Raw genomic sequence first — 56,693 nt, forward strand, 5'->3', positions numbered from 1 at the left:
GGGGGGGGGGGGGGGGGGGGGGGGGGGGGGGGGGGGGGGGGGGGGGGGGGGGGGGGGGGGGGGGGGGGGGGGGGGGGGGGGGGGCGGCGGGGGGGGGGGGGGGGGGGGGGGGGGGGGGGGGGGGGGGGCGGGGCCGGGAGGCCCGAAGGCCTCCACCCCGTTGAGCCGGGTACTGCGGTGAGCGGTCAGAAGAGGCTGCCGCCACCGGCGCCGCCGTTGCCGCCGGCGCCACCGATCAGGCCACCGAGGCCGCCGTCTCCGGCCTTGCCGCCGTTGCCTCCGTTGAAGAAGCTGAAGCCGCCGTCGCCGCCGTTGCCGCCCTTGCCGCCCTTGAGGAAGCCGTCGCCGCCCCCGCCGCCGCCACCGGCGTTGCCGCCCTGGAGGACGCCGAAGCCGCCGTCGCCGCCGTTACCGCCGGCGCCACCGATGCGGCCATCGCCGCCACCGCCGCCACCGCCGCCGGCGCCGCCGACCAGGAAGCCGTCTCCACCGGTACCGCCGTTACCGCCCTTGCCGCCGGTGCCCAGGACGCTGCCGCCACCGGAGCCGCCGGCACCACCGGCGCCACCGACGAGACCGCCGGTACCGCCCTTGCCACCGTCACCTCCGGCGCCCCCACCGTTCGGGAGGGCCGTAGCGACGTGGGAAGCCACCGGAGCGGCCGAGGCCATGGACGCCGGAAGCACAACTCCTCCTGTGACCACAGCGGCCGCGGCGACCAGAGTGGCGACACGGAAACCGCGACGGCTGGGACGGACAACGTTGCTGGTGTGCATCTTGCGGTTCATGACTTTCTCCTACAGGTTCAAGAGGGGGTGTATGACGTGCCCGGATTTCCGGGACGCTGCGGTGATGTCGACGAAAGAAGAGGTATTCCGTTTCTCTCGTCTGCCTCGTTTTGTTTCCGGTGAGGCCCGCACCACAAGTAAGCCCCGGGGGCCACATCCGGGTCATGTTCCGGAAACTCGGGACTTGACACCCTGATGAACGTCGACTAAAAGCTCCCTCAGCCGGGCGGCGGGGCCAGCGCCCGCAGCCCGTCGGTACCGGCCTCGGCCCGCACGCGCGCGTGGAACGCCAGTGCCGCCGCGAGCAGGGAGAGCGCGTCGGCGAGGAGCGCGCCCGTGGACGCGGGGATCGCCCTGGTCCAGCGCCAGCAGGATGGCGACCGATTCCTCCGCGGCGGCCAGCGACGCCTCCCGGCTGAAGTGGGTGCGGGCGAGGTTGCCGAGTGCCATCGCCACGTCTCGCCGGTGGACCGCCGGGTTGGCCCGCGCCAGCTGCCGGTAGAGGGGCACGGCCTCCTGGGCGCTCCGCAGGGCCCGGCGCTTGTGGTTGCGCGCCGACCTGCGGCGGGCCAGGTTGTTCACGGTTTGGGCGAGCCCGAGGGTGTGGGCGGCCGGATCCGCCGAGGTCAGCCGCCGGTACAGCGCGACGGACGCCTTGGTGACCTTCAGTGCCTCGGCGTGCAGCCCAGGCGGGACAGCACCACGCCGAGCAGGCTGAGCGCGTTGCCGAGCTGCGGGCGGTACGCGGTGTCCGCGCGCGCGAGCCTGCGGTACAGGCCGACGGCCTCCCGGGCCATCGCGAGGGCCTCCTGCGGGCGGCCGAGTCCTCACAGGGCGGTGGCGAGGCCCATCAGGGTGGCGCCCAGCGGCGCGGCGAAGGGCGCGTCGGCCTGCTGCGTGCGGCTCAGGGACACGGCCTGAGGCGGTGCGCAGGCACTCCTCCCACCGCCCGAGCTTCGACAGCGCCTCACAGCGGAACACCAGGACGTAGGCGAGCGAGGCGGCCGCACCCAGGGCTTCGAGCCGCCCGGCCCGGGCGTCGGCCATCCGCTCCCGGTAGAGCCGCGCGGCCTCGTCCGTCGTCGTCAGGGCCTCTTCGTACCGGCCGGAGAGCACCAGCCGGCCGCTGAGTTCGAAGGCCTCCCGGGCCTCGCGGGCCGGGTCGGGTACCTCGTCGGCCGTCGTCGTCCCGTCGGGCATGGAGCTCCTCGCTCCCGCGGACGGCCGGGGGCTGCCCGGTCCGCCGGCCGAAGACGGAAGCCGTGGTGTCGCCGGACCGGCCCCCCGGGCCCGACGACCCCGTCGGCATGCCCGCGGGGGGGGCCGCCCCCGAACCGGGTGCGGCCCGTGCCGTACCGGCCCCGCCCCGGGGAGCGGGGCGGGGCCGGGATCGTTCAGCGGGACTGTACGAACGTGTGGCCCTGGTGGCCCTCGGCGGTGCAGGAGCGCTTCTCCGCGGCCGTCATCTTGCGGCTCTTGACCACCACCGCGTTGCTCTTGCCGTCCGTGCCGTTCTTGGCCGGGCTGGTGATCGTGTCCTGGAAGAACCAGTAGTAGTGGCTCCACTTGGGGCTGTCGTAGTGGGTCTGCCAGGTACCGGAGACCTTCTGCATCACCTGGGCGCGCGAGATCCATCCGACCTCGCCGGGCTTCACCGTCATGTTGAGCGAGCTGCTCTCCGAATGACTGCTCGACCAACTATGGCTGTAACTCGCGGTTACGCTCAGGTCGACGATGCCCGCTATCTTGCCTCCCGCCGTGACGGAGACGCCCAGCGAGTCGGTGGAGCCGACCGTGTCGTCCCAGGTCATCGACTGGGTGGCGTCCGACGTACTGCAGTTGAACAGCGAGTTCGACACCTGGCGGAACCCACCCAGGTACGCCTCCCCGAGCTGGGGCGAGTTGAAGGTGCACTTGCCTTCGCCCGAGGCGCAGTCCGCCATGAGCTGCTGCCTGGTCGGCTGGTCGGCGGCGGATGCCGGAAGGGTGGTCGCCGCAGCGACGGCGCAGGCCGCGACCGCCATGGTCAACGTGCGTGCCGCGTAACGCCTGACGCGGTGTGTGGTCATCGTGGTGCCTTTCACGGTACTGGGGGGATCGGTGAACCGCCGTACGTCAGCGGCGGATTCACTCGCCCCCGCCCGTACGGCCGATCACCGCCTCTTGCTCCTGAGATTCTCCCGACCTACCGGAGGGGTACGGTCCGATTGAGTCAACCTGCCGCCGGGCGCAGCACCGTGACCTCCGGGCCGAAGGCGACCACGAGCCGTCCGCCCGGCGCGGCCCCGAGCGCGGCCGCCGGGAGCGGCAGCGCGTACTCGGTCCCCGCCTCCCGCCCCGTGGCGAGGTCCCAGAACCGCACGGCCTGACCCTGGCCGATGGCCACCACCGGCCGGGTGCCCCCGACGGTGACGACCAGGGGCCCGTTCGGATCCGTGTGGCCGGTCAGGGGTTCGCCGGTCTCCCGCAGCGTGGCCAGGTCCCACAGGCGCACCGTCTTGTCCCGGCTCCTGCTGACCGCGACGGGCCTGCCGTCGACGAGCGTGGTGGCCACCGATGTCACCCAGTCGGTGTGGCCGGTCAGGGGTTCGCCGATCTGCCGGCCGGTGGTGAGGTCCCACAGCCGTACGGTCTTGTCCCAGCTTCCGGTGACCGCGACGGGCCGCCCCGCCAGTTCCGCCGTCGCGACGGCGGTCACCCTGCTGGTGTGGCCGGTGAGCGGTTCGCCGACGAGGCGCCGGGTGGCGAGGTCCCAGATCGCCGCGGTGCGGTCGGCGCCGGCCGTGACCACGACCGGCCGGCCGTCCAGGGTCGCGCCGGCCAGGGCCAGCACCCGGCCGTGGTGGCTGGTGACGGGCTCGCCGAGGTGTTCCCCGCCCACCGGATCCAGCAGGTGCAGGGTGTCACCGGAGCCTGCGGTCACGACCACCGGCCGCCCGTCGACCACCGATGCGACCATGGCGGTCACCTCGCCCTCCAGGCCGGTCACGGGGGCCGTGACCGGCTGACCGGTGGTCAGGTCCCAGAGGTGCAGGGTGCGGTCGGCGGCTGCCGTGACGACCACCGGGCTCCCGTCGAGAACGGCCGTGGTGATCGCCGAGACCGTTCCGGTGTGACCGGTGCGGGCCGGACCGTCTCCGCCGGCGTCGGCGTGGGCGGCGGCGTCGGCGTGGGCGGCGGCGTGGGCGGCGGCGTGGGCGTGGGTGAGGTCCCAGGTCCGGAGCGTGTGGTCGGCGCTCGCCGTGACGGCCACGGGCCGCCCGTCCACGACGGCGGTGGCCACGTCCCAGACCTTGCCGGTGTGGCCGGTCAGCGGCGGGCCCACGGGCTTTCCGGTGGCGCGGTCCCGTACCACCACCGTGTCGTCCTGCTCCACGGTGAGCAGCACCGGATCGCCGCTGCCGGAAGGGCCGGTCCCGCGGCCGGAGAGCCGGCGCCACAGGTCCGCGTCCTGCTCCGGGCCGGGCGGGAAGGCCGGCGCCGTGCCGCTCGCGCCGACGGCAGCGATCACCCGCATGCCGTTCACGCGCGGCCGGTCGTCCGTCAGGTCCCAGATGCGCAGGGCGCCGTCCGGTTCGGCGGTGAGGGCGACGGTACGTCCGTCCAGCACCGCGGTCTCCCGCGCCCGGGTCCGTACCAGGGCGCCGTTCTGACGGGCGACGGCCAGAGGACCGATGAAGCGGGGTTCCTCGCCGTCGAGGCCGACGGCGACGACACGTCCGCGCACCACCGTCAGGGCCGTCACGCCGGGCCGGTCCTCGCCGCCGGACAGGGCCGCGGCGGCCGAGGGGGTCTCCACCTGCTCACCGGTGGCCAGGTCCCACAGCCGCTGCTCCTCCTGGTCCGGCTCCCCGGCGGTGACGGCGAGCTCGCGTCCGTCGAGGGCGGCGGTCCGCACCACCGCCAGTGACCGGGCCAGTTGATCGCCGGTGCCCAGGTCCCATACGCGCACCGTCCGGTCCACGTCGATGTCGTCGACGGTGAGGACGACACGGCGGCCGTCCAGCATCGCGAGGCCGGCCGCCGACGGGAAGGCGGCGACCCGGCGGCCGGTGAGCAGGTCCCCCACGTACAGGGTCCCGTCGGCCCCGAGGGTGAGGAGGACCCGGCGCCCGTCCAGGGCGGCGCTCTCCACGAACCTGACGAACTCCCCGGCCGCCCGGCCGGTGGCCAGGTCCCACACCAGGACCGCGTCGTCGCCGTGCAGGCTGAAGGCCACGGGCCTGCCGTCGGCGACCGCCGTGGCCACGGACAGCACCTCGGCCGTCATCGAGGACACCGGGTCGGTGCGGCCGGTGACCGGTTCGTGGAGCTGTTCGCCCGTCGCGAGGTCCCAGACGCGCACCGTGTTGTCCCGGCTGCCCGAGACCGCGACCGGCCGGCCGGCGACGGTCGCCGTGGCCACCGCCCGCACCGGGCCGCTGTGGCCGATGAGGGGTCGCAGCCGCCGCTGGTCCGGTACGGGGCCGTCGGCCCACTGCACGATCCACCGCGGATCGTCGAGCGGGGCATTCACGTCGTCGGGCGCACCCGTGGAGGTCTCAGACATACCCCGAGGCTAGACACCGCCTCTGACATCGCCTTTCTTTACCACACCGGGTGCCGCCGGCCGGAGCGTGCGGACCACCACCATTCCGCCCCGTGCCGGGCGGCATTCCGGTGGGGGGTGCGGGCGGAGATTATGCGGGTCCACCGCCCATGTGCGGGCGGAACGGATGGCGTTGAGTCGGACCTGCCGATCGGCCGGCCAGGAATCCACATCAGCGCGAACCGCGCACCCGACCTTCGAGGAGGTGATCCGGATGAGCGTCCTCAAGCTTCAGAACATGGAGGCCCGCGTCACGCCCAGTGCTGCCGCCACCATCAGCCTGACGAGCAGCAGCAGCGACTGCTGCAAGGCTCCGCGCGAGCCGCAGAACCCGAACTGACCTGCCGGGTCCGTGCGTGGGCTCGGCGCGCCCCCGCACGGACCCACCGTTCCCGACGGCCGCTGCCGCAGCCGCTGCTGCCGGCGGCCCCTCGGACGATCACAGAGGCTGACATGCGCAACGAACGCTGGGTCTACCGCTTCCTCTTCGCGTGGAACGACACACTGTTCTTTGACCCGCTCGACGTCTTCTACGAGCCGAACGCGGACCACTTCCTCGCCGCGTTCGACGAGCGGGTGCGGGCCCGATTCGTCCGCAGCGGTATCTGGTGGAGCTTCCGGCACAACGAGAGCCTGCCGGCGCAGGGTTGGAAGATCCACGTCTCGTCGGGCCACCGCCACGTACGCGAGGTCGCCGCTTCGGTGATCGGCCACCTGACGGAACGGGAGATCGATTTCAAGATCGCTCTCGATCTCAACGTCTTCGAGATGCTCAACTCCAAGGCCATCTCCCGGGGCAGCGGCGGCAAGCTCGTCACCGTCTACCCGCGCGACGACGACGAGTTCCGCACGTGCCTGGCGGACCTCGCCCGCCTCCTGAAGGGCGTCGAGGGTGCCTACGTCCTGTCGGACCTGCGCTACCGGGACAGCAAGGCCCTCTACTTCCGCTACGGCCAGTTCCTCGACACCCACACCGTCGACGTCCTCGGCCGCAGGCTGCCGCGGATCCTCGGACCGGACGGACCCGTCCCCGACGACCGGCGCCCGGGCCACGCGCACCCCTCCTGGGTGCCCTGGCCGTTCGACGACTGGCGGCCGGCCGACGAGGACGAGGGGGACGACGGCCTGCTCGGGGGCCGCTTCCGGGTGACCGGCGCGATCCAGTTCTCCAACAGCGGGGGCGTGTACACGGCCGAGGACACCGCGGACGACGACCGCCCGGTGCTGCTCAAGGAGGCCCGCCCGCACACCAACATCAACCCGCGGCAGGACCACGACGCCGTGGACATCCTGGGCCGCGAGTGGATGTTCCTGAACCGGCTGGCCGACGCGGGCTCGTACCCGGCGCCGATCGCGAAGTTCCGGCACTGGGAACACCACTACATCGCCGAGGAGTTCGTCGACAGCTCCGACATCCGCTCGGTGCTGCTGGAGCGCAACCCGCTGGCGCGGCCGGGGTTCGACATCGAGCGGTCCCGGGAGTACCTGCGGATCTTCCTCGCCGTCTTTCGCGGGCTGGCCCGCGCGATCCGGGCCGCCCACGACCGCGGCGTGATCCTCACCGACTTCACCGCCGCGAACCTGCTCATCGACCCGGACACCTACGAGGTGACCATCGTCGACCTGGAGGCCTGCCGGCTGGCCGAGAGCGGTGACGCCGCTCTGGCGAAGCCGGTCGAGCTCTACACCCCGGGGTTCAGCCTCTCCCGCAACCGCTTCAAGGCGTACGGGCCGGAGGGCGACCGGTACGCCCTCGCGTCGACCATGGCGTACTTCGTCTTCCCGATCGCCGCCATGTCGTACCTGCGCGAGGACGTCCTCGATCTGTACCGGATCTTCATCACCGAGGGACTGGGCTGGCCGGAGCGGGTGCACCGGCTGATCACCGACCTGGCCCGGGACCGGATCGACCTCACCGGCCTGCTGAAGGCCCTGGAGGACGAGGCCGGCCTGCTCGACGAGGTCGAGGCCCTGCCGTCGCGCCCGGTCGTCGAGGAGCGGCTCGCCCTGGCGGAGGCGGAGGCCGGGGTGGCCGCGTTCGTCGAAGCGAGCGCCGACACCGGCCGCGACACGCTCTTCCCCGTGGACCCCTTCGCGCACGTCACCAACCCGCTGAGCCTGGGCTTCGGAGCGAGCGGCGTCCTGTGGGCGCTGCACTCCAGCGGTGTCCCGGTCCGGCCCGAATGGCGCGCCTGGCTGAGCCGCAGGCTGGCGGACATCGATCCGGCCCGCTACCCGGACGGTCTCATGAACGGCCTGTCCGGCATCGCCTGGGCGGCCGACTCCCTCGGGCTCGGCGTACCGGCCAGGGAGCTGCTGACCCGGGCCAGCGAGCGGGCGGTGGAGAAGGGCGACCACACCTTCTACTACGGCCTCTCCGGGGTCGGCATGACGAACCTGCGCTTCTTCCTGCGCGGCCACGATCCCCGCGACCTCGCCGCGGCGCAGGCGTGCGCGCAGGCGCTGTACGAGACGGCACTGCGGGACGGCGGGCAGGCCCACTGGCTCAACGAGTTCACCGCGAAGGAGCCGCTGACCGGCCTGGGCTTCGGGCAGGCCGGTGTCGCGATGTTCCTGCTGCGCATGCACCAGATCACGGGCGAGGCGCGCTACCTGCGGCTCGGGCGGGAGGCACTCGCCTGGGAGATGGCCCACGCCAAGCCCATCGACGACGACGGCGGCCCGGTCATGTTCGAGCACGAGGGGACGATGGAGCCGTACGTCGAGGTCGGCTCCGCGGGCGTGCTGAAGGTGCTGCTGCGCTACGGGGACACGGACGCGGCCCGGACCGTCCTGCGCGGCCTGGACGTCCGGTACTCGGTGATGCCGGGCTACGCCTTCGGTATGGCCGGGGTCGCCGACGCGCTGCTGGACGCGGCCGAGTTCACCGGCGACCCGTCGTACCGCGACACGGCGCTGCGCCAGCTCGACTTCATCCGGAGGGTCTTCCTCTTCGAGCCCGCGGAACGTTTCGGGCTGCCCCGCGCCGAGGGCCGGCCGCCCCTGCTGGGACTGCCCGGTGAGGGGCTGCTGCGCTGCTCCACCGACTATCTGACCGGCTCGGCGGGCCTGCTGCGGGTGCTCCACCGGGTGAACCGGGGAGGCCCGGCCGACTTCCTGCTGGACGAGGTCGGGCGGTGAGGCAGCTCTGGCGCACGCTGCGGGGGCACCGGGCCCCCTTCGTGGTGATCCTCGTCGCCGAGGTCACCACGAGCGGGCTGGAGGCGCTGCTGCACCCGCTGCTGCTCAAGGCCCTGTTCGACGAGGCGATCCTGACCGCCGACCCGCGGCGCTTCCTCTTCCTCGGCCTCACCTACCTCGCCCTCGGGCTGACCCTCAACCTCACGGGGTACTGGATCGCCTGTCGGCGCAAGCGGTTCGAGAACGCGTTCACGCTGGTGCTGGAGACGGAGCTGCTGGCCCGCGCCCTCGGCCTGGACGGCCGGAAGATGTCGCGGGCGGGCAACGCCTCGTACGTCAGCCGCATCCACAACGACGTGTCCCAGGGGGTGCTGCCCGCCGTCGACGTGTCCCTGCGCATCGCACGGCAGGCGGTCGCCTCGGTCGTCTTCCTGGGGGTGCTGCTGTACCTGTCCTGGCAGGCCAGCCTCGTCCTGCTGGTGATCGTGCCGCCGCTGGTGTTCGTGAGCAACCGGCTCGGCAGGCGGATCGAGGAGAACACCGGTCCCGAACGCGAGGCGGAGGCCCGGTACGTCAACACGCTGACCCGGACCCTGGAGGCCTTCCCCGCCCTGCGCGGTCTGCCGTCGCTGCTGCCGGGGACGCGCCGCGCGAACCAGGACGCGCTGCGCGGCTTCCTCGGCATCACCTTCGTCAACTTCCGGCTGGCGCAGCGCCAGCGGACCCTCAGCGACCTGGTGATGAACCTGTCGGACACCGCGTCGATGATCGTCGGGGCCTTCTTCGTCTTCTCCGGCCGGATGTCCTTCGGCAGCTTCCTCGCCTTCGTCAACTCGCTGTGGCGGGCGGTGACCGGGATGTTCGACCTCATCAACATGATTCCGCAGGCCCGCCGGAGCACCGCCGTCCTCGAACGGATCGAGTCCCTGCGGCAGGCCCGGGAGACCCCGTACCACGACGAGGGGGCGCTGGTACGGGTCAGCGGAGCCCGTGTCGTGTACGGCGGCGCCGACGGGGACGGGCCCGGGCCCGAAGCCGGGGAGAGCGCGGTGGCCGGGGTCTCGTTCGACGCCTTCGAGCTGCGCGCCGGCGAGCACGTGCTGCTGCGCGGTCCCAACGGCTGCGGGAAGACCACGCTGCTGCACATCATCTCCGGGACGCTCGCCCCCGACGCCGGGTCGGTCACCCTGCCGCCCCGGGTGGCGAGTCTGACCGCTCCGGTGAACCTGCCCCCGCTGCCGGTGCGCGACCTCGTCCCCGACGAGCGGCTGCGCGCCGCGCTGGACCTGGACGTGCCCGCCGGCCAGCTGCCCTCGGAGTTGTCCTCGGGCCAGCGGCAGCGCGTCGGGGTCGCCGCGCTCCTGTGCGAGGACGCGGACGTGTACCTCGCCGACGAACCGTTCGCGAACCTCGACGACCACGGCAGGGAGCTGGTGTTCCGGCTGCTGCGCGAGCGGACCGCCGGGCGCGCGCTGCTCGTCGTGCACCACGGGGACGAGGACCTCGACGGCCGCTTCGACCGCGTGGTGACCCTGACGGCCGGACACCCGCTGGCGGCCCGCCTTTCCTGAGCCCAGGAGGTCCTAGGCCACCAGGTCGCGGGTGGCGGTGGCGAAGGCCGTCCGGTTCGGGTGGCCGGTCTTCTGCAGGAGGCTGGCCACGTGTTTCTCGACGGTGCGCAGCGAGATGTGCAGCCGGCCGGCGATGTCCTTGTTGCTGATGCGTTCGGCGACCAGCCGGGCCACCTCGAACTCGCGGACGGTGATTCCGCAGCGGCGCAGGTCGGGCGGCACCCGCTCGGTGCCCGTGCGGCGTTGCCGGACCGACGCTCCCATCCCGCGCAGCAGGGCCCGGCTGGCTCCGGCGACCGCCTGGAGTCCGGCGTCGTGGAAGTACTCCTCCGCCTCGCGCAGCCACTCGACCGGCGTGCCCCAGCCGTCGTCGTACGCCGACTGCGCGACGAGGCGCAGACACAGCCTGCGTGCCATGGGGAAGGGTTCGGCCGCCTCCAGTGCCTTGCCCGCGGCGGCCGTCGCCTCGTCGGGGCGGCCCTCGCGGCCGAGCAGCACGGCGTGCGCCAGGCCGGTGAACTGGTGGTTCCAGCGGGTGGCGCCGGCGCTCGCCAGTGTGATCTCGGCGTGGTGGCGCCGGCCCATGCGGCCGGCCAGTACGCCGAGGAGCAGGATGATGCCGTGCTTGCCGAACTCGCCCATCGCGGGATTCTCCGCGTCGTAGGCGAGGGCCTGCGCGAACTCCTGCCCCGCGGCCTCGTGGCGCTCCTCCAGCAGCGAGCAGAACGCCCGCGCCAGCCCGTACGACATCGCGCGTACGCCGGGCGCCGCGTCCAGCAGCGGGGCCAGTCGCTCCAGTGCTCCGCACATCTCGGCGCGGCGGCCCTGGTGGGCGTACCGTACGGCCTCGGCGAGCCGCAGCAGGGCCAGGGGGCGGCCCAGTCCGAGGCGTGAGGCATCGGCGGCGGCCTCCCGGATCCGGTCCCGGGCCTCGTCGAACCGGCCGTGCCGGATCCGGTCCAGCGCGAGGACGAAGCCGGTCTCGTGGGCGAGGGGCAGCAGGCCCATGCTCAGGGCCTCCTGCCGGGCCTGTTCGATCCGGGTGGGCCGGCCGTCGTGGCTCGCGGCGACGATGGCCAGGTGCACGTCGGCGGCCATGCGCGGGACGGGGAGCCGGCGGGCGAGGGCGATGGCGCGCGCCCGCCGGAAGTGGGCCGCGGCCGTCGGCTCGTCCTGTTCCCGGGCCAGCTGCCCGAGCAGCAGCAGGGCCCTGCAGGCCACGTCGGGCAGGTCGACGCGCTGGGCTGCTTCCAGGGCCCGGTGGGCGTACCGGGTGGCGGTGCGCAGCCGGTCGGGGGCGAGCCGGCTCAGTTCCACGTGCACGGCGGAGAGGTCCACGAGGGCGGCGTACTGGTCGGCCGGGTGGCTTCCGAGCAGTGCGCGGGCGATGTCGAGGTGCCACAGGGCTTCCGCGGGGCGGCCCGTCAGGGTGGCGATGTCGCTGAGCCGGGCGTGGAGTCCGGCGCGCCGCTGGGCGGGGATGCCGTGCTCGCCGCCGTCGCCGCCGAGGGTGGACAGGACGGCGGCGGGCTCGGGCAGGCGGTCGAACCGCGCCGAGCGGGCGACGGCGTCCATCAGCCGCTCCAGCACCGTGGCGTGCAGTTCTGGCGGGGTACCCGGTTCGACGAGCCGGTGGGCCCGGGTGAGCAGCTCCACCGCCCGGTCCACCGCGCCCTCGCCCGCCGCCCGCCCGGCCGCCTCGGAGTACAGGCGGATGGCCTCGGGGGTGTCGCCGGCGTGCTCGTGCAGCTGGGCGGCGTGCTCGCACCAGGTTCCCGGCAGCCCGGGGTGGAGATCGGTGAGGGCGCGCGCGGCCCGCCGTACGTGTCCGGCCCGCTCCCCCGGGCCGAGGTCGTCCCGCAGGGCCTCGGCCGCCAGAGGGTAGCGGAAGGTGTACCACTGGGCGCCCGGCCCGTCCGGCGTGATCAGGTACGAGGCGACCGCGGCGCGCAGGACCGCGGACAGTTCGGCGTGGTCGCGGCCGATGGCGCGCTCCAGTACGGGCAGTGCGAAGCGCCGGCCGAACAGGGCCGCCATGCCGAGGAGTTCCACGCCGAGCGGGCCGAGCCGCCCGGCCTGGCGCCTGACGTTGTCCGCGACGGTGGGCGGGACGGACGGCGTCCCGGGGGCGTGGCGGGCGGGGCGGGCGGTGAGGTCGTGGACGAGTTCCTTGACGACGAAGGGGATTCCGGCGCTGCTGTCGACCGCGTGGTGGACGAGGTCGGGGCAGACCTCGGCCGGGGGGACGCGCAGCTCGGCCGCGATGAGCAGGTGGACGTCGGGGCGGCTGAGGGGGGCGAGGTCGAGCACCGCGGCGGCTCCGCGCTGGCGGGCCCGCGTGGCGAGTTCGGTCGCCGCGGCGGGTGCGCATCCGGTGACGAGGAGGAGTACGGCCGGCTGGTGCCCGATGTTGTCGAGGAGGTATTCGACGACCGTGAGTGTTCCGGCGTCGGCGTCGTGCAGGTCGTCGAGGACGAGCAGGCAGCCCTGCCGTTCCCCGACGGCGGTGAGCAGGCGCAGCATGGTTTCGGCGACCACGAGGTGCGGGGCGGCGTCGGCGTCCGTGTTGCGGGCGCCGGTCAGCAGCCGGGCCATGACGGGCCCGTAGCGGCCGAGTTCCCCGGGGTCGGGCAGCAGGCCGGCCCGGGACAGCAGGAGCAGCGCCTCGACCAGCGGCCGGTAGGGGACGGGGGAACCGACCGCGCTGGCCCTCCCCCGTACCGTGACCATGTTCGTCTCGGCGGCCATGGCGAGGGCCTCGGTGGCGAGCCGGGTCTTGCCGACGCCGGGCTCGCCGGTGACGAAGAGTGCCGTGCCGCGACCGGACCGGGCGGCCGCCAGCGCGAGCATGATCTGCCCCATCTCGGTTCCGCGGCCGACGAGTTCCCCTCGCCTCGGGTGCGGGCCGCCGCCCGGGCCCGCGGCGGTACAGTCCTCCGGCAGCGCCGGCCAGAAGATGGACACCGGCTCGTCCCCTTTCCGGCGGGCCGTCCGAGGCGCCGCCGGGGATGACGATAGGGACGGTGCGTGTGCCCCCTGTAGCCGTCCGTTTGGGGGGCTTGTGCGGGTGGTCAGCCCGCGTCGAGACTGTCCTCCCGTACCCGTCGGGCCAGGTCGAGCTTGGTGTAGGTGGGGCGGCCCGCCTGCTGGTACTTGGCCTTGACCCGGTCCAGGTAGTCCTTGGCGGTGTGGACGGTGATGCCGGCGCGCCGGGCGGCGGACTTCAGGGTCAGTCCGGAGGCGTAGTCGAGGAGGATCTGCCGTTCCCGGGGCGAGAGGCGGGGGCGTGCGGGGCTGTCGTCGTAGGCGCAGGCGAAGGCGAGTTCCGCGGAGAGGGCGCCCTGGCCCGAGGCCAGGTCCTTGATGGCGGCGACCAGGGTGGGCAGGTCGTGGTCCTTGGTCAGGTAGCCGTCGGCGCCGGCCCGGATGGCCTCGATGATCCGGGAGCGGTCGGGCACCGTGCTGATCATCAGGACGCGGCTGCCGGTCCGCAGCAGCCGCCTGATGTTGTCGGCGGGGGCGGAGCCGTCGCGCAGGACGAGATCGAGAAGGACGATGTCGGGCGGGGAGTAGCCCGTCGTCCCGAAGCCGTACGGACGTTGGGCGTCCGGTGCGCCGAGGAGCTCCCCGACGGTGGCGGCGGTCGCCACGAGCCGCAGCTCCGGCACGCCGCCGAGCCAGGCCCGCAGGCCGTCGAGGAGCATCCGGTCGTCGTCGACCACCGAAACGGTGATCACCCGGGCCATCTCAGCTCCACCCGTACGCCCTCGCCGGGGGCGGTGTCCACGGTCGCGCGGCCGCCCACCTCCGCCATCCGGCCGTGGACCGAGCCGCGCAGGCCGAGGCCGGGCTCGCACCGCTCGGGGTCGAATCCGGGCCCCCGGTCGACCACGGTGACGACGGCTCCCCCGCGTGCGTCCGGGTCCCTGGTGGCGGTGAGGTAGGCGTGTCCGGTGCCCGCGTGGCGCCGTACGTTGTTCAGGGCCTCACGGACGGCGTCCCCCAGCGCGGCGGCGACCTCGGGGGGCACCTGCGGCAGGTCGTGGTACTGGGCGGTGACCCGCAGTTGGAGGCTCTCGACGGATCCGACCGCCTCCTCCAGGGCCGTGCCGATCTCCCGGTGGTGGACCTCCGCGGCGGTCTGCTGGATCAGCCGGCGCAGGTACGCGGCCTCGCGCGCGCAGCGCTGGCGCACCTCGGGGGCGTTGGCGTCGACCGAACCGGAGGCCAGGGTGGTCAGGGTGGCGAGGACGGTGTCGTGCAGCACCCGGTGGTGTTCCAGCCGCTCGGCGTAGCGCGCCTTGTGGGCTTCGGCGGCCACCGCGCGGGCGTTGGCCTCGTCGAGGAGGCGGCCCTGGCGGAGCAGGTACCAGCGGAAGAGCCAGGTCATCACGGCCGAGGACACGATCGAGTTGAGATGGCCGAGAACGACGGCGGGGCTCGCGCCCACCGCCTGGTAGCCGATGAAGTGGGTGACCATGAGCAGGGCGATGACGCTGAGGGCGTGGAGCCGTTCGAGGGAGATGGCCGCGACGGCGCTGGCCGACCCGCCGAGCAGCATGGCCCACGCGATCGTGGGCGGCTCGCGCAGTCCGCCCCAAGTGCAGAGGGCCAGGGGCAGTACGCAGCCGGTGACCAGGACGTCCGCCCAGATGTGCCGCCGGTCGAACCAGCCGCGCCGCAGGGCGGCGCCGTAGGTCAGCACGCTCAGTCCGAGGGCGGCGGCGAATCCCGCGTACTGCAGGGGGAGTTCCGACCGGCGCTGGGCGACGGCGAGGGCGCCCACCGTCAGATGGCTCGCCCGGTACAGGAGGGTGGCCACGATCAGGAAGGACTGGGCGCGTTGCAGGCCCGATCCCACCCCGCCCTTCGCCCGTAGTGCCCGTATGCGCCGTACCGGTAAGGACAGCAATGCCAAGACCACACCTTCCCGTACCGATTTGCCCGTGACATCTGCCATTTTGCCCTAGCAGGTGCACGTCAAATAGGCGCGTACCGGCCTGCTCGCGGGCTTGGCCGAGGTGGCACCACAGGTCGGCCGGAAAGGTGTTCCCGACACCCGTCCGGCGCCGGTCCCGCGCCCGTCAGACGCCCGTCAGACGCCCGTTCGGCGCCGGTCCGGCGCCTATCCGGCCATGACCACGACGGAATGCCGGCCACTGGCCCCGTCGGGGATGGTCGGGGTGCGGAGTTCCGTCTGGGTCTCGCCCGTCCGGTCGGTGGCGCGGACGGTGAGGGTGTGCGTACCGGACGTGGCCTGCCAGGCGTAGGACCACTGGCGCCAGGTGTCGCGGGTGTCCTCGGTGGCGAGATCGGTCTCCTGCCACGGTCCGTCGTCGACCTGGATCTCGACGCGGTCGATGCCGCGGTGCTGGGCCCAGGCGACACCGGCCACCATCACCGTGCCGGTGGCGGGGCGGGCGAAGGGCTTGGGGGTGTCGATCCGCGCCTGGGTCTTGACCGGTGCCCGCGCGGCCCACGCGCGCTTGACCCAGTACGGATCGTAGGCGTCGAAGGTGGTGAGCTCGATGTCCTCGATCCACTTGCAGGCCGACACGTACCCGTACAGGCCGGGGACGACCATCCGCACCGGAAAGCCGTGGGCGAACGGGAGCGGCTCGCCGTTCATCCCGACCGCGAGCAGGGCGTCCCGGCCGTCCATGACGTCCTCGACCGGAGCGCCCAGGGTCATGCCGTCGACGGAGCGGGCCACCAGCTGGTCGGCGGGTCCGCCCTGCGACGGGGGCCGTACGCCGGCCTCCGCGAGCAGGTCGCCGAGGCGGGCGCCGAGCCACCTGGCATTGCCCGCGTACGGTCCGCCGACCTCGTTGGAGACGCAGGTCAAGGTGATGTCCCGCTCGATGAGCGGCCGGGCGAGCAGGTCCTCGAAGGTGAGGTTCAGCTCGCGGCGCACGCCCTTTCCGTGGATCCGCAGCCGCCACGCCCCGGCCGGGACCCGGGGGACCACCAGCGCGGTGTCGACGCGGTAGAAGTCCTTGCTCGGCGTCGTGAAGGGGCTGATCCCCGGTACGCGCAGGGCCGCGCCCGGGGGCAGGTCCGGCGCCGGTGACGCGGGCGCCGGCAGGACCACGGCCGCCCGGGAGGCGATCGCGTCGCCGGAGTGCGACACGTTCAGGGCGCGGCCGACGGCCCCCGCCCCGCTGCCGAGCGCGGCGGCGGCCCCCGTGAGCAGCAGGAAGCGACGGCGGCTCCAGCCGGCGCCCTCGCCCGTCGGCCCGGCCGGGGGCCGGTCGGCCGCGAGCGGTCCGGTCAGGACGAACAGCGCGGCGGCCCCGGCCAGGCCGCCGGCGAGGGACGGCAGGGCGTCGGCGAACCCGTCCGAGTCCGGCCGGTTCAGCGCGGCCACGGCTCCCACCAGGCCGAAGAGGAACACGCCGGCCGCCGCGGTCCGCCGCCTGCGCCGGGCGAGCAGGCCGAGGGCCATCGCCAGGAGGGCCGTCACGGCGAGGATCCCGAGCTGCAGGACGAGCTTGTCGTCGGCCCCGAAGGTGCGGATCGCCCAGTCCTTGACCCCGGCCGGTGTGCGGTCGATGGCCGCTCCCCCGATGGCGGTGACCGGACCGGCCTCGGGCCGGATCCCGGCCGCGGCCAGTTCCGCCAGCGCCAGGGCCGCGTAGCCGGACACCAGCCCGGCCAGCGCGGCCGCCGCTCCCCGCGCGATGACTGCCTTGTCGATGCTCACACCGGTGACTTCGCAGCGCTGCCGCCGCCGGATTGGTCGTTCACCCCATGGGGGTGTCCTGCCGCTCGACCGAAAGCCGGACGGGTGGGCGACACCCCTAGGGTGGGCGGATGAACGGGATACGGATCGTGGCCGACCGGGCCGAGTGGCGGGGCGGGTTCGAGGAGCGGGTGCTGGCCGGGTACCGGGCTGCGGGGTGCTCGGCGCCGCTGGCCCGGGCCCTGCTGGAGCAGGCGGTGGAGGGTATCGACGGCTGGACGGTCGCCACGGACGGCACCGGGTGGATCGCGGTCGGGGTGTCGCGGGACAACGGCGTGACCGTGGGGCGGATCCATGACCTGACGGTGCCGCCGGGGCGCGCGTGGGCCGAGCGGTGGTGCGCCGAGCACGGGGCGCAGCGGGTGGAGGTCCGGCTCACCGGCGGCGCGGGAGGGTTCGCCGACTACCCCGTACGGAAACAGATCCGGATGAGTGCCACGGCCGAACGGCCCGCGCTGCCCCCGGGCCTGACGGTCCGCCGGCTCACCGAGGCGGAGTACCCGGCCTGGTACGCCACCGAGGAGGCCGGGTACATCGCGGACATCGTCCGGTCCGGCGCCCTGACCCCGGAGCAGGCCAGGGCGAAGTCCGGCCAGGACTTCGCCCGTTACCTCCCGCAGGGATACCTGACCCCGGGCCACGCCTTCTACGTGATGGAGGCCGACGGCCGGGCGGTCGGCACCGGCTGGGTGAACCACGGCTTCCTTCCGGGCGTCACCTTCGGCTTCTCGCTGGAGGTGTACGAGGAGCAGCGCGGCAAGGGCTACGGCCGGGCCGCGATGGCCGTCGGCGCGTGGGCCACCCGGCAGGGCGGCGACGAGGCGATGATGTTCAACGTCTTCGGCGGCAACGAGGTCGCGATGAGCCTGTACGACAGCACCGGCTTCGCGGTGCTGGACGAATACCGCTCGATCGGCCTCTAGGGCCTGAGGTGAAAGTGCCGACGGGCCGGACGAGGTGATGCCCAGGTCCGGCCCGTCCGCTCGTCTCTACAGGTCGAGCTGGTACTGCAGTGTCGTGTGCGTGGGCAGGTAGCCGAGGCTGTCGCTGATGTGTCTCATGTGCGTGTTGCTGTCGGCGGTGTCGGTCAGGAGGCCGCCGAGGTCCGGGTAGTGCCCGTGGGCCTGTCGGATCGACTCGGCCTTCATCCAGCGGCCGAGGCCGTGTCCGCGGTGCTCGGGCAGCACGCCGGTGCCGTAGTGCTGGCCATCACCTGTGCCGCCGCCGGGCACGACGAGTTCGGTGAACCCTGCGATCGAGCCGTTGGAGGTGTCGACGGCGACGACGGTGTGCAGGTGGTCGCCGCGCTGTTCGACGGCCTTCGCCGCAGCCCGGACCCGGTCCACGTCCCAGGTCGTGGTGCCGTGGTCGGTGTCCTCCATGGGCATGTCGTCCATGGCGCGACGTGAGTCGGCGAAGGTCCGGGCGAGATCGTCGGGGACGGTTCCCTGCCAGGACGCCAGCCGGTAGCCGGAATGCGGACGCTCGATGATCTCTGCCAGGGAGGGGATGTCCACATCGGCCAGGGGCAGGCGGGAGTACCTCAGGGTGAGGACCTTGCGGAAGCCGCGGGCCGGCAGGAAGTGGTCGCCGGGCGATCCGGCCCCGGCCTGCGCCACGACGCAGCGCCGGGTGTTGTCCCGGGCGGCGGCCACGGCCGTGTCGAGGAGCCGGGAGCCGACGCCCCTGCGGCGCTCCACGGGATGAACGTGGAGGGTCAGTTCGGCCAGGTGCGCTTGTCCGTCATCGAACAGGCGCAGAAAGGCCGTCCCGACAGGGTTGGCGTCGATGTCGGACGCCAGCCATGCAAGGCGTCGGCTGTGCGCCCCGTGAGCGGGGTCGGTCAGTGGGGTGATGCGGAGCGACAAGGTGTCTCCGTCGAGAGGAGGTGGCAAGGGTCAGTACGCGGGCTCGACTGCTGGGCACTCCTGCGCATGTGCTCCACACCTCCTTGTCGACAGTGCCGGTCCGGATCAACATGGACGGCCGGGAGAACGTAGCTGGTCGATCGGCTCCTCGGCAAAGGGTTGAGCGAAGGCTGGTGCAGCCGTATGGTCACAGCCACTCCTTGATGGCCGCGACCAGCACGGTTGCTTCGTAGCGGACGGCGAGTTCGTCGTATCTCGTGGCCACGGCCCGGTGGCGCTTGAGGCGATCGATCCCGCATTCGACCGCGCGCCTCTCGCGACAGGCCCTCGTGCTGCCATGAGTACGCGTACTCATGCCTGCCCTGCGGCCGGCTCGGGATGATGCGGCCATGATCGATTCCCTGACCGAACCCCGACCCCGGCGTGGCTGGCGGCCTTGGTCGCGCCGGACGCCCCTCGCCGCAGACCTGGCCATCGGCATTCCCCTGTTACTGCTCGGGGCGGGATGGCTCGTGCTGGACTACATGCTCGGGCACGGCATGGAGGTCTGGGCCGCACAGGGGGACCGGGACCGGATCGACGCGGCAGACCTCGCGCACATGGCGCGGATCCAGGATTACCTCGTGGGCGTGCTCGTGGTCGCGGTGCTCGCGCTCGTGTTCCGTGCGCGCTGGACGGTGCTGACGCAGTTGCTCGCCGCCGCTCTGGCGGGAGCACTGCTGATGCTCGCGCAGCACTACTGGGACCGCGCCCATCCCAGCCCGGCCGGTGCGGCGTCGGAGGGCGCTTCGCGCTACCGCGAGAACAACGGCTTCCGTATCCCCGGTGAGATGTCTCCTGCGAGCGCGCAGGACGCGCAGAAGGAAGCCGACCGCATCGAGCCCGTCCTCAAACGGCTCTGGGACGGCGGGACGTGGGATCCGAAGAGCGTGCGCGAGGCGCTGCTCGAAGTCGGCTTCCAGGAGGAACGGTTCGGGCCGAAGGGTGAGCGGCTCGGCGGAACCCTCATTGTGCGGGACATGGGCTCGCGCTTCGAGACCGACCACTACGTCACGCCCGAGGGCGCGTTGGTCGGTGTCCGTGTCCATGACGACGCCTGCGTCACCGCTTTCGTGCAGAAGACCAACTACGTGGTGAAGACCAACGGCCCGTACCCCGAGGGCGGATGCTTCGAGCCGCCTGCCGGGCACTGACCATCGAACCGTTGAAAAGGACGCGCCGGGTGCCAGATGCGCTGTTCAACGCACAGCGAGTAGCGAGCTGTGAGCCGTGCATCGACATATGTCGGCAACCGAGCTATGGTGACGCACATGAATGATCAAGCTCTCCGTGAGCCGACTCTGCTCATCCTCACCGCGATCGCCGACGCCCCACGGCACGGATACGCGATCGCCCAGGAGGTCGGGAAGATCTCGCAAGGCCGCACGAGGATGCGCACCGGAACCCTGTACGGCGCGCTGGAACGGCTCCTGGAGCAGGAGCTCGTCGCCGTCCACGAGGAGGAGGTGGTCGACGGGCGCATGCGGCGCAGCTATGCGCTCGCGCCGCACGGGCGTGAGATGTTGGCGGCCGAGACGGCCCGGATCGCGCGTACCGCGCAGGAGGCCACCCGGCGGCTCGGACTCGGCAGTCGGGCGGTGACCGCGTGAGCGCGTGGGTGAAGCTGTACCCGGCCGCCTTCCGGCGGGAGTTCGGCGACGAGGTCGCCGACGCCTATCGCGAGGCCACACGCGGGGCGAGTGGGCGGGCCCGAATGCTTGAGGCCGTCGATGTCGCCGGGCATGCGCTGCGCCTGCGACTCGGGCTGGGCTCCGCGGGGCGCGCCGGCCGGCTGCTGGCGGCGGTGGCGCCGTTCGCACTCGTCGCGGTCGGGGCGGCCGCGATGAGCTGGGCCAGGATGTACGCGACCGTCGTCACGATCAGCGGCGGATTCGGATTCGGTGACGTCTTTCCTCAGCTGATGGCGGCCCACCTCGCCGCGGTGCTCGGGGCGGCCCTCGCTCTCGCCGGGCGATGGACGGCAGGTGCCTGGACCGCGTTGGCGGGCGTCGTCGCGGGTATCGCGATCGATGCGGTCCGGCTGGGCACCGATCTCGTCGGTTCGACCCTCCTGTTCGGCCTTCCGCCGCTCGTCCTGGCGCTGGTGGCGGTGCTGTGCCCGCCCGATCTGCGCCCGACTCCCCGGACCCGTACGCGGGCCGGGGTCGTCGCGGTGCTGGCGTGGACGGCGGTGATGGCCGGCACCCTGTTGGTGCTCCCCGTGTCGTACGCGCTCCCCGCATTGAAGTTCGCCGTACCGGCGGCCGGCGGACTGCTCCTGGCGGGGCGGCAGGCGTTCGCGCGGCTGCGCACCGCACCGGCCGTCCTGCTGGCCGGACTGCCGTTGATGTTCTTCGGCGTGCACCCCGGCGGGGCAAACACGCTCGTCCTCACCGGCGCGCTGGGGTTGCTGCTGGTAGCGGCGGCGGTGGTGAGCATCCGGCGGCGGCGCGGCGGGCAGAACCCGCTCGTGGGCGGCTAGGAGCTGTCGTCGTCGAAGTGGGGGGCCGGCCTCAGTCCCGGGTGACCAGGCCGGTGACGAGCGCCGCGGTGCGCCGGTGCCAGGCGCCCGCGCCGCGGAGCATCGCGTGGCCGCCCGTGGACATCGGGATGGCGGTGGCGTCCGCGCCCGCGAGCCGGGACCGGCGGACGAACTCCCAGGACCCGGCCGCCGAGGTGACCCGGTCCTCCTCGTCGTGCAGCAGGTAGAGCCGGCGGCCCGCGAGGTGGTCCACCGGTTCGCCCGGCGGACACCAGGGGGCGAGGGCCACCACGCCGTGCACCAGGGGCGCGCCGGCCGCCCGCAGCGCCGCCCGGCCGCCCATCGAATGGCCGACCAGGACCACCGGGACGTCCCCGGCGAGTTCCCGCAGCCGCGCGAGGGCCGCCTCCGCGTCCCGGGCGGCGTCGCAGCGGGAGCCGTTCCAGCCGCGGTGGCGGTAGCGCACCTCCGCCACCAGGACGTCGCGTCCGCGCGTCGCGCGGACGACGGCGGCCGCGAAGGGCCGCATCCGCAGCGCGGGCAGGTTGAGCAGGGGCGGCGGCTCCGGCCCCTCTTCGCGCCCTCCGTGCAGCAGCAGGACCGCGGCCGCCGGTGTCGCGGGGGATGTACGGAGCACGAGGGCGCGGCCCTCGCCGGTGGCCTCGGTGCCCCGCTCGGTCCCGGCCGTCACCCCGCCTCCCGGTGTATGCGGCGCGGCGGGCGCGGGAAGAACCCGCTGGTGCGGGCGGCGTAGGCGGCGTAGCCGGGCCGGTCCGCCATGTGCGCCTCCAACAGTCGCTTGCCGCTGCCCCAGATCAGCAGCGCGCTCATCACCAGCGGTGACACCAGTGTGAGTGCCGCAGTCTGCCAGGTCGCGCAGGCCAGCAGATAAAGCCCCCACCAGACGAGGAAGTCACCGAAGTAGTTGGGGTGCCGCGTCCAGCTCCACAGACCGCGGTCCATGATCGTTCCACGGTGCTCGGGGCGTTCCCTGAAGCGGGCCAGCTGGAGGTCGCCGACCGCCTCGAAGAGCAGTCCGGCCGCCCAGAGCAGCAGGCCGGCGGCGGCGAGCGGCCCGAGCGGGACGGGCACGTACGACGCGGCCTGTACGGGCAGCGAGACGAGCCAGACCAGCGCGCCCTGGAGGAGGTAGACCTTGCGCAGGGCGTAGAGCCGGGTGCTGCCCGGCGCCCGGGCGAGCATGCGGGCGTAGCGCGGGTCCTCGCCGTGCCCCCGGCCGCGCCCGGCGATGTGCAGGCCCAGGCGCAGTCCCCACACGACGGTCGCCGCGGCGACCGCGAGACGCCGGCCGTCGTCGCCGTAGCCGCTCGACAGCAGCCAGCTGGTGAGCGCCACCGCGGCGAAGGCGACTCCCCAGGCGATGTCGACGATCCGGTGCAGGCCCTTGACGGCGGCCACGGCGAAGGTGACCAGCATGACGGCGAACGCGGCGCCGGCCGCGGCGGCCAGGTTCACGGACAGCGCGCCCCAGTCGACGTCGGCGCCCAGGGCCTGGGCCTGGGCCTGGGCCTCGACGGTCATCGGGGCTCCCGTGGCTCGTGCCGGTCGGCGGTGAGCAGGAGTTGGCGCACGTCCAGGTAGCGCGAGCGGAATCCGGCCTCGGAGTAGGCGAGGTAGAGCTCCCACATGCGGTGGAAGGTGCGGTCGAAGCCGAGGGCGGCGACGGAGTCGGCCCGGCGGTCGAAATCCTCGCGCCACAGCCGCAGCGTCTCCGCGTAGTGGTCGCCGAAGCCGTCGTCCGCCACGGTGCTCAGCCCGGCCGCCCCGCTCGCGCGGGCGATCGCCTCACGGGAGGGGATGAGGCCGCCGGGGAAGATGTACTTGCTGATCCAGGTGTGCGTGCGGGCGGTGAGGAGCATGCGTTCGTGCGGCATGGTGATGGCCTGGAGGGCGACGCGGCCGCCGGGGGCGAGGAGCCGGCGCAGGGCGGCGAAGTAGGTGGCCCAGTACTCGGCGCCGACCGCTTCGATCATCTCCACGCTGACGACGGCGTCGAAGGAGCCTTCGACGTGCCGGTAGTCGCGCAGTTCGACGGTGACGCGGTCGCCGAGGCCGGCCGCGGCGACGCGTTCCCGGGCCAGGTCCCGCTGCTCGGCGGAGAGCGTCACGGTCAGCACGTCGGCGCCCCGGGAGGCGGCCCGGATCGCCAGCTCGCCCCAGCCGGTGCCGATCTCCAGCACCCGGGTGCCCGGTCCGACGTCCGCGAGGTCGAGGAGCCGGTCGATCTTGCGGTGCTGGGCGGCGGTGAAGGTGGCGGGTGAGGCGGGGAAGGCGGCGAAGACCGCCGAGGAGTAGCTCATGCTCCGGTCGAGGAACAGGGTGAACAGTTCGTTGGACAGGTCGTAGTGGCGGTGGATGTTCTCCCGCGCCCCCTCGGGGGTGTTGCGCTGCTGCTCCGGACGCCGGCGCACCCAGGCTTCGCGCAGTCGGCGCAGCGGCGCCGGCGCCAGGTCGTCGACGTGGGTGGCGAGCACGGTCAGCGCGCCCACCAGGTCGTCGCTGTCCCATTCCCCGGCCATGTACGACTCACCGAAGCCGATCAGGCCGTCCGCGCCGATCCTGCGGTGGAAGGCCTCGGGGTCGTGAAGGATCAGGGTGGGCAGCGCTCCCGCCTGCCGGGGGACCCGGTAGGCGGGCGGCTCCCCGCCCCCGTGCCGGACCCGCAGCGGGAGCCGGGCGAGGGCCCGGCCGATGATCCGCTCGGCGACGGCGGTACGCAGGGCCGAGGCGCGGGGCGGCCGGGCCACGTCGGGCCAGCGCGCCGGGTCGACGGGTGCGAGCGCGCTCTCGCGGGCCGGGATGTACGAGACGGTCACAGGGTGCCTTCCTGCGTGGGACGGACGGGACGGGGGCGGACCGGGAGGCCGCGGAGGAAGAGGCGGATGCCGTGGAAGCGGATGCCGGCGGAGACCCGGGCGGTGGACCAGGGGTGGCGCAGGGCGGCGCCGATGAGGGCGCGGGCACCGGCCGGGCGGTGACGGCCCGTCACGGTCGCGGTGAACGGGCAGGTCCCGTCGTCGTGGCGCAGTTGCACGGTCAGGTCGAGTCGGTCACCGGGAACGGGCAGCCGCATCCGGTAGAAGCCCTCGACCGCGAAGAACGGCGAGACGTAGAAGTCCTTGGGGACGTCGGTCAGTCCGTCGGCGCCCGGGCGCAGCAGGTAGCAGTGGCGCTCGCCGTAGGTGTTGTGGACCTCGGCTACGACGCAGACCGGGGTACCGGCGCGGTCGTGGCACCAGTAGAGGGTCAGCGGGTTGAAGACGTGCCCGAGGACCCGGGCGTGGGCGAGCATCAGGACACGTCCGTCCGCGTTCTTCACCCCGTGGGCGGCCAGCTGCGCCTCCAGGCCCGCGCGCAGGGTGGGTGCCCGGCCGCCGAAGTGGTCCCGGGGGTCGAACCGGGCCAGTGGGCGCAGCGCCCGGGGTATGCGGGGCGGCTCGTCGATGTCGATGAGCCACAGGTAGGTGCGCTGCTGGAAGGCGTGGCGGACGGGGGTGGTGCGGGCGTGGGCCACCGTGCACTCGTACAGAGCCGGTACGCGGGGCGGGACGGCCCGCCCCGCGGCGGTGCCGTTCACCACCTCACCCCCAGGGCCTCGGCCGCGGCGACGCCGGAGAGGCAGCCGTCCTCGTGGAAGCCCCAGCCGTGGTAGGCGCCGGCGAAGGCGGTCACCGACGTGTTCAGCCGGGGCAGTTCCTGCTGCGCGGCGACGGACTGCGGGGTGTAGACGGGGTGTTCGTACACCATGCGGGCGATCACGTCGAAGGGGTCGACCCGGCCGCGGGCGTTGAGGGTGACGATGTGCGGCTCGGCGGTGGGCAGCCGCTGGAGCCGGTTCATGTCGTAGCTGACCTGGACGGTCTCGGGCCGGGCCGAGCAGGAGGGGAGCCAGTAGTTCCACGAGGCGCGCGCGTGCGCGGAGCGGGGCAGCAGCGAGGTGTCGCGGTGCAGCACGGTGGGATTGCGGGAGTACGTGAACGCGCCGAGGATCCGGATCTCGTCCTCGGTCGGATCGGCCAGCAGGCGCAGCGCCTGGTCGGGGTGGACGGCGACGACCACAGCCGCGTACGGGGTCGAGTCTCCGTCCGGGGTGAGCACGCGCGCGTGGTCGGCGGCACGCACGACGGCCCGGACCGGGGTCGAGGTGCGGACGGAGGTCAGGTGCTTGGCGGCCTTGGCCACGTAGCTCGCCGAACCGCCCGTGACCGTACGCCACTGCGGGGATCCCTTGACGGACAGCAGTCCGTGGTGGGCCAGGAAGCGGAAGAGGTACCGGGCGGGGTACTGGAGGGCGGTGTCCGGTGCGCACGACCAGACGGCCGCGACGAGCGGGATGGCGAAGTGGCCGACGAAGTAGCGGGAGAAGCCGCGCCGGTCGAGGAACTCCCCCAGGGTCTGCCCGGTGTCGGGGGAGGCGAGCAGCTGCCGGGCGGCGCGGTGGAAGCGCGGGACCTCGGTGAGCATGCGCAGGTGGCGGCCGCGCAGCAGGTTGCCTCCGCCGAGCAGTCCGGCCGCGCCCCGGGCGCCCGCGTACTCCAGGCCGCAGCCGTCGCACCGTACGGACATGCTCATCTCGGATTCCTGGGTGGTGACGCCGAGTTCGCGGAACAGCCGCAGCAGGTGCGGGTAGGTGCGCTCGTTGTGCACGATGAATCCGCTGTCCACGTGGACCGTTCCCGCGTCCTCGGTGGGCAGTTCATGGGTGTGGGCGTGGCCTCCGAGACGGTCGTCCGCCTCGTACAGCACCACGTCGTACGTGCGTTGCAGGATGTGGGCGGCCGTCAGCCCGGCCACGCCCCCGCCCACCACAGCGACTCTCCTCCGGTCCACGTCACTCAACCCCTCGCGCTCGCCTGCCCCGCACGGCCGGTGCCGGGCGTTTCACGGGTACTTCGGTGCCGGACGGCCGGCGGATGGGATCTTGTTTCGGCGGCTGCCGGGGACGGGCCGGCTCCACCGCCTCCGGCGGCGCTGCCGCCGCCGTGCGCCTCGCCGCCGAGGCAGTGGCGCATCCGGTGCAGCCCCCGCCGCGCGTGGCTCTTGACGGTGCCGAGCGGCAGCCCGGTGCGCTCGGCGATCTGGGCCTGGGTGAGGTCCGCGTAGAAGGCCATGGCCAGCACCTCCCGCTGTGCGCGGGGCAGTTTCGCCAGTTCGCCGGTGACGAGGAGCCGGTCCAGTACGGTTTCCGGGCCCGCCGCCGGCTCGCGCGCGGGCGGCAGGGCGGCGCCGGCCGCGGCCACCAGGTCGAGCCGGCGGGTACGGGCCGTGAGCGCGTCGGCGATCTTCCGCCGGGTGATGCCGACCAGCCAGCCGGGGAACGGCCCGCGCTCGGGCCGGTAGTTGGCGCGGCCCTGCCAGGCGGCCAGGAAGACCTGCTGGCTGACGTCCTCGGCCTCCCTGGAATCGCCGAGGGTGCGGGCCGCGAGGGTGAGGACGAGCCCGCCCCAGCGCCGGTACGCGGCGCTCAGGCACCGCTCGTCGCCGCCTGCGAAACCCTCGGCGACCTCGTGGTCGAGGAGCTGCTCCCGGGCCGCGGTCGCGGGAGACGGCCGGACGGTGACGCTCTGTGCGCTCATGGCGACTGCTCCTCGGTGCCGGGGACCGGTTCCCGTCCAGATTCCGACCCGCCCGCGCATCGATTCCACTCGCATCGGTTGTGCGTCGCATGATGGATCCATGAACGAGCCCGCACAGTCCGGCGAGGCCGGCGAGGCCGCCGAGCCAGGCGAGGCCGCGCACGGTGTCACCACCGGAGCCGTGGCACGCCGGCTGGGCGTCGCCCCGACGACACTGCGCTCCTGGGACCGGCGGTACGGCATCGGGCCGGCCACCCGCGAGGACGGCAGGCACAGGCGGTGGACCTCCGGGGACATCGCCGTCCTGCAGGAGATGTGCCGCCTGACCGCTTCGGGGGTGCCGCCCGCGGAGGCGGCGCGCGCCGCCCGGGCCGGGCCGGTGCCCGCCGGACCGGTGCCCTCCGCGTCCGCTTCCGCCCCCGCCGCACCGGCCCGTCAGCCGGGATCGGGCAACGGCCTGCCGCTCGGCGACGTGCGCCAGGAGTGCCGGGGGCTGGGCCGGGCCGCCGTCCGCCTCGATTCACCGACCATGGACGAGATGCTCGGCTCCCTGATCGGCGAGTACGGCCTGGTCACCACCTGGGAGGAGGTGATGGTGCCGACCCTGCACGCCGTGGGGCGCAAGTGGGAGACCTCGGGCGACCAGTACGTCGAGGTCGAGCACCTGCTCTCCTGGCACGTCTCGACCGCGCTGCGCCGCGTGAGCATCGGGGCGCTGTCCGGGCCCCGGGCGAGCGCTCCCCCGATCCTGCTGGCGTGCGTACCGGGCGAGCAGCACACGCTCCCGCTGGAGGCGCTCGCCGCCGGTCTCGCCGAACTGGGCCTGCCCGCCCGGATGTTCGGGGCAGCGGTGCCGCCCGAGGCGCTCGACCAGGCCGTGCGCCGGACCGGGCCGGTCGCGGTCGTGCTGTGGGCCCAGGCCCGCTCCACCGCGCACCACGCCCTGGCCCGGCACGTCGCCGACACCACCTGGGGGGTCAAGGGCGCCCGGGCCAGGACCACGGTCCTCCTGGCGGGCCCCGGCTGGGCGGGGCCCGTACCCGCCCCGGGCATGCTGCGCCCCGGCGGGCTGCGGGAGGCGCTGGGCCTGCTGCGCGGACTGTGCGAGGCGGCGACGACCGCGGTGGCAGGAAGCGGTGCGGCCGCTCAACGCTCCTGACCGGCACGGGCCTGCTCGACCACGTCGCGGATCGCCCGCACGACGAGCCGCGGCTGCTCGACGGCGATGCCGTGGCCGCTGTCGCTGTCGGTGACGTGCCGGGCCCGCAGGTCCTCGGCCAGGCGCCGCTGGGCGGCCAGCCAGGCCGGCCAGGTCGATCCGCCTCCGACCGAGAGGTCCCACGGGTGGTCGGAGGTGAGCACGACGGCGGGCAGGCCGCGCGGCAGGGCGGGCGCCCCGCGCAGCTCCCGTACGGCGCCGGGGTAGTCGGGCCTTTCGAGGCCCTTCCCGGGGTCCGTGGCCCGGATCTTGTCCATCCACGCCGACCACTGGGCCGGTGTCAGGGTGTCCTTCAGGAACGGGGAGGCGCCGTCGACGGTCACCACCCCGGCGGTCCGCGCCGGTTCGGCCCGCGCGAACAGCGAGGCGATCATCGCTCCCCACGAGGCTCCGACCAGTACGTACGGCGGGTGCTCACCGGCCGCGGCGAGCGCCGCCCGCAGGTCCCTGACGCCCGCTGCCGCCGTGGTGGGCTGGGTGACGGGCGTCCCGCTGTTCGGGGTACCGTCCAGCCGGGTCGTGCCGGGACGGTCGTAGGCGCACACCCGTGTGAACCGGGCGGCCTGCGGGAGCACCGCCGACGGATCGGGCTTCAGGGCGGCCTCCGGACGCGCGGCGTCCGCGATGTGCGTCCACTCGTCCGACGCACCCCCGGCACCGGAGACGAGCACGACCGTCGGGGACCCGGATCCGCGGCAGTCCAGCAGCACCCGGCGGCCGCCGCCGATGTCCACCGGGCGGGCCGGACCGTCGTCGTCGTCCCGGGCCGCCGCGGGCGCCGCCCCCGCGCACAGCGCGAGCGAGACGGCGAGGGTGACAGCGGCGGCGGACACGTGACGGACCCCGACCAGGCGTCTTGCGAACACCCGTCCAGTCTGGCACCCGGCGGTGACCGCCGACAGCCGGTGGGATCACCGGCCGTCCCTGTCACGGGCCGTTCCTGTCACGGGCCGTCCACGTCACGGGCCGCCCCTGTCACGGGCTGTCCTTCCCGCGGGCCTGCCGGAAGCGGGCGAGCCCCTCCGGGAGCCCGACCAGGGGGTCCGGGTAGTCGTACCGGGCCCGTTCCAGGCCGGCCAGCCGCCAGGGCTCGTGGACCGAAGAGCCCGGCAGTCCGGCGAGTTCCGGGACCCAGCGCCGTACGTACGCCCCGTCGGGGTCGTACCGCTTGCCCTGGATCACCGGGTTGAGCACCCGGTTGGGGCGGCTGTCGGTGCCGGTACCGGCCACCCACTGCCAGTTGAGCTGGTTGTTGGCCACGTCCCCGTCGACCAGCAGGTCGAGGAAGTGGCGGGCTCCGGCGCGCCAGTCGATGTAGAGCGTCTTGGTCAGGAAGGACGCGGCGAGCAGCCGGCCCCGGCCCGGCATCCAGCCCTCGTGGGCGAGTTGCCGCATGGCCGCGTCCACCACGGGATAGCCGGTGCGGCCCTCCTTCCAGGCCAGCAGGTCGGCCTCGGCCGCCTTGCCGCGCCGCCAGCGGTCGGCCCGGGTGCGGTAGTCCCGGGCGGCGGCGCCGGGGCGGGCGGCGAGGAGCTGGTACTGGAAGTCGCGCCAGCAGAGCTGGCGTACGAAGGCCTCGGCGCCCGCCCCGCCCCGGGACCGCGCCCGGTACACGGCCTCGGCCGCCGAGACCGCGCCGAAGTGGATGTACGGGGAGAGGCGGGAGGTGGCGTCGCCGGGGAGGTCGTCGTGGCCTTCCTCGTACCCGTCGGCGTACTCCCCCAGCCAGTCCGTGAGCCGCTGCCTGCCCTCGCGCTCACCCCCGGTGGCCACGCCCGCCGAGACGGCCGCGACCGCGGCGCGGGACGGGAGCGCCTCGGAGCGGATGGCGCCGGGCACCCGGACCTCCTGCGGCGGCGCGAGCGGCTCGCGCAGCCGCTCGCCCGACCAGCGCCTGAAGTACGGGGTGAAGACGGCGAAGTGATCGGATCCGCTCGGTGTCACGGCGCCGGCGGGCAGGGCGGTGACCACGCCGTCGTGGACGTAGAGGCGCCGCCCGTCGGCCTCCAGGGCGCTGCGCAGCCGCTGCTCGCGGTGCAGGGCGAAGGCGCTGCACCCGGCCGCCATGTGCACCTCGTCGGCGTCGGCCTGCCGTACGACGGCGCACACCTCGGCGACGGGGTCGCCCGAGCGCACCACCAGCCGGCCGCCGCGCTCGCGCAGCCCGGAGTCGAGTCCGGCCAGGCAGTCCGCGAGGAAGGCGAGCCGGTTGGGGGCCGCGAAGCCGGCGCGGTCCACCGCCGGGTCCCGGACGAAGAGCGGAACGGTCTCGTTCCCCTGGCCCAGCGCGGCGCGCAGCGGCGGATGGTCGTGGACGCGGAGGTCCGAGGTGAACAGGACGACCGAGACGTTCATGGTGGTGCTCCTGGCATCGGGCCACCGGGCGGACGCTGAGGTGCCGCGCGGTGGTCGCTGGGCTGGCCTTGCCCGTCATTCGGCGCGGGCGGCCGCGGCGGATGCAGCGGACGCGGGGGATCCGGCGGATCCGGCCGGGCCGCGGTCCTCGCCCGCCTCCGCCGTGCGCGCGATGTTGCGGGCCATGCCCCCGAAGACCACGGCGTGGAACGGCGAGACGCTCCACCAGTACAGGTGACCGGCCAGGCCGCGCGGATGGAAAAGCGCCCGCTGCCGGTACCGGGTGCGGCCGTCCCCGTCGTGCTCGGCGTACATCTCCAGCCAGGCGAGGCCGGGCAGCCGCATCTCGGCGCGGAGCCTGAGCAGCCGGCCGCGTTCGATCTCCTCGACCCGCCAGAAGTCCAGGGAGTCGCCGACCCGCAGGTGTGCGGCGTCCCGGCGGCCCCGGCGCAGTCCGACGCCCCCGACGAGCCGGTCGAACCAGCCGCGGACGGCCCAGGCGAGCGGGAAGGAGTACCAGCCGTTCTCCCCGCCGATCCCCTCCACGACCCGCCACAGGGCCTGCGGCGAGGCTTCGACGGTGCGTTCGCGCACATCGGAGTAGAGGCTGCCGCCGGCCCAGTCGGGGTCGGTGGGCAGCGGGTCGCTCGGCGCGCCGGGCACGGAGGCGGAGGACCAGCGGGTGAGGACCTGGGCGTCGCGGACCTTCTGGAGGGCGTAGGTGAGGGCCGTGTCGAAGTCGAGGGGGGTGCCGGGCGGGTCGGGCACCCAGGTCGCGATGTCGTGCTCGTCGCAGACGACCTCGTACTTGAGGGACTCCGCGAGGGGGCGGGCGATGGCGCGGGGCACCGGGGTGACCAGGCCGACCCAGTGGCTGGAGAGCCGCGGGGTGAGGACCGGTACGGGCAGGATGAGCCGCTGGGGCAGCCCGTCGACCCGGGCGTAGCGCTGCATCATGTCGAGGTAGGTCAGGACGTCGGGGCCGCCGATGTCGAAGGCGCGGCTGACGTCGGCCGGCATGCGGGCGCTGCCGACCAGGTAGCGCAGGACGTCGCGGACGGCGATGGGCTGGATACGGGTGCGCACCCAGCTGGGGGTGACCATGACGGGCAGCCGCTCGGTGAGGTAGCGGAGCATCTCGAAGGAGGCCGAGCCGGAGCCGATGATGACGGCGGCGCGCAGCACCGTGGTGGGGACCCCGGAGTCCAGGAGGATGCGCCCGACCTCGGCGCGGGAGCGCAGATGGGGCGAGAGGTCCCGGTCGGGAACTCCGCTCGGGGTGAGTCCGCCCAGGTAGACGATGCGGCGGACGCCGGCGGCGCGGGCCTGCTCGGCGAAGTTCCGTGCGGCGAGGCGGTCGGTGTGCTCGAAGTCGCGCCCGGTGCCGAGGGCGTGCACGAGGTAGTAGGCGACGTCCACGTCCCGCAGGGCGGGGGCGAGCGACGCGGCGTCGGTGACGTCGCCGCGGACGATCTCCGCCTGCCCGGCCCAGGGGTGGTCGCGCAGTTTCTCCGGGGTGCGGGCGAGGCAGCGCACCCGGTGGCCCGCGGTGATGAGCTCGGGGACGAGCCGGCCGCCGATGTAGCCGGTGGCTCCGGTGACCAGGCACCGTGTGCCCGGGGCCGAGGGTCCTTGTGCATCCGTCATGGAGTTGCTCCGATCGGGTGTCGCGGGTGCTTCCCCGGAGTTCTTCCGGGGGCACGGTCCGGCTGGATGCACGGACCGCCGCCCACGAGCTGATCGTCCGGAGCGCGCCTACTTCGGCATGAGGACCGTGTCGACGATGTAGACGGTGGCATTGGCGGTGGGGACGTTGCCGCAGACCACCTTGGAGGAGTTGTTCACCTGGTAGGCGGTGCCCGAGCCCTTGGTGGTGATCATTCCCTTCTGGAGGGTCTGGAAGGAGCCGCTCCCCAGTTGCTGCGGGGTGAGCCTCTCGCCCACCACGTGGTACGTGAGGATCTTGGTCAGGGTCGCCTTGTCCGCCAGGACCTTGTCCAGGTCCGCCTTCGGGATCTTCGCGAACGCGTCGTTGGTCGGCGCGAACACCGTGATGTCCTGGGCATTGTTCAGCGTGTCCACCAGACCGGCCTTCTTCACGGCCGAGACCAGGGTCGACAGCGCCGGGTTGTTCGAGGCGGCGGTGGCCACCGGGTCCTGCGCCATACCGTCGAAGGAGCCCGCGCCGCTCTTGGGCACCGAGGCGCAGGCCTGGCCGAACGGACCGCCCGCGCCCGCGTCGATCTCGCCGATCGGCTGGGGTGAAGAGACCGCGTCGGGCGCGGCGGCCCCCTGATTGCTCGTACTCTCCTCCGAACAGGCGGACAGTGCCAGCGGAAGCAGCACTGCGGCGGTCACGGCGAGGGCGGCACGGCGGAAGGTGTGAATGCTCATGGTCTCTCCTGCGTCTACGGGGCTCACCCATCGGTGAGACACGCCGCCTATTCGGCACCGGCCCTCATCCGGATGGCCCCCTCACCCGAACGGATGGCGACCCGCACAAGCTGTCGGGTCGTGTTCCGGGGCTGCCGAAGGCCCTGTCCGCCGCGACCCATCCACCTGCCCCTCGGCTCCGAATGAGCTGTGCAACCGAGTACTCCTGGAGGACCTCCCCGGTGAGAGAGAACGTGCGCATAGGCCGGCATCCGTCGGCCGCTCCCGACCTGCCGGAACTGATGGGCCGGGTGGCCCGCGGTGACCAGCAGGCGTTCACGGCCGTCTTCGAGGCGGTGTCGGGTCCCGTGCTGGGCCTCGTACGGACCGTGCTGCGGGACCCGGCCCAGTCCGAGGAGGTCGCCCAGGAAGTACTGGTCGAGCTCTGGCGGACCGCCGCCCGCTACCAGCCCTCGCGGGGCTCGGTGATGAACTGGGTGCTGACCCTGGCCCACCGCCGGGCCGTCGACCGGGTGCGTTCCGCGCAGGCGTCGACCAACCGTGAGAAGCGGGCGGCGCTGCTGGACCACACCACGGCCTACGACGAGGTGGTGGAGCAGGTGGAGAGCCGGCTGGAGCGCGAGCAGGTACGGCGTTGTCTGAACGGGCTCAGCGAACTGCAGCGGCAGTCGGTCACCCTGGCGTACTACCGTGGCCTGACCCACCGGGAGGTCGCCGAGTTGCTGGCCCTGCCGTTGGGTACGGTGAAGACACGGCTGCGCGACGGGCTCATCCGGCTTCGTGACTGCCTGGGGGTGGGCGTGTGAACACCGCGGATCCGCACACGTTGACGGGCGCGTACGTGCTCGACGCCCTGGAACCGGACGAACGGACCGCCGTCGAGCGGCACCTCGCCGACTGCGTGTCCTGCTCGCAGGAGGTCCGGGAGTTCTCCGAGACCGTCACGCGCCTCGGGCTCGCCGTGGCCGCGCCGCCGAGTCCCGCGCTGCGGGACGCGGTGATGCGACAGATCGCGACGGTACGCCAGGAAGGCCCCGCGACGGTGAAGTCCGGACGCGGCGGCCACGTACGGCCCCGCTGGCGGCCGGTGTCGAACTGGGCCCTGGCGGCCTGCATCGCGGCGGCCGTGGCGCTCGGCGGTGTCGCGGTGTCGCAGTACGAACAGGCCGAGGACGCCCGGCAGCAGGCGCAGCAGGCCCGTCTCACGAACGACGCGGTCGGCGCGGTGCTCGCGGCCGCCGACGCCCGGGTGGCCACGGCGCCGCTGCGGGGCGGAGCGGTGGGCACGGTGGTCGTCTCGGCCTCCCGCAACCAGGCGGTCTTCGCGGCTTCCGGCATGCCGGCGCCGCCCGGCGGCAAGGTGTACCAGCTCTGGTACAACGACGGCGGCGGGAAGATGCGTTCGGCGGGGCTGATGGACACCGGCACCCCGGCGACGGCCACCCTGCTCGACGGCCCGGTCAACGCGGCGTCGGGGATGGGCGTCACCGTCGAACCGGCCGGCGGCTCGGCTCAGCCGACCTCGGCTCCGGTGGCCCTGCTGTCCTTCCCGACGGTCTGAGCCGGGCGCCGGTCAGACGGCGTAGGCCGTGTCCGCACAGTAGCGCCGGCCGCCCGAAGGCGGGCCCCGCAGCGTCTGGCGCCGTTGCATCTCCCCCAGCTACCGCTGGGAGGTGCCCCCGGGCGGAGGGCCGCCCGTGTACGGGACGTACTCGGGCGCGCCCGACCACCTGGGGGTCCCCCCGGACGGAGTCCGGGGGATGAGGCGCCGTGCCAGGCGTCGCGCGGCAGGCGGGACTTTGCGGACACGGCCTAGGTTGCCCGGAAGCGGTTGCGGTACTCCGTCGGCGTCGTGTCGAGCTTGCGGCGGAAGGCACGGACGAGGGTGTCGGTCGTGTTGAAGCCGCAGACGGTCGCGACGCGTTCGAGGGTGTCGTCCGTGGACTCCAGCCGGTTCCGGGCCACTTCGACGCGGGCCGATTCGATGTAGGCGGCCGGGGTCGTCCCCAGTTCCGTCTTGAAGATCCGGGTGAGCTGCCGTTCGCCGACGTGCGCCTGTTCGGCGAGGTCGGCGACGGTGAGCTCCTCGGCGATGTTCCGCATGATGTGGTGGCGGAGGTCCTCGATGCGGCGGGTCGTCGACACCGGTTCGAGCGGGACGCTGAACTGGCTCTGCCCGCCGGGCCGTTTCAGGTACATCACCAGCTGCCGGGCGACGCGCAGGGCGACGGCCTCGCCGAAGTCGTCGGCGACGAGGGCGAGCGAGAGGTCGAGGCAGGCGCTGATCCCGGCGCCCGTCCACACGTCCCGGTCCCGGATGAAGATCGGATCGGCGTCGACCTCGATCGAGGGGTGCTCGTCGGCGAGTTGGCGGGCGGTCGACCAGTGGGTGGTGGCCCGTCTGCCGTCCAGCAGCCCGGCGCCGGCGAGGATGTGCGCGCCCACGCACACGGAAGCGACGCGCCGGGCCGTGGCGGCGAGGGTCCGCACCCGGTCGACCACGGCGGGGTCGGCGAGGGCGCGGACCCGGCCCCGGCCGTCGACCTCCACCGAACCGGGCACCAGCAGGGTGTCGATGCTCCGCCCCGCCACCTCCTGGAAGGTGGTGTCGGGGAGGATCCGGACCCCGGCGGAGGTGGTGACGGGGTCCATGGTCTCCGCGGCCAGGGCCACGCGGTATCCCGACGCCTCGCCCAGCTCCCGCTGCAGCAGGGCGAACACCTCCGGCGGTCCGGTGACGTCCAGGAGGTCGACGCCGTCGAAGAGGACGACGACGATGAACCGTCCGACGGTGCTCAAGGGGGGTCTCCGTTCGGTGCGACGACGGCCGTGCCAGGACCCACCGTATGTCGGTTTCTGCGGGTTGGATGACATTGCCGACATTCGGGGTGGGTCATAGCGTGGAGAGCACGGCCGCCGCTCTGCGGCCGGCACCTCTCGACGTGACACCCCAGGAGGGTATTTCCATGTCCAAGACGACCCTGCGCGATCTGAGCGGCCTCGATCAGAGCCCGGCGTCGCCGGCCGGAGCGACGCTGATCCTGATCGACTGCCAGAACACCTACACCCGGGGCGTGATGGAGCTGACGGGATGGGAGGCCGCCCTCGACGCCGCCGCCGCGCTGCTCGCCCGGGCCCGTGAGGCCGGGGCGAAGGTCATCCACGTGATCAACGACGGCGGGGAGGGAAGCCCGTACGACATCCGGGCCGAGATCGGCCGGATCCACCCTCGGGTGGCCCCCGTCGAAGGCGAACCCGTGGTCGTCAAGACGGTCCCCAACGGGTTCGTCGACACGGACCTCGGCGACCACGTGGACGCCGCCGGCCACAAGGACGTCATCCTCGCCGGGTTCATGACCCACATGTGCGTGACCTTCACCGCGGAAGGCGCGTTCCTGCGGGGCAACCGGCCCACGGTCGTCGCGGACGCCTGCGCGACCCGGCCGCTGCGGACGGCGGTCGCCGAGGTGTCCGCCGAGCAGCTCCACCACGCCGCGCTCGCCACGATCGCCGATCTCTACGGGGTCGTCGTCCCGTCCGTGTCCTCCCTCGGCTGAGCCGGCGGCGGCCGGGCCGGTCAGCCCGCCGTCGCCACGAGGCGTCGCAGTGCGGCCTGGGCGGGTGGGCCCCAGGTGGGCTTGCCTCCCGGGCGGCCACGGACGCCGGCCTCGCCGATGAGGATGCCGCCGAGGGCGCGCTGTACGGCCCAGCCGCGGGCGCGGCGCACCGTCGCCTCGTCCGGGGTCGGCCGGTAGGCGGCATGGAAGCGGTCGGTGGCGCCGTCCGGCAGCAGGATCCAGGGGGCGGAGAGGTCGCAGGCCGGATCGCCCGCGCAGAGATCACCGAAGTCGATCACACCGCAGAAGGAGCCGTCGGCGGTGAGGACGTTGGCCGGATGGAGGTCGCCGTGGAGCCACAGCGCCGGGCCCGCCCAGACGGGCGCGGCGACGGCGTCCTCCCAGACCGCGCGGACGGCCTCCGGGTCGGGGATCAGCCCGAGCTCGGTGGCCGCGGCCAGCCCCTCGGCGAACCCGTCGGCGATGGCCGCCAGCGGCCCCCCGCGGCCGTAGTTGCCGACGGGTGCCCCGTCGGGGGCGGGCCGGTGAAGAGCCGTCAGGAAGGCGGCCAGCCCTTCGGCCGCGTCGGCGGCGTTCGTGGCCGGGGCGCGGTCGGCGGGCTCGCCGGGGACCCAGGTGGTGACGATCCAGGGGCGCGGGAACCGCTCGGAGGGCTCGCCGATGCGCTGCGGGACGGGCACGGGCAGAGGCAGGACCGGGGCGAGGGCGGGCAGCCAGGCGTGCTCCTTGCGCAGCAGCGCGTCTGCGGACGGTGTCGCCCAGGGCAGCCGGACGGCGAGGTCCTCCCCGAGCCGCCACAGCTGGTTGTCCCAGCCCCGGGCGCCGAACCGCACGGGGCGGTCCGCCAGATCGGGGTGCTGGTCGCGTAACAGGTCCCGGACCAGCTCCGCGGTGACCTCTGTTTCGGTGTGCGTCATGCGGACCAACCGTAGCGGAGCCCGTCAGGGCGTCAGAGTTCCTCGCCGAGCGGTAGCCGGTGAATGCCCGGCAGGTACTCGTCGAGCTCCCCCGGGGTGAACCGGGACATGCCCACGACGTGCCAGAACTCACCGGCAACATCACCCTCGTACTTGTACCCGCCGGCCGGTGTCAGCGCCGCCCAGCCGCCCGTCATGCCCATCAGCGTGGCGCGCAGGGACGGCGGTTCCCCGTCCGCCGGGACGTTCCAGAGCCGTACGGTGCCGTCCTCGGCGCCGCTCGCCAGGGTCGTGCCGTCCGGGGAGAAGGCGAGCGTGAGCACCCGGCCGTTGTGGCCGACAAGGTCGGTGAGGTGGTCGCCCGTCGCCGCGTCCCACAGGCCGACGGCCCGGTCGTCGCCGCCGGTGGCGAGCAGCGGGCGGCTCGGGTGGGCCGCTACCGCCCACAGCCTGCCGCCGCGTCCGCGCAGGCGCCGGTCCGCCTGCCCGTCCCGCCAGACGATGGCCGTACCGTCCCAGCTCGCGCTGGCGAGCCAGGCGCTCCCCGGGCCGTACGCGACGCCGTACACCCGGTCGGCATGCCCGCCGAGCTGCTCCAGGAGACCTCCGCTCCTGGCGTCCCACACCCGTACGAAACTGTCGTCACAGCCGGTGGCCAGTACGTCGGCGTCCGAGCGGAAGGCGATCGAGCGGACCCGGCCCCGGTGCTCGGCCAGTGTCGACACGGGGGAACCCGTGGGGCGGAACCAGACGCGGACGGAATCGTCGTCGTTGGCGGTGGCGAGCAGGGTCCCGTCGGCGTTGAAGGCCTCCGCCCAGACGTGCTCGGTCTCGGCGTCGAGCTCCCTCAGGTATTCGCCGCCGACCGGGTCCCAGAGGTACATGTCGCCGTCGTTGCTGGCCGTGGCGAGGATGGCTTCGAGGGGACTGAAGGCCGCCGAGACCAGCCGGTCGCCGCGCCCGGTGAGCTCTTCCGTACGCCGGCCCGTGCGCGTCTCCCACAGCCGTACGACCCCGTCGTTCCCGGCCGTGGCCAGCTGCGTGCCGTCCGCGCTGAAGGCGACACCGCTGATCCGGCGGCCGTGGCCGCGCAGGATGCGCTTGCCCTGGCCGGTGGCCGCGTCCCAGATCTGTGCGCCGCCGTCGTTGCCGACGGTGAGCAGCTGGCTGTCGCCGGGCCGGAAGGCGCACGCCCAGGCCGTGCCGCGGTGCTCGGTCGGCTGCTGGGGATGGAGGGCGACCGTGTAGCCGTGGGGGCGCCCGGTGACCGTCCACAGCCGGACCGCGCCGTTGCTGTCGCAGGCGGCGAGGAGCTTCCCGTGGTCGCCGAAGAGCACCTGGTAGACGGCTCCGGTACCCCGTTCGAGGATTCCGGCGGGGGTGCCGACCACCGGGTCCCACAGCCGCACCTGGCCGTCGGTGTCGCCGCTGGCGAGGAGGTTGCCGTCGGGGTGGAAGTCGAGGACGTACACCCGGCCGGTGTGTCCGGTGAACTCGTGCAGCAGCCGCGCGTCGGCCGTCCGCCAGATCCGCACCGTGCCGCCCTGCCCGGGCGCGCCCCGGTCGGCGGTGGCGAAGAGGGTCCCGTCGGGGCTGAACCGGGCACGGTAGACGGCCCCCTGGTGGCCGTCGATCTCCCGGACGCAGTGCCCGGTGTTCAGGTCCCAGAGCCGCACCTTCGCGCTCGCGTCCCCGGTGAGCAGCAGGCCGTCCGGTCCGTAGACCGCGGTGTAGACGGGCGCGGTGTGACCCGGCATCCGGTGCACGGGCTCGCCGGTGGCCGTGTCCCAGACCGTGACCAGGCCCTCGCGGTCGCCGGTCGCGAGCAGGGTGCCGTCGGCGTCGAAGGAGACCGGCCACACGCCGTCGGGGTGCACCCGCAGGTGGTGCCGGCACGCCCCGGTCACCGGGTCCCAGAGCCGCACGGCGCCGTCGGAGCCACCGGTGGCGATGACGTCCGGCCGGAACTTCACGGCGTACACGCGCCCTTCGTGCCCCTGGAGGGTGCGCACGGCCCGGCCGTCGTCGGCGCCGCAGACCAGGATGGAGCCGTCCTCGCTGCCGACCGCGAGGAGTTCGCCGTCGCTGCTGTACGCGATGGGTTCGGGGAGGCGGCTGGTGCGCATGCCGAAGCCGTACGGGACCCCGACGGCGGAGGGCCGGAACCCGGCGTCCACGGGCATCCCGGGGGCGATCGCGGCGGTCCCGAGCTCGGGGGCCGACCGCACCGCGTCGTCCATCGTCACGTCGATGAGCGCGGCCCGGTGCCAGCGGCTGCCGGTCAGCAGGGCGCCCCGCAGATCGGTCCGGGTCAGCCGGGCCCGGCTGAGGTTCGCGCCGGTCAGGTCGGCCCGGCTCAGGTCGGCCCGGTCGAGGCGGGCGCCGGTCAGCCGGGTGCCCCGCAGCAGCGCGCCGGAGAGGTTGGCGCCGATCAGCCGGGCGTCCGTCAGATCGGCGTCGGTGAGGTCGACCCCGGAGAAGTCGCGGTGCGAGAGGTCCTCACCGGCCAGCCGGGCGCCGCGCAGGTCGGCGTTGGCCGGTACCCGGAGCCGGTCGGAGATCCGCACGGCGTTGGCGCGGGCGGCCTCGCTGACCGCGCGCCCCGGGGAGTCGAGGACGTCGCGCACCCAGCGGGCGCACTGCTCGTGGTCGGCGAGGTCGCAGAAGAATTCGACGGCGAGCTGGCTGAGCGGGCGCGCGAGGAGCAGGGTGTGCTGTCCGCGGGCGAGCTGGCGTGCGGCCTCCCGCGCCACCAGCCATTCGATGACGGAGCCGTGGATGAACTGGAAGACCCCGTCGTCGCTGCGGACCAGCAGGCTGCCCGCGCCGACCGCCTGGGCGCGCTCGGAGGGGGTGAGCGGGGACTCGGTGAGTTCGCTGAGGGTGCCGGCCACGGTCTCGGTGAGCTCGTCGAGCCGCAGGGCGCTGCGGCCGCTCTCCCACAGCCGCCAGGCCAGCGCGGTGACCGCGGCCCACAGCTGGTCGATGGTGAGCCCGGGCGGCGCACCGGGCCCGCCCTGGCCGCGCCGTTCCTCGTGGTCGAGCCAGGAGGTGAACACGTCCTCGTACAGCCGGGCGGGGCTGAGCGCCCGGCCCGCTCCGGCGACCGCGCGCAGCTGGTCCTGGCTCAGATCGGCGACGAAGGAGAGCAGCCGGGGGTTGCGGCAGAGCATCAGCAGGTCGGGGATGTTGCGCAGGAGCTGGTAGCGGCGGTCGGCCGCGGGCTCGTCGCCGTAGCTGCGTACGAGGTAGGAGCGGATCTGGGCGGGGGTGAAGCCCTCGACGGCCAGGATCCTGCGCTGCGGGAGCAGGCCGACGCGTTCGCCGAGCGCGGTGAGCACCTGGGCGTGCGACTTGAAGTGCTGGGTGCGGCTGCTGACGACGATCTTGGCGTGGTCGACGGCGGCGTCGAGGAGGACCTGGAGGTGGTCGGCGGCCCGGTCGTAGCTGACCCGGTTGACCAGTTCGTCGAAGCCGTCGAAGAGCAGGACGACGCGGCCCTGGGCGAGCATGTAGCGCAGGGCCCGCAGGTCGATGGTGTCGACGTCGTGGCCGGCCAGGTGGGCGGCGACCAGGCCTTCGAGGCTGTGCGCCCGGTCGAGGGAATTGAGCGGGATCAGCAGCGGGGTCAGGTGCGGGAGCTGTTCGGAGATGCGCCGGGCGAGCTCGCGCAGGGCGAAGGTCTTGCCGTGTCCGAAGTCGCCGAGGAGCAGGACGAACCGGCCGTGATCGGACTCCAGGAGTTCCAGCAGCTCCTCGACGAGTCCATCGTGTTCCCGGCCGTCGGGGCGGTCGGCGTCGCGGTAGCGCTGGGGGAGGTAGAGGCCGGGGGCGTACTGCTCGCTGCTGCTGAGCCGGGCCGTCTGCGCGGCGACGTAGCCGCGGAGGTCGAGCAGGCCCTGGAACTCGATGAAGCTGCGGACCCGGACCCGGACGCCGTGGGCGGCGGCCCGGCGGCGCAGCCCGCCGGCCGGGGCGTCGCCCGCGTACACCAGGACGGCCTCGGAGCCGGTGTCGGTCGCGTGCACCTGGGCGATGAAGCGGTCGAGTTCCTCCTCGGTGGGGCTTCCGGGGTGGACGGCTATGCGCTGCTGCTGGACGACGCCGTCCTCCTGCTCCTGCCAGGTGGCCATGATCTGCACCATGTCGCCCGGTTCACGGCGCGGGACGTCGCGCAGCCGTACGCCCTCCCGGCGCACGCGGCAGATCTCCTTCACCCGTTCGGCGAGCGAGGCGGCCGGGTCGTCCAGGGGGGCCCGGCCGCCGGCCCGCTCGACCTCGATGACGGCGGGCAGTTCCGGTACGGGGAAGACCCGGCGGGTCTGCCGCCACGCGGCGGGGAAGGTCTCGGACGCGGAGGTGATCCGGTCGTCCCAGCGGGTCACGCCCTCGGCGCCGACCTGGAGCAGCTGGAACCGGGCGGGGGCCGCGGAGCCGAACAGGGGCAGCTCACCGGCGCCCCCGGAAGCCCCGGACGTCCCGGACGTCCCGGCGAGCTGGGTGCGGCTGGGCGCGGAGGTGGTGGTGCGCGGGCCTCCGGTCGGCCCGTGCAGCAGCAGGTGCAGCCGCGGGGCGGCCAGCCGGGCGAAGGTGTCGGCGTCCCGCAGCGCGCCGGGGCCGCCGACCGCGTCACCGGGGCGGCGGCCGTCGGTGAGCGGGTGGCGGAGCGCGCCGATGCGCAGCCAGCCCTCCTCCTCGTACCGGCGCATGGCCTCGGCGAACCAGGCGGCCTGGTCGCGGCCGATGAAGCCGTACTGCTCCTCGGGACGGTGGCTGTAGGCCATGGAGGAGTTGAATCCGGCGACGACCGTGCTCAGTTCGGGCACGGGGAAGAGGGTCCAGGGCTGATCGCTGTCGAAGACGGTGTCCAGGCCTTGGTAGAGGCCGCGGAACAGCCGGGTGTAGTGACGCCACTTGGGCCAGTACGGCGGCTGCGGTGCCACCTCGTCGGCCTCGCAGGTGTGGAAGTAGGCCTGGGAGGCGGCCTGGTTCACGTCCTGCGCGCCCGGTACCACCATCACCCGCTGGGGGGACAGGTCGAGCTGGGACCGCAGGGCGGTGAGGAAGCTGAGGGCCTGGTCGCATTCGCGCGGGCTGCCGGAGGCGGTGAGGTCTCCGGTGACCACCATCAGATCGGGCGCGGGTGCCCCCGCGTCCCTGAGCATGATGAGGTCGCCGCGGATCTGCCGGCTGAGCGAGTCGGGTTCGCGGCCGCGCCCGAAGTCGGGCCCGGCCAGGTGCAGGACGGTGACGGTGTCCTGGGCGCTGTGGCCGGCCGCGGCGGCCTGCGGGTAGAGCGGCGCCCTGGCCGGCCGCCGGCGCCCCGGCCAGCCGGGGCCGGCGAGCGCGCTCGGCTGCGGCCGGCCCGGATTGGGCTGCTCCGGGTGGCGGACGGGTCCCGGTCCGCTCCCCGGATAGCCGGGACGGCGACCCGGCCGGGCATGGCCGTCGACGGCCTGCCCGACCCGGTTCAGCAGCAGGGAGCGGGCCGCGTCGATGTCCGCCACTCCGACGAGGTCGACGTAGGTGATGGTGGCGAGGAGTCCCTCGATCGGGATCTCGTCCACCCGGACGGTCAGCAGCCTCCGTTCGGGCGACTCGGGCGAGGCCCGGAGCGCGGCCTGCCATTCCATGCGACCGTAGGTGGAACGCTCGTAGTGGCGGGACAGTACGGCGATGACCGCCACGGACTCGCTGACCCCCCGGTCCATGAAGTCTATGAAGTTGGTCCCCGGTACGAAGTCCCAGGCCTGCACCACCGTGCGGTAACCGGCTTCCTCCAGGGTCCAGGCGATCCATGCGGCCCATTGTTCGTCTGCCGGGGAGTAACTGATGAAGAAGTCGAACTCTCTTGCGGGAGCGCCGAATTGCCCGTCCGTCATCATGAGTCCATCGTAGGGCCGGGCCCCCGGCGGCGGGTTTGTCCCGTCAAGGACGGGGCGATCTCCGGCGGGCCGCCGGACACCCCGCCGCAGATCCCGCCCGGGCGGGCCTGTCCGATTCCTTCCGCCCCGTCTGATGCCGGGGCGTGTGTATGTGCGAACCTGTTCGCCGTGTCTCTCCTCAGGCGTCTGCATCCCCTGGACTGGCTGGCCGGCGGCCTGCTCGCACTCGGTGCGCTGTGCGTCGCCACGGGCCTGCTGCCCACCGGACCCGCCGCGGACGTGCTGGAGCGCATCGGTCCGCTGGTGGTGTTCCTGGCCACCGTCATCGTCCTCGCCGAGCTGACCGGCAAGGCGGAGGTCTTCGACGTCGTCGCCACCTGGGTGGCCCGGGCGGGGCGTGGCCGGTACCCCTTCCTCTTCTGTCTGTGCGTGCTGTTCGCGTCCGTCACCACCATCACCCTCAACCTGGACACGACGGCGGTCCTGCTGACCCCGGTGATGCTGGCGCTGGCGACCCGGGTCGGTATCGCGCCCGTACCGCTGGCGATGACCACGGTGTGGCTGGCGAACACGGCCAGCCTGCTGCTTCCCGTGTCGAACCTGACGAACCTGCTGGCCGCGGACCGGATCGCGCTGACCCCGTCGGAGATGGCCGCCACCATGTGGGCGCCGCAGCTGGCCGCCATCGCGGTCACGATGGCCTGCCTGTGGGGCTTCTACTGGCGCCCGGGGCGCCGCGGCGAGACCCGCTACACCCCGCCGTCCCTGCCGCGCCCCGCGGACCGGGTCCTGTTCCGGGTGAGCGCGGTGGCGTGCGCCGGATTCCTGCTGGCGATCCTGCTCGCCGACGTGCCGCTGTGGTCGGCGTCCATGGCGGCCGCGCTGATCGTGGTCGTGGCCTTCTGGGTGCGCAGCCGGGAAACGCTGCGCCTCTCCCTGATCCCCTGGCGGCTCCTCGTCCTGGTCCCGGGGATGTTCCTGGTCGTGGAGACGGTCAACGCCCACGGGCTGCACGAGATCCTCGCGGCGGCGATGGGCTCCGACAACGGCGTCGTCGGCATGCTGAGGTCGGCGGCGGTCGGGGCGGGCTTCTCGAACGTGCTGAACAACCTCCCGGCGTATCTGGCGGGCGAGGCGGCCATTCCGGTGGCCAATCACGAGCAGCTGCTCGCCCAGCTGATCGGCGTCAACGTGGGGCCGGTCATCACGCCGTGGGCCTCGCTGGCCACCCTCCTGTGGTTCGAGCGGTGCCGCTGGCACGGCACCCGGATCGACCTGGGCCGCTTCTTCGGTACGGGCTTCGTGCTGGCGGTGGCGGGCACGCTGGCGGCGACCCTGGCGCTGGCGGCCACGACCTAGTGCTCTGACCGGGAACGTGTACCGGGTTGACGGCGGGGCCGGAGCCGGAGCCGGTTGGATGAGACGGACATCCGACGGGCCCTTCACCCGCTGGTCCATCCGCAGACTGCTCGCCCGACGCGGCGTCACCTTCCGACGCACCAAGACCTGGAAGGAGTCCACGGCCCCGACGACCACGCCAAACTCGACCGGACATTCGCGTTCGACGCGTTCGGCCCGCTCGGCATCCGCCCCACCGCGGGCTGCAGCCGGGCCGAGCAGGGCGGCCCGACCGGCTCCCGGCGACCTGCAAGCGCACCCACGGCGTGACCTGCTTCCACGGCTGCTACTCGATCGGCGACGACACCCTGAAGGGCATCAACCGCCGCCGGAAGGGCACCGCGAACACCCTCGCCGCACTCCGTTCGATCCGCGCGGCAATCCCGCCGCGCGATGTCCGCAACCCGGGGCCCAGTGGCGCCCGCAGGAGCGCGCACACAACCGACAGATGCGTCACAAGTGCGCGTTTTACGCGTTCGGGTCCCAGTCTGCGAGCTGCTCCATCGGCTCGGTGTCGCCGGTGGTCTCCAGGCCGTCGAGCGGGAGGCGATCGTAGAAGTAGAGGACCAGTTCGCTCGCTGCGCCTCGCATCCCCATGTCGCCCGGCTCCGCGTCGGCGGCGAGGTCGTCGGAGCGGACGCCGTCGGCGTCGAGGGTCAGGCGCCAGGAGCGGCCCTCGGTCGCGTGCAGGTCGATGGTCGCCGGCTTGAAGGGCCAGGGGACGGTCGTCGCCGCGACGGTCGTCAGGAACTCGTCGACGCCCTCGACCGCGACGTCCGTCGGCAGCGGCTGTGCGGCCCCCTGAACGAGCTGGACGTCGTAGGTGTGGACGGCGATCTCCTGGATCTGGTGCCGGGCCACGGCTCCGCTGGTCTCCGGGGCCTGCGAGCGGCCCCACCAGGTCCAGCAGCCGCGGTCCGGGCCGGCCTCCCGCATCGCGTCGAGCATGAGCTCGGTCGACTCGGCGAGCCAGGCGTCCAGGGCTTCGCGGTCGCGGGGCGCGGTCGGGGCGCCCTTCGGGTCCGTCCTCGCCGGGGGCTCAGCGCCCGGGCCCGCCGCGACGATGGCGGCCTGGCGGCGGCGGCCGTCGCCGAGGTGCTGCGCCAGTTCGCGCAGCGTCCAGTCAGGGCAGGTCGGGACCTGGACGTCAAGGTCGGGGGCGGACGCGATCGCGGCGCGGAACGCGGCCGAGCGGTCTTCGATCAGCCGCAGGACCTCGGGGAACTCCAAAATGTTTTGCACCTCGGTTGTGTATCACGGTGCTCCGGCCGCCAGGTAGCGAATTTGTCGGACGAACGCGTCGACGGCCGGGCGGAGCGCCGGCGCCGAAGCCGTCCTGAAACTCCGCGCATTGCTCGCCCAGCAATCCGAACCCCTGGCCGATGTCAGCGGCTTGAGTGGTGTGCGGCCCGGCGGCGCCAGCGCCAGAGGAGTGAAACGAGAGCGAGATGAGTACGTCCGAAGTCCTGATCAGCGGTCGTAGGCGATGCGCGGTCCGACAACGCGGCGAGGTGCCGTACCGGGCGTCGCAACCCGGTGAACCTTGCCGGTCACAGCACTAGAGAACGCTCGGGGTGATGGACCCCACCTCGTCCAGGAGGTACGCGAGGGTCTCGCCACGTGCCGCCACGAAGCTGCGCCCGGTGTCGGCCCCGGCGAAGCCGGGTCTGAACGCCGCCCCGGACAGCGTGCGCAGTTCCACGCCCGCCTCGGCCGCGAGCAGTGCCCCGGTCGGCAGGTCCACGCCCTCGGCCCGGTAGCCGACGAAGGCGTCGATGGTGCCGCGCGCCAGCAGGCTCCAGCCGAGCAGCGGCGCCCACAGCTGCAGGACGCGCCGGCAGCGCAGCTCCAGCACCGCGCGCAGGGCCACCGCCGTCACGTCGCCCCGTTCCACGGCGTACCCCTGTGTCCAGGCGACGACGGGGCCGGGGCGCGGCAGGGTGGGGCCGGGGCCGGGCAGCGCGCCGGACGGCCCGTGGGCTCCGTACCCCCTGACCGCGTGCCAGGTCTCCCCTGTGACCGGCTCGTGCACCACTCCCATCACAGGCGTACCGCCCAGGCACAGCCCGATCCCCACCGCATAGGTGGGCAGCCCGATGACGACGTTGTTGCTGCCGTCCAGCGGGTCGACCAGCCAGGTCCGTTCGCCCGCCGCGTCGAGGAGCCCGGCCTCCTCGGACAGGATCCGGTCGTGCGGGAAGTGGCGCTGTATCCGGCTGAGCACGAGCTTCTCGGCGGCGAGGTCGAGATCCACCTGCACGTCCCCGGACCCGCCCTTCGTCCGCACGCACCGCGCCGTGCCGAAACGCCTGCGCAGCAGGCCGCCCGCCTCCTCCGCCGCGGCGACGGCGACCTGCCTCTCGTGGTCGAAATCAGGCCCGCTGCTCGGCATCGATCCTCCTGAGGACGGTGTGGACGCTGCGCACGGTCTGCGCGGTGTCGCACAGCCGGCGGGTCGTGCGGCGCGGCCGGCCGTCGAGCGGGCCGAGCGAGAGGTCGAGCTGCCCGGGGACCGACATGCCGTGCACCAGGGTGGCCGCGGGTTCCACGCCCTCCAGTGCGGTGGCGTGGAACTCCCCGGCCGGCAGGGTGTACGTCTCCCCGCCCGCGCTGATGTGGGCGGGTCCGGGCTCGCTCCGTACCAGGAGCGAGGTCGGCCGGATCTCGTCCACGCCGTCGCTCCCGCTGAACACCTCGAAGACCCGGTGGGTGGCGCCTTCCTCGCCGTCCCGCACCACGCTCGTCCGTACGGGCACGTTGGCCACCCGCCCGTACAGCACCCGGCTGCGCAGTTCCCAGCTGTGGGCGTGCATCGGTGACGCGTCCGGATCGGCGCGGTTGCCGATCTCGAAGAGATGCACGCAGATTCCGCGCGGACCCTGTCTCAGCAGTGGCAGGCAGAGGAATCCGAGCGGATGACGGACAGCATGTAACTCCCGGGTCCCGGAGGCGATCTCCTCCAGGGTGACGAGAGTGCTTTCGAGCTCGCGGTCCATGGGCACGCGCCGGAGCGCATCACCTCCTGTAGGGGTCCTCCGCGTGCAGGGCCTTTTCGATGATCTTGCCGATGTCGCTGTCGGTGAAGACGCGCGGCAAGGGCAGCCGCAGGTCGTCGAAGAGCGTCCGCACCTCGTCGACGGTGGGTTCCTGGCCGAGCGGGGAGGCGACGCGCAGATCGAGCGCGGTCGCCTGCTCGCGGCTCTGGTGCAACTCGGTCACGTAGTAGTCGTAGAGCGGTTGCCCGCGCTCCACCAGCAGGTTCACCCGGGACTGGTCGTCCTGGGTGATGATGAGGCAGGTCTCCGACAGGTCGAAACGCAGGGTCGGGACGGCGGCCGACAGGTGCACGCTGATCTCCAGCGTGGTCAGCTGCCGCTGGTACCAGCAGGCGGCGAGGACGGTCGCGTACGACTCCCGGCGGACCCGGTCGGTGGTCCACACGTCGTCTCCGCGACGCTGCCCGCCGAACATCTGCCGGAACCGGGCGTACGCGGCGCAGGCCCGCTCGTCGGCCGGATTGACGATGTCGATCTTCACGTTGAGCTGCGAGCGCTGTTCCTTCGCGGCGGCCACGCACAGGGGCAGTGTGACCGCCCGCAGGTAGGTGCCCGTACCGCCCTTGAAGTACCAGAGGTTGGTGTGCTGGCGGGCCTTGCGCAGGGCCTCGCCGACCTCGTTGCCCGAGAGCGAACGCACCATCGCGAGGTCTTCCAGGGCCTGCCGGGTCCCGCTCATCGCCTCCTGGATGCTCGCGGGCCGGCGGACCCGCTCCACGATCGAACCGGTCGCGAGGAGGCCGAGCACGACGAGGGTGGCACCCGAGGAGACGTCGTCACTGATGACGTCGCCGAAGATGTCGAGGAGTCCGACCGCCATCGCGATGCCCAGGGCGACCACGACGTCGGCGTTCCGCAGCACCCAGGCAACGAAGCGTTCCAGCCGCCCTACGTGCGCTGCCATGAACGCACCCCCCTCCCCCACCCGTGTTCCGATGGTAGGAGACGCGCCGGTGGCGCCACCAGAGCGACTTCACGTCGCGCGGCCGCCTTCACCTCCGTCGCTGCCGCCGTCGATGTCACCGCCGCCGGTCAGCAGGCGGGAGCGCAACCGCTCCGCGGTCCGCTCCGACAGGCCGACCCGGTCGGTGAGGTAGCCGTGTACGGATCCGTACCGGGCCTCCAGGTCCGCGAGCACCAACTCCATGATCACGGCGGGGGCGCGGCCGTAACTCGGCCACTTCATGACCCGGCCCGGGTGAGCGGCCCTCCAGTCGGCGGCGAGCCGCTCGGTGGCCAGCTCGGTGAGCGCGAAGTCGGCGAGGACGTCGGCCCGGTCCACCCCGAGCAAAGTCAGCAGGAAGACTCCGATGAGCCCGGTCCGGTCCTTGCCCGAGGTGCAGTGGAAGACCAGGGGGCCGGGCGCCTGTGCCAGTTCCTCCAGGACCTGCCGGATCTCCCCGGCCCCGTCCTCGGTGACCTCGGCGAACCGGTCCGCGAGGTAGCGCCAGGGGTCGATGTCCGGGTCGATCTCGGCCTGGTCGTAGGGCCGGTGCTCGATGCTCAGGTTGACGTAGCGGAACCGCTCCGCCTCGGGCACCCGGCCCTTGGCCTCGATCTCCCACGGGTACCGCAGGTCGATCACGGTCCCGATCCCGAGCTCCAGGAACCGCTCCCAGTCGCCGCCCGCCAGCTTGCCGAGCGAGTCGGCCCGGTACACCGTCCCCCACCGGACGGTCCGGCCGTCGGCGGACCGATAGCCGCCCAGGTCACGGAAGTTGTGCAGACGCTCGAACTCGACGTGTCGCTTCACCGGATCTCTCCCCCGTCTTCGGACTCCTTGCCGAACACCCTGCCGCAGGTCGGCCGCCCGACGGGGTGACCACAGGAGACTGGGTCGAAGATCACAATCGGGAAGCGGGACTCAGCCCTCCGCGGCGGGGATGAGGCTCCCCAGGTCTTGACGCCGACGATGCCGTCCGGGCCGCCGGTCTCCCGCGGGTACGTCGACTGGAACCGCAGCACGGCCGCCTCGGTCTTGGGGCTGAAGAAGCCGTCGATGAAGGGCGGGGCATCGGCGGAGTTGACGAAACCCGTGCGGACCAGCGCCCCCAACTGGCCTGGGCGGTGGGGGCGGTGACCAGCAGCGTGCCAATGGCGGACGCGGCGAGCGCGAGGGCCGCCAGGGGGCGGATGCGGCGCGATGAGGACACGGGAAAGCGTCCCCTGTCGATGAGGAAACGAACATCCGCCCAGCTCAGAGCCACTTTCCAGGGCTCGCCCCAGGGACGTCCCGCGGTTCGGGGCCGCTCAGTCGGCCTGCCGGCGTACGCGGGACTCGTCGGCCCGGTGGTTCGTCACGGGGACCCTCCCGCGGACTCCCGTCACGCGGAGCAGCTGCCGGGGGCGGTCAGAACGTCAGCCGGAACAGTGCACCCCCGCCCGGGGCCTGCTCCGCCGTCAGCTCGGCGGAGTGCGCCCGTGCGATCTGCCGCGCCATGGCGAGGCCCAGTCCGGACCCCGGCAGGGCGCGGGCCGCCCCGGCCCGGTAGAACCGGTCGAAGACGTGCGGCAGGTCGTCCGGCGAGATGCCCGGGCCGTGGTCACGGACCGTCAGTTCCGGTCCCCGGCCCGGGACGCCCGCCACCAGCTCCACCTCGACGGGCAGCCCGTCCCGGCTGAACTTGGCCGCGTTGTCGAGCAGGTTCCCCAGCAGCCGGCTGAGTCGCGCAGGTACCCCCGGCACCACGACGGGCTCGGCCGGCACGCGTACGTGGAAGGGCACGGCCGGCCAGTGCGTCCGCGCCGCCTGCGCGCAGTGCTCCACCAGCGCACCCAGCCGGACCTGTTCCACCAGCGGCTGCGGCTCTTCGTCGCGCGCCAGCTCGATCAGGTCGTTGACGAGCCCCGTCACCTCCCGCAGCTGGCGCCCCAGCGCGGCCGAGGCGCGCTCGCGCTGATCGGGGGTGAGCCGATCGGCCCGGGCCAGCAGTTCGGCGTTGGTCCGCAGTGCCGTCAGCGGGGTGCGCAGTTCGTGGGAGGCGTCCGCGACCAGTTGGCGCTGCGCGGCGACCGACTGTTCGAGCTCCCCCAGCATGGTGTTGAAGCTGGTGGCCAGCCGGGTGATCTCGTCCTCCCGCCCCGGTGGCGGCAGTTCGATCCGGTGCCGTGCGTCGCGGGTGGCGGCGATCCGCTCGGCGGTCGCGGTGAGCCGGGCGACCGGGGCCAGGCCGGTCCGTGAGACCCAGTAGCCGAGGAACGCAGCCAGCAGGACGCCGGCGGCGGCGGTCAGGACCAGCCAGCGGGCGGCTTCCTCGATACCGTCCTCGACGGTGTCGGCCCGCAGGGCGACCTGGAGCGCGCGGCCCTTGGCGTAGTCGGTGGTGAGCATCCGGGCGGGGTGTCCGGCGACCGTGATGTTCGTGTAGTAGGGGGACTTCGTGCCTTCGGCGACCTTGCGTGCGGCGGGAGCGACGGGGAGTTGTCCCGGCGGGCGGGGGTCGTCGGCCGGGTCGGCGGGGACGACCTCCGCGCAGGCGGGCGCCGCCAGGAAACGGCATTCCCCGGCCAGGGTGCCCGGCGCGGCCCCCGGGTTGCGCTGGGCGGCGAGCCGCGCGGACTGGGTGAGGCTGAGGTCGAGCTGCTCGTAGAGTGCGGACCGGACCACCAGGTACGCCGCCGCACACACCCCGACGGCCACGAGGGCCACGGCGGCGGTGACCGACAGCGCCAGCCGGGTGCGCAGCGGGCCGCGCCTGCGCCAGACCCGGCCGAGCCGCCGGCGGCCGCCGCTCACGCCGCGTCCAGCCGGTAGCCGACCCCGTGGACGGTGTGCACCAGCCGGGGCTCGCCCGCGGCCTCCAGTTTCCGGCGCAGGTAGCCGACGTAGACGGCGAGGGAGTTGGAGTCCGGCCCGAAGTCCCGTCCCCACACCAGTTCGAGGATCAGCTCGCGCGGGAGCACTTGGCCGGGGTGGCGCAGGAGCAGTTCGAGCAGGGCCGCTTCGGTACGGCTGAATTCCAGCGGACGGCTCCCCCGGCGCCCGGTCCGGGTCGCGGGGTCCAGGACGAGGTCGGCGAAGCCGAGCGGGGCGGCAGCGGTGCCGGCGGGTCCGGGCGCGGCCCGTCGCAGGAGCGCGCGCACCCGGGCGATCAGCTCGTCCAGGGCGAACGGTTTGACGAGGTAGTCGTCGGCGCCCGCCTCCAGTCCGTCGACGCGCTCGCTGACGGAGTCGAGCGCGGTCAGGACGAGGACGGGTGTACGGTCGCCCAGCGCCCGCAGCTGCCGGCAGACGGCGAGGCCGTCGAGTACGGGCATCATCACGTCGAGGACGACCGCGTCGGGCTCCCAGGCCGCGACCTGGGAGAGCGCCGCGAGGCCGTCCGGGGCGCCCCGGACCTCGTACCCCTCGACCGCGAGCCCGTCCTCGACGGCTGCCCGCACCTCGGGCTCGTCGTCGACGACGAGGATGCGCTGCCTGCCCGTGCCGCCTGTACCGCCTGTACCGCGCGTGCTGCCTGTGCTGTCCGTGGAGCTCATGGGGCAAAGCCTGCCAAAGGCTTCTGAGAGAACCTCTTAGAACGTTCTTAGGGCGCACCGGGAGTGTGCGCACATGACCACCACCACACACCGCACAACCGCGGCACTCTCCGTCGTGATCGGTGCGGGCGGCACCGGCGGGCACATCTATCCCGGTCTCGCCCTCGCGGAGGCGCTGCGCGGCGCCGTGCCCGGAGCCGTGGTCTCGTTCATCGGGACCGAGCGGGGCCTGGAGACCGAGCTGATCCCCGGCGCCGGCTACCGCCTGCACACCGTCGACATGATCCCCTTCGATCCCGCGCTGGGCGCGAAGCGGTACCTGCTCCCCGCGGCGCTGCTGCGCTCGGCGCACCAGGCGCGTGCGGTGATCCGGGCGCAGGGTGCCCACGTCGTCGTGGGCATGGGCGGATATCCGAGCGCCCCCGCCGTGCTCGGCGCCCGGCTGGCGGGGCTGCCGGCCGTGATACACGAGTCGAATGCGGTGCCCGGCCGGGCCAACCAGTTCGCGGCCCGGCTCACCCCGCACGTCGCGGTGGCCTTCGACCGCAGCCGGGGCCATCTCTCGGGCGGTGACCGGGCGCTGACCACCGGGATGCCGATCTCGGCGGCCCTGTCCGGCCTCGCGGAGCTGCCCGGACCCGACCGGGCGGCGCTGCGCGCGGAGGCCCGCCGCGCGCTCGGGGTGCCCGCCGGGCGCCGGCTGATCGTTTTCAACGGCGGCAGCCTGGGCGCGGTCCGACTCACGCGGGCGGCGGTCGCGCTGGCGGGCCTGTGGCAGTACCGGGACGACGTACAGCTGCTGGTCAAGACCGGTCCGGCCGCGCTGCCGGACGCGGTGGCCGAGCTGGCGGCGTCCGGCGGGCAGCGGATCGCCCGGGCCGTGCCGTACCTGGACCGGATGGATCTCGTCTACGCGGCCGCCGATCTGGTGGTGTGCCGTGCGGGCTCGGCGACCGTCGCCGAGCTGGCGGCGACCGGGGTCCCGTCGGTCCTGGTGCCCTACCCGTACGCGCCCGGCGACCACCAGACCCACAACGCGCGGGTGCTGTCGGACGCGGGCGCGGGGCTGTTGCTGCCCGACGCCGAGGCCACCGCCGAACGTCTCGCCGGCCTCATCGGGCCGCTGCTGGCCGACCCGGCGCGGCTGTCGGCGATGGCCGGCGCCGCCGACCCCGGCCCGCACGCGCGGGCCGCCGAACTGCTGGCCGCCGAAGTCCTGCGCGTCGCCGGCCTTGTCCCCACCCCTCACCTGGAGCGCATATGAACAGCTGGACCGACCGCACCGTCCTCGTCACCGGCGCGGAGGGCTTCATCGGCTCGACGCTGGTGGACCTGCTGGTGTCGCGGGGGGCGCGGGTGCGCGCCTTCGTCCACTACAAGCCGTACGCCGAGAAGGGCCACCTGGCGCGCTACCTCGCCGACCCGGACGGTCCGGTGGAGATGTGGGCGGGCGATGTCCGTGACGCGGGCCGGGTCAGCGACGCGGTGGCCGGCTGCGACACCGTCTTCCACCTGGCGGCGCTGATCGGGATCCCGTACAGCTACGCCTCGCCGGGCGCGTACGTGCAGACGAACGTCACGGGCACGCAGAACGTGGCGGAGGCCTGCCGGCGGCACGGCGTACGGCGTCTCGTGCACACCTCGACCAGTGAGGTCTACGGGACGGCGCTGACCGCTCCGATCTCCGAGAGCCACCCGCTGCAGCCGCAGTCCCCGTACTCCGCGTCGAAGATCGGCGCGGACATGATGGCGCTCTCCTTCCACCACGCCTTCGAGCTCCCGGTGACGGTGGTGCGCCCGTTCAACACGTTCGGGCCGCGCCAGTCGGCGCGCGCTGTCATCCCGACGATCCTGGCGCAGCTGCACGCGGGGTCCCGGGAGATCCGCCTCGGCTCGCTCACGCCGACCCGGGACTTCACGTACGTGACGGACACCGCGGAGGGCTTCCTGGCGGTGGCGGAGTGCGACCGGGCGCTGGGTGAGGTGGTCAACCTCGGCACCGGTGAGGAGATCTCGGTCGGCGCCCTGGCCGAGGCCCTGATCACGGCTTCCGGCCGGGACGCGGAGGTCGTGGTGGACCCGACCCGGCTGCGCCCGTCGGGCAGCGAGGTCCAGCGCCTGCTGTCGGACAATTCCCGGGCCCGTGACTGGGCCGGCTGGCGGCCCCGGGTCGGCCTGGAGGAGGGGCTGCGCCGCACCTCGGACTGGATCGCGGCGAACCCTTCCCTCTTCGCCCCGGACCGGTACGCGGTCTAGGGATGGTGAGGCGGGGTCGTACGGATCACCGCAGGTGGTCGGAACGACCGCGTTCGGGCCGGCACGGAGATGACACCGGGCGGATAACCCGGTGAACCGATGACCGGTCGCCGGATATCTTGGTTCGTCCCGCACCGACCACGGAGGTCCTCCCGCATGAGCAGCACGACGCCGTCCTTTCCCGACCGGATGGAGCTGACGGGCGAGGGCCTGGTCCTGCGGGACTGGACGGCGGCGGACCTGGCGTCGATGCCCGAGCTCTTCGACCACCCCGACATCGCGTACTGGACGCCGATCGTCTCCCCCTTCGACGACGAGGCCGCCCGCAACCGTCTGAACCGGGCGCGGGAGCTGCGCAAGGAGGGTACGGCCCTCCTGCTGGCCATCACCGTCGACGGCGGCGCCCCGCTCGGCGAGGTGATGCTCAAGCGCGCGCCCGAGGGCACGGAGCTCGGATACGCGCTCGGTCCGGCGTACCGGGGCCAGGGGCTGGCCGCCCGCGCGGTGCGGGTGATGGCCGCGTACGCCTTCGAGCAGCTGGGCGTGGACCAGGTGATCCTGGAGCTGGAGGCCGAGAACGCCGCCAGCGTCGGCGTGGCCACCCGGGCCGGTTTCCGCCTCCTCGACGTGCCGTTGATCACGGGCGAGGAGAAGGGCCGGGCCTACGCGCTCCAGACCTGGGGCCTCGACCGCTCCTGACCCCGCAGAGCCGGGCCGGGGGCTCCCACCGGGGCGGCCGCGGATCGCGGATCGGGGCCCGGGAGGGCGAAGGACTCGGACAGCAGCTCGTACGAGCGTCGGCGGTCCGCCGGGTCGCAGGTCAGGGTGTTGACGATCAGCTCGTCCACGCCGTGGCTCCCGGCGAGGGCCGTCAGTACCGCGGACACCTGTTCCGGCGCCCCGGAGACGAGGGCCGTGCGGTGCACCTTGGCCCGTTCCAGTTCCGCGCCCGTCCAGCGGTGGCGGCGCGTGGTCTCGTACGACGGCAGCGGGCCGTCCTGGCCGAGGTCCTTGCGGGCTCGCCACAGCAGCAGGCTCTGGGCGAGTTCCTCGGCGCGGCCAGCGCTGTCCGCCGTCACCACGCGTACCGCGAGCGCGCCGCCCGGCCGGTCGCCCGTGGAGGTGCGGAACCGGTCGCGGTAGTCCTCGAAGGCCTCCTGGCCGCCCGCCGGGGAGAAGAAGTGCCCGAACGCGAACTCCGTACCCAGCAGCCCGGCCAGCCGCGCCGACTCGCGTCCCGCGCCGAGGAGCCACATCTGCGGCGGGACCGGTGCGTGCGGGACGACTCCGCCCTCGCCCAGCAGGGCGTGCAGCTGCGCCAGCCGCTGCGGGAAGTCGCGGGCGGGGCCGCCGGCCCGGCCGATGCCGAGGTCGACCCGTCCCGGGTGGAGGGAGGCCAGTACGCCGAACACCTCGGCCACCTTCGCCGGGTCGTAGCGGGGCAGCAGCACCCCGCCGGTCCCGATCCGCATCCGCGAGGTGTGGGCGAGCAGGGTGCCCGCGAGGATCTCCGGCGCGCTGCTCGCGAAGCCGGGCGAGTCGTGGTGTTCGGCGACCCAGTAGCGGGTGTAGCCGAGGCCCTCGGCGGCGCGGGCGAGATCCACGGAGGCGCGCAGCGCCTGGTCCGGGGTGTGGTCCTCGCCGACCGGGGTCTGGTCGAGTAAGGACAGTCGCAGCTTCGTCATGACGGGCCGCCTTTCAGTGCTGGTGGACGGGGAGACCGGTGGCGCCCGCCATGGTCGCGGGCACGATCCTGAAGTCCCGTTCGAAGACCAGGTTGTGGAGGTCCGCGGCGGCGATCGCGCGCAGGGTGGGCAGTTCGGCGGCGGCCTGTGCGTCGTCGAAGACGTTCAGCGGCCATTCGGAGACCGTCGCGCCCCGCAGGTGCGGGTGGTGGAAGGAGGCTCCGTAGTGCGCGTACAGCGTCACGGGCGGGATGTCGGCGGCCGACTGCTCGTCCCACCACAGGGTCCAGGCGTGGAAGAGGCTGCGGTCGTCGGCTCGTTGGACGCCGCCGGCGTCGATCACGCCCTGTCCGAGGAGCAGTTCGTCGTTGAGCTCGCCGAGCGCCTGGCGGGCGTACGGGTCCAGCAGGCGCGTGGCGGTACGGAAGTGCTCCTCCTTGTCGGGGCGGGAGACGGAGCCGCCGTGGATGCCGTCGCGCAGATCGGCGAAGTGGCGCAGCAGGGCGTCGAGGTTGGGGACGTCGGAGGTGGTCATGTCAGCTCCAGGGAGGGGAAGAGGGTGCGGTTTCGGGGTCGTTCGGTGAGGTGAGCCGGCGCAGGGCCAGTCCGAGCCAGCCGCGCATCGACGCCGTCGGGTGCCCGCCCGGGCCGGGGC

Annotated in this window: 48 protein-coding genes and 2 pseudogenes (1 of these 50 running past the window's edge); 16 read left to right on the forward strand and 34 right to left on the reverse strand. The window is 73.5% G+C overall.

All coding sequences use genetic code 11. The features are described 5' to 3' along the window. Positions 1-185: 185 nt before the first annotated feature. The 4 genes from ACFY0D_RS38080 to ACFY0D_RS38095 all read right to left on the reverse strand — a co-directional run bounded on the left by ACFY0D_RS38080 (position 186) and on the right by ACFY0D_RS38095 (position 5,337). Positions 186-788: a hypothetical protein gene (locus tag ACFY0D_RS38080; protein ID WP_390802464.1), complete on the reverse strand. Its 603-nt coding sequence runs from the start codon at positions 786-788 to the stop codon at positions 186-188. A 665-nt stretch (positions 789-1,453) separates the two neighbouring features. Next, positions 1,454-1,585, reverse strand: coding sequence for a hypothetical protein (locus ACFY0D_RS38085; protein ID WP_390802465.1), 132 nt, complete (start codon positions 1,583-1,585; stop codon positions 1,454-1,456). 597 nt (positions 1,586-2,182) lie between these two features. After that, positions 2,183-2,857, reverse strand: a complete 675-nt coding sequence (locus ACFY0D_RS38090; protein WP_390802466.1) for a hypothetical protein — start codon at positions 2,855-2,857, stop codon at positions 2,183-2,185. 143 nt (positions 2,858-3,000) lie between these two features. Continuing rightward, the gene (locus tag ACFY0D_RS38095) at positions 3,001-5,337 is read right to left on the reverse strand and encodes a WD40 repeat domain-containing protein (protein ID WP_390802467.1); all 2,337 of its coding nucleotides are present in this window, start codon (positions 5,335-5,337) and stop codon (positions 3,001-3,003) included. A 253-nt stretch (positions 5,338-5,590) separates the two neighbouring features. On the opposite strand from ACFY0D_RS38095, the gene ACFY0D_RS38100 reads away from it, so the two are divergent. The 3 genes from ACFY0D_RS38100 to ACFY0D_RS38110 all read left to right on the forward strand — a co-directional run bounded on the left by ACFY0D_RS38100 (position 5,591) and on the right by ACFY0D_RS38110 (position 10,088). Further along, complete coding sequence (locus ACFY0D_RS38100; RefSeq protein ID WP_199810350.1) at positions 5,591-5,716, forward strand: class III lanthipeptide; 126 nt, start codon at positions 5,591-5,593, stop codon at positions 5,714-5,716. 113 nt (positions 5,717-5,829) lie between these two features. Next, positions 5,830-8,517: a class III lanthionine synthetase LanKC gene (lanKC, locus tag ACFY0D_RS38105; RefSeq protein WP_390802468.1), complete on the forward strand. Its 2,688-nt coding sequence runs from the start codon at positions 5,830-5,832 to the stop codon at positions 8,515-8,517. Beyond that, complete coding sequence (locus tag ACFY0D_RS38110) at positions 8,514-10,088, forward strand: ATP-binding cassette domain-containing protein (RefSeq protein WP_390802469.1); 1,575 nt, start codon at positions 8,514-8,516, stop codon at positions 10,086-10,088. Before lanKC ends, ACFY0D_RS38110 begins: the two co-directional genes overlap by 4 nt. A 12-nt stretch (positions 10,089-10,100) precedes the next feature. Here the strand turns inward: ACFY0D_RS38110 and ACFY0D_RS38115 are convergent, their stop codons facing one another. The 4 genes from ACFY0D_RS38115 to ACFY0D_RS38130 form a co-directional block, all read right to left on the reverse strand. After that, positions 10,101-13,052, reverse strand: a complete 2,952-nt coding sequence (locus ACFY0D_RS38115) for an AAA family ATPase (protein ID WP_390802470.1) — start codon at positions 13,050-13,052, stop codon at positions 10,101-10,103. A 107-nt stretch (positions 13,053-13,159) separates the two neighbouring features. Further along, positions 13,160-13,834: a response regulator gene (locus ACFY0D_RS38120; protein ID WP_390802471.1), complete on the reverse strand. Its 675-nt coding sequence runs from the start codon at positions 13,832-13,834 to the stop codon at positions 13,160-13,162. Further along, a complete protein-coding gene (locus ACFY0D_RS38125) occupies positions 13,822-15,006 on the reverse strand; it encodes a sensor histidine kinase (protein ID WP_390802472.1) in 1,185 nt (394 codons plus the stop codon). The genes ACFY0D_RS38120 and ACFY0D_RS38125 overlap by 13 nt, the downstream gene beginning before the upstream one ends. Before the next feature lie 207 nt (positions 15,007-15,213). Further along, a complete protein-coding gene (locus ACFY0D_RS38130; protein WP_390802473.1) occupies positions 15,214-16,791 on the reverse strand; it encodes a molybdopterin-dependent oxidoreductase in 1,578 nt (525 codons plus the stop codon). 110 nt (positions 16,792-16,901) lie between these two features. Here ACFY0D_RS38130 and ACFY0D_RS38135 point away from each other — a divergent pair, with 110 nt between their 5' ends. Continuing rightward, positions 16,902-17,753: a GNAT family N-acetyltransferase gene (locus ACFY0D_RS38135; protein ID WP_390802474.1), complete on the forward strand. Its 852-nt coding sequence runs from the start codon at positions 16,902-16,904 to the stop codon at positions 17,751-17,753. 66 nt (positions 17,754-17,819) lie between these two features. On the opposite strand, the gene ACFY0D_RS38140 is transcribed toward ACFY0D_RS38135, so the two are convergent. Both ACFY0D_RS38140 and ACFY0D_RS38145 read right to left on the reverse strand, forming a co-directional pair. Continuing rightward, positions 17,820-18,698 (reverse strand): GNAT family N-acetyltransferase, encoded by an 879-nt coding sequence (locus ACFY0D_RS38140; RefSeq protein WP_390802475.1) that lies wholly within the window; start codon positions 18,696-18,698, stop codon positions 17,820-17,822. Positions 18,699-18,885: 187 nt separating this feature from the next. Next, the gene (locus ACFY0D_RS38145; protein ID WP_390802476.1) at positions 18,886-19,053 is read right to left on the reverse strand and encodes a hypothetical protein; all 168 of its coding nucleotides are present in this window, start codon (positions 19,051-19,053) and stop codon (positions 18,886-18,888) included. 34 nt (positions 19,054-19,087) lie between these two features. Here ACFY0D_RS38145 and ACFY0D_RS38150 point away from each other — a divergent pair, with 34 nt between their 5' ends. The 3 genes from ACFY0D_RS38150 to ACFY0D_RS38160 all read left to right on the forward strand — a co-directional run bounded on the left by ACFY0D_RS38150 (position 19,088) and on the right by ACFY0D_RS38160 (position 21,219). After that, positions 19,088-19,891: a DUF6234 family protein gene (locus ACFY0D_RS38150; RefSeq protein WP_390802477.1), complete on the forward strand. Its 804-nt coding sequence runs from the start codon at positions 19,088-19,090 to the stop codon at positions 19,889-19,891. A 117-nt stretch (positions 19,892-20,008) separates the two neighbouring features. Continuing rightward, positions 20,009-20,347 carry a PadR family transcriptional regulator gene (locus tag ACFY0D_RS38155; protein ID WP_390802478.1) on the forward strand — a complete coding sequence of 113 codons (339 nt, stop codon included), beginning with the start codon at positions 20,009-20,011 and terminating at the stop codon, positions 20,345-20,347. Beyond that, entirely contained in the window at positions 20,344-21,219 is an 876-nt protein-coding gene (locus ACFY0D_RS38160) for a hypothetical protein (RefSeq protein ID WP_390802479.1), read from the forward strand. Before ACFY0D_RS38155 ends, ACFY0D_RS38160 begins: the two co-directional genes overlap by 4 nt. A 31-nt stretch (positions 21,220-21,250) precedes the next feature. Here the strand turns inward: ACFY0D_RS38160 and ACFY0D_RS38165 are convergent, their stop codons facing one another. The 6 genes and pseudogenes from ACFY0D_RS38165 to ACFY0D_RS38190 form a co-directional block, all read right to left on the reverse strand. Beyond that, entirely contained in the window at positions 21,251-21,910 is a 660-nt protein-coding gene (locus ACFY0D_RS38165; protein WP_390802480.1) for an alpha/beta fold hydrolase, read from the reverse strand. Continuing rightward, positions 21,907-22,656, reverse strand: coding sequence for a DUF1295 domain-containing protein (locus tag ACFY0D_RS38170; RefSeq protein ID WP_390802507.1), 750 nt, complete (start codon positions 22,654-22,656; stop codon positions 21,907-21,909). Before ACFY0D_RS38170 ends, ACFY0D_RS38165 begins: the two co-directional genes overlap by 4 nt. 101 nt (positions 22,657-22,757) lie before the next feature. Then, the gene (locus tag ACFY0D_RS38175; RefSeq protein WP_390802481.1) at positions 22,758-24,056 is read right to left on the reverse strand and encodes a class I SAM-dependent methyltransferase; all 1,299 of its coding nucleotides are present in this window, start codon (positions 24,054-24,056) and stop codon (positions 22,758-22,760) included. Next, positions 24,053-24,817 carry a DUF1365 domain-containing protein gene (locus ACFY0D_RS38180; protein WP_390802482.1) on the reverse strand — a complete coding sequence of 255 codons (765 nt, stop codon included), beginning with the start codon at positions 24,815-24,817 and terminating at the stop codon, positions 24,053-24,055. Before ACFY0D_RS38180 ends, ACFY0D_RS38175 begins: the two co-directional genes overlap by 4 nt. Continuing rightward, complete coding sequence (locus tag ACFY0D_RS38185; RefSeq protein ID WP_390802483.1) at positions 24,814-26,049, reverse strand: NAD(P)/FAD-dependent oxidoreductase; 1,236 nt, start codon at positions 26,047-26,049, stop codon at positions 24,814-24,816. The genes ACFY0D_RS38180 and ACFY0D_RS38185 overlap by 4 nt, the downstream gene beginning before the upstream one ends. Positions 26,050-26,237: 188 nt before the next feature. Next, positions 26,238-26,816 (reverse strand): annotated as a pseudogene (locus ACFY0D_RS38190) (sigma-70 family RNA polymerase sigma factor); the annotation flags it as partial. 100 nt (positions 26,817-26,916) lie between these two features. Here ACFY0D_RS38190 and ACFY0D_RS38195 point away from each other — a divergent pair. Continuing rightward, positions 26,917-27,975, forward strand: coding sequence for a MerR family transcriptional regulator (locus ACFY0D_RS38195; protein ID WP_390802484.1), 1,059 nt, complete (start codon positions 26,917-26,919; stop codon positions 27,973-27,975). On the opposite strand, the gene ACFY0D_RS38200 is transcribed toward ACFY0D_RS38195, so the two are convergent. The 4 genes from ACFY0D_RS38200 to ACFY0D_RS38215 all read right to left on the reverse strand — a co-directional run bounded on the left by ACFY0D_RS38200 (position 27,963) and on the right by ACFY0D_RS38215 (position 32,784). Further along, the gene (locus tag ACFY0D_RS38200; RefSeq protein WP_390802485.1) at positions 27,963-28,901 is read right to left on the reverse strand and encodes an alpha/beta fold hydrolase; all 939 of its coding nucleotides are present in this window, start codon (positions 28,899-28,901) and stop codon (positions 27,963-27,965) included. The genes ACFY0D_RS38195 and ACFY0D_RS38200 overlap by 13 nt on opposite strands. Before the next feature lie 109 nt (positions 28,902-29,010). Beyond that, positions 29,011-30,390 carry a cryptochrome/photolyase family protein gene (locus tag ACFY0D_RS38205; RefSeq protein WP_390802486.1) on the reverse strand — a complete coding sequence of 460 codons (1,380 nt, stop codon included), beginning with the start codon at positions 30,388-30,390 and terminating at the stop codon, positions 29,011-29,013. A 75-nt stretch (positions 30,391-30,465) separates the two neighbouring features. Further along, positions 30,466-32,037, reverse strand: coding sequence for an SDR family oxidoreductase (locus ACFY0D_RS38210; protein WP_390802487.1), 1,572 nt, complete (start codon positions 32,035-32,037; stop codon positions 30,466-30,468). Between the two features lie 108 nt (positions 32,038-32,145). Continuing rightward, the gene (locus ACFY0D_RS38215; protein WP_390802488.1) at positions 32,146-32,784 is read right to left on the reverse strand and encodes a fasciclin domain-containing protein; all 639 of its coding nucleotides are present in this window, start codon (positions 32,782-32,784) and stop codon (positions 32,146-32,148) included. A gap of 221 nt (positions 32,785-33,005) precedes the next feature. Between ACFY0D_RS38215 and ACFY0D_RS38220 the strand changes: the two genes are divergently transcribed. Both ACFY0D_RS38220 and ACFY0D_RS38225 read left to right on the forward strand, forming a co-directional pair. Next, positions 33,006-33,590 carry a sigma-70 family RNA polymerase sigma factor gene (locus tag ACFY0D_RS38220; protein ID WP_301372762.1) on the forward strand — a complete coding sequence of 195 codons (585 nt, stop codon included), beginning with the start codon at positions 33,006-33,008 and terminating at the stop codon, positions 33,588-33,590. Then, positions 33,587-34,345, forward strand: a complete 759-nt coding sequence (locus ACFY0D_RS38225) for an anti-sigma factor domain-containing protein (protein ID WP_390802489.1) — start codon at positions 33,587-33,589, stop codon at positions 34,343-34,345. Before ACFY0D_RS38220 ends, ACFY0D_RS38225 begins: the two co-directional genes overlap by 4 nt. Before the next feature lie 251 nt (positions 34,346-34,596). Here ACFY0D_RS38225 and ACFY0D_RS38230 read toward each other — a convergent pair whose 3' ends face one another. Then, on the reverse strand, positions 34,597-35,583 hold the full coding sequence (locus ACFY0D_RS38230; protein WP_390802490.1) for a GlxA family transcriptional regulator: 987 nt from the start codon (positions 35,581-35,583) through the stop codon (positions 34,597-34,599). 167 nt (positions 35,584-35,750) lie between these two features. Between ACFY0D_RS38230 and ACFY0D_RS38235 the strand changes: the two genes are divergently transcribed. Then, positions 35,751-36,341 (forward strand): isochorismatase family protein, encoded by a 591-nt coding sequence (locus ACFY0D_RS38235; protein ID WP_351159283.1) that lies wholly within the window; start codon positions 35,751-35,753, stop codon positions 36,339-36,341. A gap of 20 nt (positions 36,342-36,361) precedes the next feature. Here the strand turns inward: ACFY0D_RS38235 and ACFY0D_RS38240 are convergent, their stop codons facing one another. Then, positions 36,362-37,279, reverse strand: coding sequence for an aminoglycoside phosphotransferase family protein (locus ACFY0D_RS38240; RefSeq protein ID WP_390802491.1), 918 nt, complete (start codon positions 37,277-37,279; stop codon positions 36,362-36,364). A gap of 32 nt (positions 37,280-37,311) precedes the next feature. Then, a complete protein-coding gene (locus ACFY0D_RS38245) occupies positions 37,312-43,164 on the reverse strand; it encodes a TIR domain-containing protein (RefSeq protein WP_390802492.1) in 5,853 nt (1,950 codons plus the stop codon). 168 nt (positions 43,165-43,332) lie between these two features. Here ACFY0D_RS38245 and ACFY0D_RS38250 point away from each other — a divergent pair, with 168 nt between their 5' ends. Both ACFY0D_RS38250 and ACFY0D_RS38255 read left to right on the forward strand, forming a co-directional pair. Continuing rightward, complete coding sequence (locus ACFY0D_RS38250; RefSeq protein ID WP_390802493.1) at positions 43,333-44,523, forward strand: SLC13 family permease; 1,191 nt, start codon at positions 43,333-43,335, stop codon at positions 44,521-44,523. Between the two features lie 79 nt (positions 44,524-44,602). Beyond that, positions 44,603-44,948: pseudogene (locus ACFY0D_RS38255) on the forward strand (IS630 family transposase); the annotation flags it as partial. Between the two features lie 82 nt (positions 44,949-45,030). Here the strand turns inward: ACFY0D_RS38255 and ACFY0D_RS38260 are convergent. From ACFY0D_RS38260 to ACFY0D_RS38295, 8 genes are all read right to left on the reverse strand, one after another. Continuing rightward, complete coding sequence (locus ACFY0D_RS38260; RefSeq protein ID WP_390802494.1) at positions 45,031-45,804, reverse strand: maleylpyruvate isomerase family mycothiol-dependent enzyme; 774 nt, start codon at positions 45,802-45,804, stop codon at positions 45,031-45,033. A 316-nt stretch (positions 45,805-46,120) separates the two neighbouring features. Then, entirely contained in the window at positions 46,121-46,954 is an 834-nt protein-coding gene (locus ACFY0D_RS38265; protein WP_390802495.1) for an inositol monophosphatase family protein, read from the reverse strand. Continuing rightward, positions 46,935-47,558: a hypothetical protein gene (locus ACFY0D_RS38270; RefSeq protein WP_390802508.1), complete on the reverse strand. Its 624-nt coding sequence runs from the start codon at positions 47,556-47,558 to the stop codon at positions 46,935-46,937. Before ACFY0D_RS38270 ends, ACFY0D_RS38265 begins: the two co-directional genes overlap by 20 nt. A 19-nt stretch (positions 47,559-47,577) precedes the next feature. Then, positions 47,578-48,522, reverse strand: a complete 945-nt coding sequence (locus ACFY0D_RS38275; RefSeq protein WP_390802496.1) for a hypothetical protein — start codon at positions 48,520-48,522, stop codon at positions 47,578-47,580. Between the two features lie 69 nt (positions 48,523-48,591). Then, positions 48,592-49,371, reverse strand: a complete 780-nt coding sequence (locus ACFY0D_RS38280) for a tyrosine-protein phosphatase (protein WP_390802497.1) — start codon at positions 49,369-49,371, stop codon at positions 48,592-48,594. Further along, complete coding sequence (locus ACFY0D_RS38285; RefSeq protein WP_390802498.1) at positions 49,368-49,673, reverse strand: peptidoglycan-binding protein; 306 nt, start codon at positions 49,671-49,673, stop codon at positions 49,368-49,370. The genes ACFY0D_RS38280 and ACFY0D_RS38285 overlap by 4 nt, the downstream gene beginning before the upstream one ends. A gap of 295 nt (positions 49,674-49,968) precedes the next feature. Continuing rightward, on the reverse strand, positions 49,969-51,354 hold the full coding sequence (locus ACFY0D_RS38290; protein WP_390802499.1) for a sensor histidine kinase: 1,386 nt from the start codon (positions 51,352-51,354) through the stop codon (positions 49,969-49,971). After that, positions 51,351-52,097: a response regulator transcription factor gene (locus ACFY0D_RS38295; RefSeq protein WP_390802500.1), complete on the reverse strand. Its 747-nt coding sequence runs from the start codon at positions 52,095-52,097 to the stop codon at positions 51,351-51,353. The genes ACFY0D_RS38290 and ACFY0D_RS38295 overlap by 4 nt, the downstream gene beginning before the upstream one ends. 73 nt (positions 52,098-52,170) lie before the next feature. Here ACFY0D_RS38295 and ACFY0D_RS38300 point away from each other — a divergent pair, with 73 nt between their 5' ends. From ACFY0D_RS38300 to ACFY0D_RS38310, 3 genes are all read left to right on the forward strand, one after another. Then, complete coding sequence (locus tag ACFY0D_RS38300; protein ID WP_390802501.1) at positions 52,171-53,361, forward strand: glycosyltransferase; 1,191 nt, start codon at positions 52,171-52,173, stop codon at positions 53,359-53,361. Next, positions 53,358-54,353 (forward strand): SDR family NAD(P)-dependent oxidoreductase, encoded by a 996-nt coding sequence (locus ACFY0D_RS38305; RefSeq protein ID WP_390802502.1) that lies wholly within the window; start codon positions 53,358-53,360, stop codon positions 54,351-54,353. The genes ACFY0D_RS38300 and ACFY0D_RS38305 overlap by 4 nt, the downstream gene beginning before the upstream one ends. A 156-nt stretch (positions 54,354-54,509) precedes the next feature. Further along, positions 54,510-55,052 (forward strand): GNAT family N-acetyltransferase, encoded by a 543-nt coding sequence (locus ACFY0D_RS38310; RefSeq protein ID WP_390802503.1) that lies wholly within the window; start codon positions 54,510-54,512, stop codon positions 55,050-55,052. On the opposite strand, the gene ACFY0D_RS38315 is transcribed toward ACFY0D_RS38310, so the two are convergent. The 3 genes in view from ACFY0D_RS38315 to ACFY0D_RS38325 are tightly spaced (at most 13 nt apart) and all read right to left on the reverse strand, a layout consistent with a single transcriptional unit that may run on beyond the window. Continuing rightward, complete coding sequence (locus ACFY0D_RS38315) at positions 55,016-56,038, reverse strand: LLM class flavin-dependent oxidoreductase (RefSeq protein ID WP_390802504.1); 1,023 nt, start codon at positions 56,036-56,038, stop codon at positions 55,016-55,018. The two genes, ACFY0D_RS38310 and ACFY0D_RS38315, sit on opposite strands and share 37 nt — an antisense overlap. 13 nt (positions 56,039-56,051) lie before the next feature. Then, positions 56,052-56,573: a hypothetical protein gene (locus ACFY0D_RS38320; RefSeq protein WP_390802505.1), complete on the reverse strand. Its 522-nt coding sequence runs from the start codon at positions 56,571-56,573 to the stop codon at positions 56,052-56,054. A gap of 1 nt (position 56,574) precedes the next feature. Beyond that, positions 56,575-56,693, reverse strand: partial view of an alpha/beta hydrolase fold domain-containing protein gene (locus ACFY0D_RS38325; protein WP_390802506.1) — the end only. 745 nt of this gene lie beyond the right edge of the window; 119 of the gene's 864 nt are visible here — the last part of the coding sequence; its start codon lies beyond the right edge, outside the window; it ends in the stop codon at positions 56,575-56,577.

It is taken from the genome of Streptomyces sp. NPDC001502 (genome assembly GCF_042894785.1).
GTDB lineage: Bacteria > Actinomycetota > Actinomycetes > Streptomycetales > Streptomycetaceae > Streptomyces > Streptomyces kutzneri.

Excerpts from the sequence above, each read along its gene's own strand:
- ACFY0D_RS38080 (WP_390802464.1), bottom strand. The coding sequence starts at position 788 with ATGAACCGCAAGATGCACACCAGCAACGTTGTCCGTCCCAGCCGTCGC.
- ACFY0D_RS38085 (WP_390802465.1), bottom strand. The coding sequence starts at position 1,585 with ATGGCCCGGGAGGCCGTCGGCCTGTACCGCAGGCTCGCGCGCGCGGAC.
- ACFY0D_RS38090 (WP_390802466.1), bottom strand. The coding sequence starts at position 2,857 with ATGACCACACACCGCGTCAGGCGTTACGCGGCACGCACGTTGACCATG.
- ACFY0D_RS38095 (WP_390802467.1), bottom strand. The coding sequence starts at position 5,337 with ATGTCTGAGACCTCCACGGGTGCGCCCGACGACGTGAATGCCCCGCTC.
- ACFY0D_RS38100 (WP_199810350.1), top strand. The coding sequence starts at position 5,591 with ATGAGCGTCCTCAAGCTTCAGAACATGGAGGCCCGCGTCACGCCCAGT.
- lanKC (WP_390802468.1), top strand. The coding sequence starts at position 5,830 with ATGCGCAACGAACGCTGGGTCTACCGCTTCCTCTTCGCGTGGAACGAC.
- ACFY0D_RS38120 (WP_390802471.1), bottom strand. The coding sequence starts at position 13,834 with ATGGCCCGGGTGATCACCGTTTCGGTGGTCGACGACGACCGGATGCTC.
- ACFY0D_RS38135 (WP_390802474.1), top strand. The coding sequence starts at position 16,902 with ATGAACGGGATACGGATCGTGGCCGACCGGGCCGAGTGGCGGGGCGGG.
- ACFY0D_RS38145 (WP_390802476.1), bottom strand. The coding sequence starts at position 19,053 with ATGAGTACGCGTACTCATGGCAGCACGAGGGCCTGTCGCGAGAGGCGC.
- ACFY0D_RS38150 (WP_390802477.1), top strand. The coding sequence starts at position 19,088 with ATGATCGATTCCCTGACCGAACCCCGACCCCGGCGTGGCTGGCGGCCT.
- ACFY0D_RS38155 (WP_390802478.1), top strand. The coding sequence starts at position 20,009 with ATGAATGATCAAGCTCTCCGTGAGCCGACTCTGCTCATCCTCACCGCG.
- ACFY0D_RS38170 (WP_390802507.1), bottom strand. The coding sequence starts at position 22,656 with ATGCTGGTCACCTTCGCCGTGGCCGCCGTCAAGGGCCTGCACCGGATC.
- ACFY0D_RS38195 (WP_390802484.1), top strand. The coding sequence starts at position 26,917 with ATGAACGAGCCCGCACAGTCCGGCGAGGCCGGCGAGGCCGCCGAGCCA.
- ACFY0D_RS38205 (WP_390802486.1), bottom strand. The coding sequence starts at position 30,390 with ATGAACGTCTCGGTCGTCCTGTTCACCTCGGACCTCCGCGTCCACGAC.
- ACFY0D_RS38210 (WP_390802487.1), bottom strand. The coding sequence starts at position 32,037 with ATGACGGATGCACAAGGACCCTCGGCCCCGGGCACACGGTGCCTGGTC.
- ACFY0D_RS38215 (WP_390802488.1), bottom strand. The coding sequence starts at position 32,784 with ATGAGCATTCACACCTTCCGCCGTGCCGCCCTCGCCGTGACCGCCGCA.
- ACFY0D_RS38235 (WP_351159283.1), top strand. The coding sequence starts at position 35,751 with ATGTCCAAGACGACCCTGCGCGATCTGAGCGGCCTCGATCAGAGCCCG.
- ACFY0D_RS38240 (WP_390802491.1), bottom strand. The coding sequence starts at position 37,279 with ATGACGCACACCGAAACAGAGGTCACCGCGGAGCTGGTCCGGGACCTG.
- ACFY0D_RS38245 (WP_390802492.1), bottom strand. The coding sequence starts at position 43,164 with ATGATGACGGACGGGCAATTCGGCGCTCCCGCAAGAGAGTTCGACTTC.
- ACFY0D_RS38265 (WP_390802495.1), bottom strand. The coding sequence starts at position 46,954 with ATGCCGAGCAGCGGGCCTGATTTCGACCACGAGAGGCAGGTCGCCGTC.
- ACFY0D_RS38270 (WP_390802508.1), bottom strand. The coding sequence starts at position 47,558 with ATGGACCGCGAGCTCGAAAGCACTCTCGTCACCCTGGAGGAGATCGCC.
- ACFY0D_RS38275 (WP_390802496.1), bottom strand. The coding sequence starts at position 48,522 with ATGGCAGCGCACGTAGGGCGGCTGGAACGCTTCGTTGCCTGGGTGCTG.
- ACFY0D_RS38295 (WP_390802500.1), bottom strand. The coding sequence starts at position 52,097 with ATGAGCTCCACGGACAGCACAGGCAGCACGCGCGGTACAGGCGGTACA.
- ACFY0D_RS38300 (WP_390802501.1), top strand. The coding sequence starts at position 52,171 with ATGACCACCACCACACACCGCACAACCGCGGCACTCTCCGTCGTGATC.
- ACFY0D_RS38305 (WP_390802502.1), top strand. The coding sequence starts at position 53,358 with ATGAACAGCTGGACCGACCGCACCGTCCTCGTCACCGGCGCGGAGGGC.
- ACFY0D_RS38310 (WP_390802503.1), top strand. The coding sequence starts at position 54,510 with ATGAGCAGCACGACGCCGTCCTTTCCCGACCGGATGGAGCTGACGGGC.
- ACFY0D_RS38315 (WP_390802504.1), bottom strand. The coding sequence starts at position 56,038 with ATGACGAAGCTGCGACTGTCCTTACTCGACCAGACCCCGGTCGGCGAG.
- ACFY0D_RS38320 (WP_390802505.1), bottom strand. The coding sequence starts at position 56,573 with ATGACCACCTCCGACGTCCCCAACCTCGACGCCCTGCTGCGCCACTTC.